Here is a 56,477-nt window from a genome sequence, read left to right on the forward strand (position 1 = left end):
GAGCCGAACAGGTCGAGGATCGCGGCGGCGCGGCCGGGCTCGGACGAAGTCGCCGACACGCCGCCGGTGAACGTCGAGCTGATCGCGGCGCTTCCGGGCAGCGGCCCGATGACGGTGACGCCCGGCAGGCCCATCAGTTCGCTGTGCTGTTGGAACGCCAGGTCGGCGTCGCCGGATGCCAGCATGCTGCCCACCGGTACCCCGGGGGGTGCCTGGACGAGCCTGCCCCGCACCTCGTCGGAGAGGCCGAGCCGGTCGACCAGGTCGACGACGGCCGTCCCGCTCGGGCCGGTGGAGTAGGCGACCCGCTCCGCGGTCAGCAGGGCGGTCCGCAGGTCGGCCTCCGAACCGAGTGCCGGGACGGGTGCTCCCTCGGGTACGGCGGCGACGACCTGGGAGATCCACAGCGGCCGCAGCGTGCCGTCGACGACGTGGCCCTCGGCGGCCAGTGCGGCCATCGCGTCATCGGCGAGTACGAGCAGGTCGGCTTCGGCGCCCGCGCGGACCCGCCGTGCGATGTCGACCCCGCCGGCCGACTGGAAGCTCACCGGTATCCCGTGGACCTGTCGGATGTGTTCGGAAAGTTCGGCCAGGATCACCCGGGTCGCCATCGAGGACAGTCCGGAAATCTCTCGGTGCACGTTGTCTCCTTGAGTCCGGCCGATGGTACGACGCTCGAGTGGGCAGCTCAACGCGGGGCCGTCCGGTCGGTCTGCGAGACTGGGCGGGTGAGCGCAACCCCGGGCACCGCGGCTGGAAAGGTTCTGCAGGTCCTCTCGACCTTCGATCGTGAGCGCCGGTCGCAGACCTTGTCGGAGATCGCTCAGCGCACCGGCCTCGCCCTGAGCACCACGCACCGCGTGGTGCGGGAGCTGGCCGACTGGGGGGCGCTCGAACGCGCGGAGGACGGCTCGTGGCACGTCGGGCTGTGGCTGTGGGAGATCGCGTCGGGGTGCCCCCGCACCCAGATCCTGCGCGACGTGGCGCTGCCCTTCATGCAGGATCTCTACGAGGCGACGCACGAGAACATCCAGCTCGCCGTGCGCGAGGGCACCGAGCTCGTCTTCGTCGAGCGGATCGCCGGGCACCGCTCGGTCGAGCTGGTGACGATGGTCGGCGCGCGGTTCCCCATCGGCTCCACCGGGATGGGCCGGGTGCTGCTCGCGCACGCGCCGCGGGACATCCAGGAGGCCGTTCTCGCATCGCCGTTGCAGGCCTGGACCGCGCACACGCTCACCGATCCGAAGGCGCTGCGGGCGCAGCTCGACCGCATCCGCCGCGAGCAGGTCATCGTCAGCGACCGTCAGCTCTCCGAGACCACGGTCGCGGTGGCCGCACCGGTGCGGATCGGCCGGACCGGGCCGGTCAGTGCCGCCTTGGGGATCGTCATCGCGGCGCGCGACGCGAGCCGCGCCCGCGGGCTGCGCGAGCCGCTGCTGAGGGCCGCGTCCGGCATCTCCGACGAGCTCGGACGCCGGACCCGCGCAACGGCCTGACGCCGAGAGCGCTTCCGCCTGACGGAAACGCTACTGACGGCTCGCGCTCCCGGATGCCAGCGTTCGGGGCGTTCGAGATCGCAGTCGCTCAGGAGGCGCCATGGCCGAAACCGCCATCGACACCGTCACTTCGGTTCCCGTCGCCGTCGTCGGAGCCGGTCCCGCCGGCCTGATGCTCGCGCACCTGCTGGGGCGTGCAGGGGTCGAGACGGTCGTGGTCGACACCCGTACCAGGCGGGAGATCGAGACGACGCAGCGCGCCGGCATCCTCGAGGCCGACGTGGCCCGGGACCTGGTCGACACGGGGGTCTCCGACCGGATCCTGCGCGACGGTCACGAGCACGAGGGTGTCGAGCTGCGGTTCGGTGGCCGCGCGCACCGGATCGACTTCAAGGCGCTGGTGGGTGCGTCGGTGTGGCTCTATCCGCAGACCGACGTGTTCATCGACCTGGCCGACGCGCGCGACCGGGACGGCGGGACGGTCCACTTCGGCGTCACGGGCACCGAAGTGCTCGACGTCACCACCGAGGCTCCCCGGGTCCGCTACACCGCGGCCGACGGGACCCGGCACGAGATCCGGGCGCGGTACGTCGTCGGCGCCGACGGGTCACGCAGCATGTGCCGCGACCTGGTGCCCGAGGACCGGCGCGTGCGCTACGGCAAGGAGTACCCCTTCGCCTGGTTCGGCATCCTGACCGAGGCCCCGATGAGCGCGCCCGAGCTGATCTACGCCCACTCCGGCCACGGGTTCGCGCTGATCAGCCAGCGCAGCGAAGCCGTCCAGCGGATGTACTTCCAGTGCAGCCCCGACGAGTCCGTCGACGCCTGGCCCGACGACCGGGTCTGGGACACGCTCCAGGCCAGGGTGGCCGGTGAGGACGGCTTCCGCCTCAAGGAAGGCCGCATCTTCGAGAAGACCGTGCTGCGGTTCCGCTCCTTCGTGCAGGAGCCGATGCGCTGGGGCTCGTTGGCACTCGCGGGCGACGCCGCGCACACCGTGCCGCCGACCGGCGCCCGCGGGCTCAACCTCGCGCTCCACGACGTGAAGGTGCTTGCCGAGGTCCTGCTGCGGGCGCTCGGCGAAGGCGGGGACACCGCGCTGGACGACTACCAGCCGCGTGCCCTGCAACGGGTCTGGCGGGCGCAGAACTTCTCCTTCTGGATGACCCAGCTGTTGCACACCGCGCCCGGCGGCACGCCGTACGACCTGCGGCGCCAACTCGGCGAGCTCGACAACGTGGTGGGTACTCGCGCGGGCCGCACGTATCTCGCCGAGCAGTACACCGGCTGGCCCGCCCGCGCCCAGCACTGACCCCAGACGGCCACCAGGAGAGAACGCATGATCATCGACTGCCACGGTCACTTCACCACCGCACCTCCGCAGCTGGCGCGGTGGCGGGACCGGCAGATCGCGGCTGTCGGCGACCCCGGCAACGCGCCCGACCCCGACCGCCTGGTCATCACCGACGAGGACCTGCGCCAGGCGATCGAGGGCAACCAGCTGCGCCTCATGGACGAGCGCGGCAGCGACCTGACGGTCTTCTCGCCGCGCGCCAGCTTCATGGCCCACCACATCGGTGACTTCGAGGTCTCCTCCGTGTGGGCGCGGCTCTGCAACGACCTGGTCCACCGGGTCGGCACGCTCTACCCCGGCCGCTTCGCGATGGGCGCGATGCTGCCGCAGTCGCCGGGCGTCGATCCCGCGACCTGCCTGCCCGAGCTGCGCCGTGCCGTGGAGGAGCTCGGCGCGGTGACGGTCAACCTCAACCCCGATCCGTCGGGGGGCAGGTGGACCGCGCCGCCGCTGACCGACCGTAGCTGGTACCCGATCTACGAGGCGATGGTCGAGTACGACATCCCCGCCATGATCCATGTCAGCACGTCCTGCAACCCGGCGTTCCACACCACCGGCGCCCACTACCTCAACGCCGACACGACGGCGTTCATGCAGCTGGTCCAGGGCGACCTCTTCGCCGACTTCCCGACACTGAGGTTCGTGATCCCGCACGGCGGCGGGGCGGTGCCCTACCACTGGGGCCGGTTCCGCGGCCTGGCGATGGCGCTGGGCAGGCCCGATCCCGAGGAGTTGCTGGACAACGTCTTCTTCGACACCTGCGTGTACCACCAGGCCGGCATCGACCTGCTCACCCGGGTGATCCCCAGCGGGTCCCTCCTGTTCGCCAGCGAGATGATCGGCGCGGTGCGCGACATCGACCCCCGGACCGGCCACCACTTCGACGACACGAAGCGGTACGTGGAGGCGACCCCGCACCTCTCCGGCCGGGAACGGGCAGCCGTGTACGCCGACAACGCCCTCCGCGTCTACCCCCGACTCGCCGCGCGCCTCGCCGCCGCCGGCCGCTGACCCGAGGAGAAGAGAGCATGGAGCACACCGAGATCGGTGTCGTCCACACGGCGATCACCCGCGCCGACCCCGAGGCCGTCGCCGCGCTGTCCGCCTTCGGCGTGGCGACGATCCACGAGGCCATGGGCCGCACCGGGCTGATGCGCCCCTACCTGCGTCCGGTGTACCCGAAGGCGCGTCTGTGCGGCACGGCCGTGACCGTGTTGCTGCAGCCCGGCGACAACTGGATGCTCCACGTCGCCGCGGAGCAGATCCGCGCGGGCGACGTGGTCGTCGCGGCCTGCACGACCGAGAGCGAGGACGGCTTCTTCGGCGAGCTGCTCGCGACGTCGTTCCGTGCCCGCGGCTGCGACGGCCTGGTCATCGACGGCGGCGTGCGCGACGTGGCCGACCTGGAGGGGATGGACTTCCCGGTCTTCTCCCGGGCGGTCAACGCCAAGGGCACGGTCAAGGCCACGCTCGGCTCGGTCAACGTGCCGGTGGTCTGCGGCAACGCCCTGGTGCGCCCCGGCGACGTGGTCGTGGCCGACGCCGACGGCGTCGTGGTGGTGCCGCGGGAGCGAGCCGCCGAGGTCGCCGAGGCGTCGGCCAGGCGCGAGGCGGCCGAGGAGGGCAAGCGCGCGCGGTTCCGCGCGGGCGAGCTCGGTCTGGACATCTACGGCATGCGCGGCCCGCTGGCCGGGCTCGGACTGCGTTACGAGGACTGAGACATGACCACGAACCCGACCGCGGAGTTCGAGAAGACCCCCGGCTGGCTGGACTGGTACGCGGGCCCGAGCCGCCCGCAGTTCCGACTGCCCGAGGGCGCCGTCGACGCGCACTGCCACGTCTTCGGGCCGGGGGCCGAGTTCCCCTACGCGCCCGAGCGCAAGTACACCCCCTGTGACGCCTCCAAGGGCCGGCTCCTCGCCCTGCGCGACCACCTGGGCTTCGCCCGGAACGTGGTGGTCCAGGCGACCTGCCACGGCGCCGACAACAGCGCCATGGTCGACGCCCTGCGGGCCTCGGGGGGCCTCGCCCGCGGCGTGGCGACCGTACGCCCCGGCATCTCCGAGGCGGAGCTGCGGGACCTGCACGAGGCGGGTGTCCGCGGTGTGCGCTTCAACTTCGTCAAGCGGCTCGTCGACGCGGCGCCGCGGCAGGACCTGTGGGACGTCGTCGAGCGGATCAGGCCGTTCGGCTGGCACGTCGTCGTCTACTTCGAGGCCGACGACCTCGCCGACCTGCGCGAGTTCCTCCTGTCGATCCCGGTGCCGCTGGTCGTCGACCACATGGGCAGGCCCGACGTCGGCAAGGACCCGGACGGCCCGGAGTTCGAGGCGTTCCTCGACTTCCTGCGGGCCAGGGAGGACATCTGGTGCAAGGTGAGCTGCCCGGAGAGGCTGTCGGCGAGCGGTCCGGCGGCCCTCGACGGGGAGCGGCGGGCCTACCGGGACGTCGTCCCGTTCGCCCGCCGAGTGGTCGAGGAGTTCCCCGACCGGGTGCTGTGGGGCACCGACTGGCCGCACCCGAACCTCACCGACCACATGCCCGACGACGGCCTGCTCGTCGACTTCATCCCGCACATCGCGCCGACGCCCGCGCTCCAGCAGGCGCTCCTGGTCGACAACCCCATGCGCCTGTACTGGCCGGCCGCCGACTGAACCGCCCCTGACCGCCCCATGATTGGAGGCACCACCGTGACGCTCGACAAGAGCTACAAGCTGGTCCCCGGGACGACGATCTTCGACGCCGAGCAGTCCGCCAAGGGCTACCACCTCAACCAGTTCTGCATGTCGCTGATGACGGCGGAGAACCGGGAGAGCTACCTCGCCGACGAGCGCGCCTACCTGGACGCGTGGCCGCTGCGGGAGGAGCAGAAGCGGGCGCTGCTCGACCGGGACCTCAACGCCGCGATCCGCGAGGGCGGCAACATCTACTTCCTGGCCAAGTGGGGTGCGACGCTCGGGCTGTCGTTCCAGCAGATGGCCGGGTCGATGACCGGAATGACCGAGCAGGAGTACCGCGACATGATGGTCGGCGGCGGTCGCTCCATCGCCGGCAACCGGATCGACCGCGCCGTCCTCGAAGCGGCGCACACCGACCGGCGTTCGCCGAAGGGGCGGGCCACCGTCACCGGGGCGGTGTTCACCTCGCACGTACCGGCGATCGGCGCGGCGATGGACCACCACAAGACCGACGAGCCCTACTGGCGGCCGGTGTTCGAGGGCTACGAGTTCTCCAAGCGGTGGGAGCGGGAGAACGTCCCCGACGTGATCCTCCTGGTCTACAACGACCACGCCTCCACCTTCGACCTGTCGCTGGTCCCGACCTTCGTGCTCGGCACCGGTGCGGCCTACCCCACCGCGGACGAGGGCTACGGACCCCGGCCGGTTCCCGGCATCGAGGGCGATCCGGAGCTGGCCGCGCACATCGCGCACGCGCTGATCCAGGACGACTTCGACCTCACCCTCGCCAACGAGATGACCGTCGACCACGGGCTGACCGTCCCGCTGTCGTTGATGTTCGGCGACGTCGAGCGGTGGCCGTGCAAGGTGATCCCGTTCCACGTCAACGTGGTGCAGTACCCGGTGCCTTCGGGCGCGCGGTGCTTCCGGCTCGGCCAGGCGCTGCGCAGGGCGATCGAGTCCTACGACAGGCCGCTGAAGGTCCAGGTGTGGGGCACCGGGGGGATGAGCCACCAGTTGCAGGGCCCGCGCGCCGGTCTGATCAACCGGGAGTGGGACAACGCCTTCCTGGACCGGCTGGTCGCGGATCCGGAGGGCCTGTCCCGGGTGCCGCACCTGGAGTACGTCGAGGAGGCCGGCTCGGAGGGCATCGAGCTGGTCATGTGGCTGATCGCCCGCGGGGCGATGAGCGACGTCGACGGATCCGGCAGGACAGAGGTCAAGCACCGCTTCTACCACGTGCCGGCGTCCAACACCGCCGTCGGCCACCTGATTCTCGAGAACCACCCGCAGGGCGAGACGCCCGGCGCTAAGGAGTGACATGACTGACGAGCAGACCGTCCGGATCGCCCTGGTCGGCGGCGGTGCGTTCGGCGCCAAGCACGCGGCCGCGCTGCGGCGGATCGAGGGCGTCGAGGTGACCGCCGTCGTGAGCAGCACGCTCGAACGGGCCCGGCGGTTCGCCGAGGAGCAGGGTGCGGGCCGTGCCGTCGCGAGCCTCGAGGAGGCGCTGGCGGCGGACGACGTCGACGCCGTCGTCCTCGCCACGCCCACCCCGATGCACGCCGCCCAGACGCTCGCCTGCCTGGAGGCCGGCAAGCACGTCCAGGTCGAGATCCCCTTGGCGGCCTCGCCGGCCGACGCCGAGGCGTGCCACGCGGCGCAGCAGCGCACCGGCCTGGTCGCCATGGTGGGGCACACGCGGCGCTTCAACCCCAGCCACCAGTGGGTGCGGCAGCGGATCCAGGCCGGGGACTACCGGATCCAGCAGATGGACGTGCAGACCTACTTCTTCCGCCGGGAGAACCTCAACGCACTCGGTCAGGCGCGCTCCTGGACCGACCACCTGCTGTGGCACCACGCCGCGCACACCGTCGACCTGTTCGCCTACCAGACCGGGTCGCCGATCGTGCAGGCCAACGCGATCCAGGGGCCGATCCACCCCGAGCTCGGGATCGCGATGGACATGTCCGTCCAACTGCGCGCGGAGAACGGTGCCATCTGCACACTGTCGCTGTCGTTCAACAACGACGGGCCGCTCGGCACCTTCTTCCGCTACATCGGCGACACCGGCACCTACATCGCGCGCTACGACGACCTGGTGACCGGGAAGGACGAGCCGATCGACGTGAGCGCGGTCGACGTCTCGATGGACGGCATCGAGCTGCAGGACCGCGAGTTCGTCGCCGCCATCCGCGAGGGTCGCGAGCCGAACGCGTCCATCGCCCAGGTGCTGAACTGCTACCGGACGCTGGCTTCCCTCGAAGAGCAGCTGGCCGCCGCCGGGGCGTGACCACGGTAGGACGGCGAAAGGGGCCGCGTCTCCTCCTCGGAGACGCGGCCCCTTCCTCGTGTTCCCGCGAGGGTGCGGGGACTCAGGCGTAGAAGCGGGAGACGCTCTGCAGGACCGCCGCCGGCTTCGGGCCGCCCTCGATCTCGATGGCGCCGTCGACGGTGATCTGCAGGCCGCCCGGGACCTCCTCGACCTCCGCCAGGCGCGCGGCCAGGCGGATCCGGGCGCCGACCTTGACCGGGGCGGGGAAGCGGACCTTGTTCAGCCCGTAGTTGACCTTGGTGGCGACGCCCTCCACCTCCAGCAACTCGGTGAAGAACGGGATGAACAGGGAGAGCGTCAGGTAGCCGTGGGCGATCGGCGCGCCGAAGGGGCCGGCGGCCGCGCGCTCGGGGTCGGTGTGGATCCACTGGTGGTCGTCGGTGGCGTCGGCGAAGACGTTCACCCGGTCCTGGGTGACCTCGAGCCAGGCGCTGGTGCCGAGGTCGGCGCCGGCCAGCGACTTGAGCTCGTCGAGGCCGTTGACGGTGAGGGCCATGCGGTGGTGCTGCCTTTCGGTCGGTCAGCTGCCGTGCTGGGCGCGGAGCTGGTGCTTGAGGATCTTTCCGGAGGCGGTGCGCGGCAACGCCGCCGTCACCACCACGGACTTGGGGAGCTTGTACCTGGCCAGCGAGCCGGCCAGGTCGGCGAGCAGTTGCTCGGGGTCGAGGTCGGCGCCGGGTTCGGGGACGACGAGGGCGCGGCCGACCTCGCCCCACTTCGCGTCGGGAACGCCGATGACGGCGCACTCGGCGACACCGGGGAGGGCCAGCAACGCGTCCTCGACCTCGGCCGGGTAGACGTTCTCCCCGCCGGAGATGTACATGTCCTTGATCCGGTCGGCGATGGTGACGAAGCCGTCCGCGTCCGTACGGGCGGCGTCGCCGCTGCGGAACCAACCGTCGGTGAAGGCGGCGGTGCTGGCGTCGGGCAGTCCCCAGTACCCGGGGCTGACGTTCGGGCCGCGGACGACGATCTCGCCCAGTTCCCCGGCCCGGGCCTCCCGCCCCTCCGGGCCGAGCACGCGCACGTCGGTGAAGAAGTGCGGGACACCGGCGGAGCCGGCCTTGGCCACGGCGTGCTCGGCGTCGAGGAAGAGCACTCCGGGGGCGGCCTCGGTCATGCCGTAGCCCTGGCAGAAGGTGAGGCCGCGGCGCTGGTAGACCTCGATCAGCGACGTCGGCACGGGTGCGCCGCCACAGTTCAGCAGGCGCAGGCTGCTCAGGTCGGCCTGTGCCCAGCCCGGCTGTCGGGCCACCAGGTCGAACATGGTCGGGACGCCGAACATGACCGAGATGCGCTCGTGTTCGATCAGGTCCAGCGTTCCGGCGGCGTCGAAGGACTCGACCAGGAGCAGGGCGCCGCCCTTGAGCAGGACCGGCAGCGCCAGCATCCCGAGGGCTCCGGAGTGGAACAGCGGGGCGGAGACCAGGGCGCGGTCGTCGGAGACCAGGTCGTAGTCGAGGAGGACGTTGACGGAGTTCCAGGTGAGGTTGCCGTGGGTGAGCATCGCACCCTTGGGACGACCGGTGGTGCCCGAGGTGTACATGATGACGCAGGTGTCGTCGGGCGTCACCGGTTCGTCGATCGGGAGGGGATCGACGGCGGCGAGCCGCGCCTCGTAGTCGGGGCCGATCTCGACCGTGAGCGGGACGCCCGGACCGACCTGTCCGGCGCAGGAGGTGGCGTGGATCAGCGCCTTGGCGCCGCAGTCGTCGAGCTGGTACGCGATCTCGGGTGCGGTGAGGCGGGTGTTGAGCGGGACGAACAGGGCGCCGAGCAGGCCGGCCGCGAAGAGCGTCTCCAGGTAGCTGGGGTGGTTCGGGCCGAGGTAGGCGACACGGTCGCCGCGCCGCACGCCCGCGCCCCGCAGCGCATGGGCGAGCCGGGTGGCGCGCTCGTACAGGTCGGCGTAGCTGATGCGGCGTCCGTCGTGGACGAGCGCGGTGCGGTGGGGGGTCTTCCGGGCGCGGCGGGCGGGCCAGGAGCCGAGTCCCTGGTTGCGCATGGGTGGGTGCCCTCTCAGCTGAGCCCGAGCAGGCGGGCGGCGTTGTCCTTGAGGATCTTGGGCCTGACGGCGTCCTTGATCGGCAGCTTGTCGAAGTCGGCGAGCCAGCGGTCCGGGGTGAGCACCGGGTAGTCGGAGCCGAAGAGCACCTTGTCCTGGAGCAGCGAGTTGGCGTACTGCACCAGCTGCGGCGGGAAGTACTTCGGCGACCAGCCGGACAGGTCGATGTGGACGCCGGGCTTGTGCGTGGCCACGGCGAGCGCCTCGTCCTGCCAGGGGAAGGAGGGGTGCGCCAGAATGATCTTCAGGTGCGGGAAGTCGGCGGCGACGTCGTCGACGTGCATCGGGTTGGAGTACTTGAGCCGGATTCCACCGCCCCCGGGGACGCCCGCGCCGATGCCGGTCTGGCCGGTGTGGAAGAGCGCGACGGTGCCGGTCTCCTCGATCAGCTCGTAGAGCGGGTAGGCGAGGCGGTCGTTCGGGAAGAAGCCCTGGATGCTGGGGTGGAACTTGAAACCCCTGACTCCGTACTCCTCGACCAGCCGCCGGGCCTGGCGGACACCGGCCTTGCCGCGGAACGGGTCGACGGAGGCGAAGGGGATCAGCACGTCCGCGTTGGCGGCGGCCGCCTCGGCGACCTCCTCGTTCGGGACCGGCGGTGTGCCGGTGGCGTGCTCGGCGTCGACGGTGAAGACGACGGCGGCCATGCGGCGCTCGCGGTAGTAGGCGGCCATCTCGGGCAGGGTCGGCTTGCGGGAGCCTTCGACCTTGAAGTAGCCGCTGGAGGCGTCGTGCAGGTGCTCGGCGAGGGAGGCCTGGCCGTTCGCGGAGACCTCGGCGTGCGTGTGCACGTCGATGGCGGTCAGCTCACTGACGTTCACTGACCGCTCCCGGCGGGGACGGCGGGCGCGGGGATGCCGACGGTCTGCGGCTCACGGCCGACCGAGGTGGCCCAGGTCGCGGCGATGGCCTCGGGGGTCCAGCCGCCGTCCGCGTAGGCGACCGCGGTCTCCTGCGGGTGGGACCACAGGGCCAGCTTGTCGCCACCGATGCCGATGCACTGGCCGGTGATGCCGCGGGCCGCGTCCGAGGCGAGGAAGGGGACGAGGGCCGCGCAGTCCTCGGCGGTGCCGAAACCCTCGCCCTTGCGCAGGAAGTCGGGCAGCGGCCGGCCCTGCTTCATCGCCTCGATGAAGGGGGCGAACACGGGGATGGTCTCGGTCATGGCGGTGGCGGCCACCGGCACGACCGCGTTGACCGTGATGCCGTTGCGCGCGAGCTCCATGGACCAGGTGCGGACCATGGCGGCGATGCCGGCCTTGGCGGCGGCGTAGTTGGTCTGGCCGAAGTTGCCGCGCTGCCCGGCCGGGGAGCCGATCATGATCAGGCTGCCGCCCTCGCCCTGCTCGCGCATCCGGATCGCGGCGGCGCGGGCACAGGTGAACGTGCCGCGCAGATGGGTGGCGACGACCGCGTCGAAGTCCTCGTCGGTCATCTTCCACAGCACCTTGTCACGCAGGATGCCGGCGTTGGTCACCAGCACGTCCAGCCGGCCGAACTCGGCCACCGCGCGGTCGACCAGCGCCTGCGCCGCCTCGCTCGTGCCCACGGCGACGGCCTCGGCGACGGCGCGGCCGCCGGCTTCGGTGATGGACTTCGCGGCCTGCTCGGCGACGTCGCCGTCGAGGTCGTTGACGACGACGGCGGCTCCGGCCCGGGCGAGAGCGGTGGCGTAGGCGAGGCCGAGCCCGCGGCCGCTGCCGGTGACGACGGCGACCTTGCCGGTGAGGTCGATCGATTCGGGGAAGGTTTCGTGGCTCATGGCAATTGAAGGTAAGAGCAATCATTGTTGTCGTCAATGGTTGTTGTCGGCCGTGATTCTGCGGCATGATCTTCCGCATGAGTGACGAGCCATGGATGCACGGCCTCCACACGGACACCGGCTACCTGCTGTACCGGCTGGGCCTGCAGGCCGGCAGCCTCTTCAACGGCAGCCTGGAGCAGTACGGCCTGCGCCTGCGCCACTATGCCGTGCTGCGCTACCTCGCCACCGTCGAGGGGGCGCGCCAGCGCGAACTCGCCGACCGCCTCGGCTACGACCCCAGCGCGATCGTCTCCCTCCTCGACGACCTTCAGCGGCTCGGACTCGCCGAACGCCGGCCCGACCCGGGCGACCGCCGCACCCGCATCGTCGTCCTGACGGAGGCGGGGCGGGACCTGCTCCGCGACAGCGAGCAGGACAGCGTGCGGGTGACGGACACCCTCCTCGCCCCACTCGAAGCCGCGCAGCGGGACGAACTGCACGCCCTGCTCCTGCGCATCGCCGAACCCGACAGGCGCTGACCCGCCCCGGGCGGACCGCGAAGCCGGACGGCGCGCGCAGCGAGGGCGCCCCCGGGCCCCTCGCGCGAAGGGCTCGCGGGTGAGGGGCCAGGGGGCGGTGTGGTGGACGAACTCGTGTGTGCCGCTTCGGGGTTCGGGCGGGGTGGCGCCCTGCGTCCCGTGAGGGTCAGGCCGGGCGGGGGAGGTAGGCCAGGCCGTGGGCGCCCGGGTCGGCGAGCTTGGGGATGGTCAGGCGGGAGACGGGGGTGAGGGTGGCCAGGTCGATGACGTCGACGGTGGAGGAGACGACGCTGGCGACGTAGGCGAGGGCGCCGTCCGGGGAGGAGGTGATGGTGAGGGGGAAGAGGCCCACCTCGACGGAGCCGAGGCGGCGATGGTCGTCGGCGGCGAACACGGTGAGCCGACCGGTGAGTTGGCGGCCCAGGGCGTTCTCCGGGTCGGGAGCCAGCCGGACCTCGCCGGCCAGCAGTCGGCCGGTCGAGGTGAGGTGGACCGGCAGGGCGGGGGAGTCCGTCGGGAGGACGGCCGTGACGGTCGCGGTCGGGACGTCGATGACGCGGATGCCGGGGGCCGCGCCGGGCGCGGTGGTGGTGGAGAGGTACGGGCCGGCGGCGTAGACCCGGGTGCCGTCGGGGGAGACGGCCAGCCCCTCGCTGCCGGGGACCTCCACCTTGGCGGTCAGAACGCCCTTGTCGAGGTCCACGACCGAGACGAAGGGCGCCTCCTTGTTGGTGGCGAAGCCGGTCCGGCCGTCCGGCGAGATGGCGAACCAGTGCGGACCGGGGGCGTCGGTGTCGATCCGGCCGAGCGGGCGACGGGTCTCGGTGTCGATCACCACGACGCCGCCGGGGCGGTCCTCGCCGCCCTCGACGCTGACGTAGAGGCGGCCCCGGGCGGCGTCCAACGCGAGCCCGTGCGGGCCGTGTTCGGGGGCGAGGTCGATCACGTCGACGATCCGGCGGGTGTCGGCGTCGATGACGGTCAGTTCGGTGCGGCGGCCGCTGTTGGCGTGGTAGTAGCCCGAGTGGTACGCGCTGCTGCACCAGAGCAGCCGCCGGGTCGGGTCGAAGCACAACTCGTGCGGCTCGGCGAGGATTTCGACGGTGTCGAGGTGCCGGTCGTCGGCGGCGTCGAAGAACGAGACGGTCGGGCCGCTCTGACTGACGACGGCGAGGACGTCACCGGCGCGGTCGGCGCGGTCGGCGCGGTCGGTGCGGTCGATGTGGGAGGGCTGGGGCATGTGAGGACTCCTCAGGGAGGGCTTCGCGGTCATCCCGATCGTTCCTCGGCGGCCCCCGCGGGAACAATGCAAGGATCGGCATCGGATAGTTGCCCAGAACGCAAAGACACAGTTCAGGAGGGTGTGATCGATGGATCTCAATCTGCTGCGGGCCCTGGACGCCCTGCTCCAGGAGAACAGCGTCACCCGCGCGGCCGAGCGGCTCGGCACCTCGCCGGCGGCGGTCAGCCGGATGCTGGCCCGCCTGCGCCGCGCCGTCGAGGACCCGCTGCTGGTGCGCGCCGGGCAGGGGCTCGTCCCGACCCCGCGGGCGCTCGAACTGCGGGAGGAGGTGGGCGCGTTGCTGCGCGGCTGTGACAGCGTGCTGCGTCCCGGCGCCGGGTTCGACCCCGTGCACCTGGACCGCACCTTCACGGTGCAGGCCGGCGAGCTGATGCTGGTGCGGGTGGCCGGCGCGCTCGCCGAGCGGGTACGGGCCGAGGCGCCCCGGGTGGACGTGGTGTTCCTGTCGGAGACCCTGGAAGGCGGCCCGGCGCTTCGGCAGGGCCTGGTGGACGTCGAACTGGGCGTGCTCGGACACCTGGACCCGGAGGTCCGCACCCGCCGGCTGCTGACCGCCCCGCTGGTCGGTCTCGCCCGCAGCGGCCACCCGCTGTTCGACGGCCGTCGGATCACCGCCCGGCGCTTCGCCGCCGCCGACCACATCGGCGTCTCCCGGCGCGGCAAGCGGCTCGGCCCGATCGACACCGCGTTGGCCGGGCTCGGGCTGCGGCGCCGGGTGGCGGTCATCGTGCCGAGCCACACCGGCGCCATGCTGCTGACCCGGGACAGCGACCTGATCACCCTCGTCCCGGCCGACTGGCTGCCGGACACCATCGCCGCGCTGGGCCTGCGCACCTTCCCGATCCCGCTCGAACTCGCCCCGCTGGAGCTGGGGATGGCCTGGCACCCGCGCAACTCGGCCGACCCGGGCCACCGCTGGTTCCGCGAGCACGTGGCGGCCGCGGTGCTGGGCGCGGGGGCGGACGCCGGGTCGGAGGTGGACGCCGGGTCGGGTGTGGGGCCGGGCGACACGGAGTGAACCGGGAGGGTGGACGCGGCGCCCCGGCTCGGTCCCCGGCGTGAGGTCGGGATACCCTGCCGGGGTACGAACGGGCGGCGAGGACGGGAGGCGGGGATGCTGCGGTTGCGGCCGTCCGGCCCGCCGGTGCCGTGGGCGCCGCGCCTGCTGCTGCTCGCCGCACTCCTGCTCGGCATCGTGACCATGCACACCCTCGGCCATCCGGGCGGTGCGCACGGCGGATCGGGCGGCTCCGGCGGGCACGAGGGCCCGGGGACGCACGCCTCCGCGATGCACCAGGCGGGCGCCGTCCACCGGGCACCGGCCGCCGAGCCCGTGCACGACTCCGCCGCCTCAGCCCTCGACTCCGCCGCCCTCACGGCCGACCCGGCCGCCTCAGCGCTCGGCCCCGTCGTCTCCGCGGTCGACCCCGCAGCCCCCGGCGGCATGGACCCGATGGCGGTCTGCCTCGCCGTCCTGGCCGGCTGGACGCTGGTGCTGTTCCTCACCGGCGCACTGCTGCGCCGCAGCGGCGCCGCCGCCGCCGAGGTCCGGGCCCGGCTGCTGCGGGCCGTCCGCGCGCTGCCCCCGCCCGGGGGCGGGCGGATACTCCTCACCCGACTTTCGGTGCTGCGTCAGTAGGCGCGCGCCCGCCGTCCCGTGCCCGCGCCCGCTCAGGGGTGCCCGCGCGCACATCCACGCGCCCGCGCGCACATCCACGCGCCCGCTCGCTCCCCACGGCGCCCGCGCACGGAACGGCCGACGCGACGTCCTGCACACCCACTCACCGCACGAGGTGTACTCCGCCATGCGCACACCCACCCGTCGCACCGTTCTCGGCGCCGCGCTCGCCGCCGCCGGGACCGGACTGCTCACCGCCTGCTCCTCCGGCTCCATGAAGGGCATGGACCACGCCGGAATGAACCACGGCTCCACGACCGGGACGAGCGCCCCCGCCGGTGCCCCGGCCGGCGCGTCCGCCGCCCCGGCCGGCTACCTCTCCCCGAACGGCCCCGAGGTCGCCGCCGCCGAAGCCCGGCGCAACCCCGGCCCGGAGCGGAAGGTCGCGCTCACCGCCACCGAGACCACCCTCGACCTCGGCGGCCGCACCGTCCGCAGCTGGGCGTACGGCGACCGCCTGCCCGGCCAGGAGGTGCGCGCCACCCTGGGTGACACCCTCGCCGTCACCCTGGCCAACCACCTCCCGCAGTCCACCTCGCTGCACTGGCACGGCCTCGCGCTGCGCAACGACATGGACGGCGTGCCGGGCGTGACCCAGGCCGACATCCGGCCCGGCGCCTCGTTCGAGTACCGCTTCGCGCTCTCCCACCCGGGCACGTACTGGTTCCACCCGCACTCCGGCGTCCAGCAGGACCGCGGCCTGTACGCCCCGCTGATCGTCGAGGACCCCAAGGAGCCGCTGGCCTACGACAGGGAGTGGGTGGTCGTCCTGGACGACTGGGTGGACGGCGTCGACGGCAGCACTCCGGACGCCGTCCTCGCCGAACTCGCCCAGGGCATGGGCGGGATGGACCACTCGGGCGGCTCCGGCCACGACATGTCCGGGATGTCCGGCCACGACATGTCGGGAATGCCGGGAATGTCCGGCGCGGGGAGCGCCCCGAGCGGCGCCGCCGCCCCCGGCCGGATGCTGGTGGGCGCCCGGAGCCCGCTGCTGGGCGGCGACGCCGGCGACGTCGCGTACCCGTTCCACCTGGTCAACGGCAGGCTCGCCACCGCGCCCGAGACCTTCACCGCCAAGCCCGGAGACCGGATCCGGATCCGGCTGGTCAACGCGGGTGGCGACACCGCCTACCGGGTCGCCCTCGGCGGCCACGAGCTGACCGTCACCCACACCGACGGCTTCCCGGTCGAACCGGCCGCCACCCAGGCGCTGCTGCTCGGCATGGGCGAGCGCTACGACGTGCTGGTCACCGCCGGGGACGGTGTCTTCCCGCTGACCGCCCTGGCCGAGGGCAAGAACGCCACGGCCCTGGCCGTGCTGCGCACCGGCGGTGGCTCCGCGCCCGATGCCGCCGTCCGCCCGGCCGAGCTGGACGGCCGGCTGCTCACCGCCGGGCAGCTCAAGGCGGCCCCGGGCGTCCGGCTGCCCGCCAAGGCGCCGGACCGCACCGTGACGCTGGAACTCACCGGCGGGATGGCGAAGGCCGACTGGGCGTTCAACGGCCGCAGGTACGACCCGGCGCAGCGCTACCCGGTGGCGGCGGGCGAGCGGGTGCGGCTGGAGTTCCGCAACAGCACCACCATGTGGCACCCCGTCCACCTGCACGGCCACAGCTTCGCGCTGCCCGGCGACGGCCCGCGCAAGGACACCGCGATCGTGCTGCCGGGTACGACCCTGGCCGTCGACTTCGACGCGGACAACCCGGGTCTGTGGATGGTGCACTGCCACAACGTCTACCACGCGGAGACGGGCATGATGACCGTCCTCGGCTACCGGGCCTGACCCCGGGCTCCCCCCCCCCGCGCGGGAATTGGCCCGGAGTTTCACGCCGGAGGGGCCCCGAACCGCCAGTCGGTTCGGGGTCCCCGCGTTCGAGACACCCGGCTCGCCGCGCCGTGCCACCTGGCCTGCCGGCCCGTGCCCGCCGGCCTGCCGAACCGCGCTGCCGGGCCCCCGCGTCGCGCTGCCGGGCCCCCCGCGTCGCGCCCCCCGCGCCGGCCTGCGCGGCCATGACGTTTTCTTAACGCGGGCCGATAGCGGATTCTTAACGCCCGTCGCATAGCCTGTCGCATCGCCGTCGTTCGACGGCGTTTTACGGGGTCTTTAAACAAGAGGTGCAAGGTGGTTTCGTCGGGTTCGACGGAGACGGCGGAGTCGGATGCGCCGTCGGCGCGAATACGCCTCCGCAGCTGGTTGCTGGAGGACGTGAACGCGGAGAAGCCCGCGCAGCGGTCCGCCGTGGAGGGCGCCCCGGAGGAGTCACCCGAGGGCGCCGGCGCGGCGGCGGGGGATTCCGCCGCGCACGCCGGCCAGCGCTGGTGGCGCGTGATGTGCCTGACCGGCCTGGACTACTTCTCCACGCTCGGCTACCAGCCGGGCATCGCCGCCCTGGCCGCGGGCGTGCTGTCGCCGATCGCCACCATCGTGCTGGTGGTCGTCACCCTGCTGGGCGCGCTGCCGGTCTACCGGCGGGTGGCCAAGGAGAGCCCGCACGGCGAGGGTTCGATCGCGATGCTGGAGCGGCTGCTGTCGTTCTGGAAGGGCAAGCTGTTCGTCCTCGCGCTGCTCGGCTTCGCGGCCACGGACTTCCTGATCACCATCACGCTGTCCGCCGCAGACGCGAGTGCGCACCTGGTGGAGAACCCGCACCTCACCAGCCTCCTCGGCAACAAGCAGGTGCTGATCACGATGATCATGATCGCGCTGCTCGGCGCGGTCTTCCTCAAGGGGTTCAGCGAGGCGATCGGCCTGGCGGTGCTCCTGGTCGGGACCTACCTGGTGCTGAACGTGGTCGTGGTGGCCGTCGGCCTCTGGAAGATCATCGAGGCGCCGCACGTGGTCACCGACTGGACGGACGCGCTGACCGCCCAGCACGGCAATCCGATCATCATGGTCGGCGTGGCCCTGGTGACCTTCCCGAAGCTGGCGCTCGGCCTGTCCGGCTTCGAGACCGGCGTCGCCGTGATGCCGCACATCAAGGGCGGCCCGGACGACACCGAGGCGAACCCGGCCGGCCGGATCCGCGGCACCCGCAAGCTGCTGACCACCTCCGCCGTGATCATGAGCTGCTTCCTGATCGCCACCAGCTTCATCACCACGCTGCTCATCCCGGCCGACCAGTTCAAGGCGGGCGGCGAGGCCAACGGCCGCGCCCTGGCGTACCTGGCGCACGAGTACCTGGGCGGCACCTTCGGCAGCGTCTACGACCTCTCCACCATCGCGATCCTCTGGTTCGCCGGAGCCTCCGCGATGGCGGGCATGCTCAACCTGCTGCCCCGCTACCTGCCCCGCTACGGCATGGCCCCGCACTGGGCGCGCGCGGTGCGCCCGATGGTGATCGTGCTGACCCTGATCGGCTTCCTGGTCACCTGGATCTTCGACGCGGACGTGGACGCCCAGGGCGGCGCGTACGCCACCGGTGTGCTGGTGCTGATCAGCTCCGCCGCCATCGCGGTGACCATCGCCGCGTACCGGAAGCGCGAGCGCGGCTGGACCATCGCCTTCGCGGTCATCTCGGCGATCTTCCTCTACACCACCGTGCTGAACTGCCTGGAGCGGCCGGACGGCCTGAAGATCGGTGCCTGCTTCATCGCCGGCATCATCCTGGTCTCGCTGCTCTCCCGGCTGCGCCGCGCCTTCGAGCTGCGCGTCACCAACGTGGCCATGGACGACGTGGCGGAACGTTTCATCAGGGACTACGCGCACCGCCCGCTGCGGCTGATCGCCAACGAGCCGAGCAACCGTGACATCGCCGAGTACCGCGACAAGATCCGCCAGATCCGCGCCGACAACGACATCCCCGGCGAGGACGACCTGGTCTTCGTCGAGGTGACCGTCCGCGACGCCTCCGACTTCGAGGCCGAGCTCACGGTGCGCGGCGAGGTGCTGCACGGCCGCTACCGGGTGCTCACCCTGGAGAGCTCCAGCATCCCCAACGCGCTCGCCGCGCTGGCGCTGAACATCCGGGACCGCACCGGGCAGCAGCCGCACCTCTACTTCGAGTGGACCGAGGGCAGCCCCTTCGCCCAGTTCCTGCGGTTCTTCCTGTTCGGGCAGGGCGAGGTCGCGCCGGTCACCCGGGAGGTGCTGCGCGAGGCCGAACCGGACCGCTCGCGCCGCCCGCGCGTCCACGTCGGCTGACCGGCGGTCCGTCCGCCGGCCGTGGCCCGTCCGACCGGGCCCGGCTGCCACGGTCCGTCCGACCTGACCCGACCTGACCCGACCCGAACCGAACCGAACCGAACCGGTCCATCCGGCCCGGCCCGCCCGCTCCGAGTGTGGGGGCGGGCCGTCGGTGTCCCCCGGGGGGAACGACGGACCGCCGCCCGCGCCGGGGGGGGCGCGGGGGGCGGATCGGTGGGACGGGAAAGGGTGGGTGGGGACAGGACGGGTGGGCTCAGGACGGGAGGTCGAGGACCAGGCCGGGCTCGATGAGATCCGGGTCCTCGCCGACCGCGTCGCGGTTGAGTTCGTAGAGCGCGGGCCAGCCGCCGGGGAGGCGCAGCCGTTCGGCGATGTCGCCGAGGGTGTCGTACTCCCGGACGGTGTAGGTGCCGTCCTCCGAGACGGCCCTGGCCGGGACGGCGGACCGCGGCGGTACGGCGCCCTCGCGGCCGTGGCCGCGGACGGCGCGGGCGCCGCAGACGGGCCAGGGGGAGAGCCCGCGGTGGTCGGCGAGGTGCTCGGCGACGGCGATCTGCTGCTCGCGGGTGGCGAGGTCGGCACGCGGTGCGTAGGCGAGGCCGCCGTTCTCCCGCCACGTGGGCTGGTCGAACTGGAGGCCGCCGTAGTAGCCGTTGCCGGTGTTGATGCGCCAGTTGCCGGTGCTCTCGCAGGCCGCCACGCGGTCCCAGTCGTACGGGCCGCGGTCGGCCCTTCCGGAGCCGGGTCCGCCGGCGCGGCCCGGTGGCGCGGCGTGGGCCGCGGGGGCGACGGCGAAGGCCACGGTGAGGGCGCAGAGCGCGGTCGGGACGATACGGCGCAGACAGACGGTGGGAGGCATGGGCGGCTCTCGGGCTGGGGGACAGAACCTGCGTCGTCCGCGGACGGCGCCCTTCCACCCATGCACGCCGGACGGGGTGTTCCGGCGCCGACACGTCGGGCAGGTCACCCGCACGGCGGCCCGGTACCACCTCGCCGGCCCGCGGCCGAACGGCCGTCACCCCCGTCACCGGCCCCCGATCCACAGTGGCCCCGGACGTTCCTCGAAGAAGGGTGCGAACGATGACGATCGGTCAGTGCGCCGCGCGGGCCGAGCTGGGCGTGATCGGCGGCTCAGGGCTGTACGCGCTGCTGGACGACGTGACCGAGCTGCGGGTCGACACGCCGTACGGGCCGCCGAGCGACGCGCTGTCCCTGGGCGGGGTGGCCGGCCGCAGGGTCGCCTTCCTGCCCAGTGCGGCGCCCGCCGCCTGAGCTCCGGCGGCACCGCCAAACAGCTCGCCGGATTCGCCACCGCCCCGCTGCGCCGCCCCGCCCCGCACGTCCACCTCGGCGCCCCGCTCCACCTGCCCGGCGACGTCGCCGAGGCCACCGCCGCCGCCCACCGCGCCGTCACCACCGCCTGGCGCACCGCGCGGCGGCGGTGCCCAGGGCCGGGGTGGGGTCGTGGGGCCGCGTGCGACACGTCACGGATGGCGTGATCCGTGGCAACTTCCCTCCGGGCGCCGCAGCGAGGCCGGCCGGCGGCAGGTGCTCGGGCTGTCCGGGCGGCCGGTGATCGGCCCGCAGGCCGGGCGCCCGCCGGTCGCGGACCGGCACCGGGAGTGGCACGTGCGGCAGGTGTTCCACGGCTCTCCGCGCCGACCGGTGGGCCGGGAGGCGGCGTTGGTCTAGCCGGGAAGGAGGCGGCCGAGGTGGTAGCGCAGGATGCCGGTCGCCTCGTCCGCCGTCCGCTGGCCGAGCAGGACGCTCAGGCCGAGGCCGGCCGAGACGGCGAGCAGGACGACGGCCTCCTGGCACGGGTCCAGTCGCGGATCGGCGTCCCCGGCCTGCTGGGCCGCCGCCAGCCGGGCGGCGAGGAAGGCCTCCATCTCGTTGGGTGCGGCGAGGAACGGCTGCCCGCCGAGCGCCGGGTCGGTGACGGAGAGCACCGCGTACTCGGTGTGGATGAGGTGGAAGGCCCGGCTCTCCTCGTCGGTGGGGACGGCTTCGAGCAGGACGGCCTCGATGATGCCGCGCGGGTCGGTGGCGGCGCCGCTCGCGCGGACGCGCTGCTGGACCCGCTCGCCCATGCGGGTCGTCAGTCGGGCCATGGCGGCGAGGAGCAGCTGCTCCTTGGTGTCGAAGTAGTACTGCACGAGGCGCACCGAGACGCCCGCCTCGACCGCCACGGACCGCATGGTGACGGAGTGCAGGCCGCTGCTCGCCGCTGAGCGGAGCAGCGCGTCGATGATGTGGGCGCGCCGTTCCTCGTGGTCCACCAGCTTCGGCATCGGGTTCCTTCCGGATGTTTTTGTGGTACAACCATACCATCAAAAGAGGGAGGGCATCATGACCAGAACCAGCGTCGGACACTTCGTCAGCGAGGCGGCCCGGGCGAAGTTCCTCGACGCGTACGACCGGGCGATGGAACTGTGGCCGAGCCCGCGCCAGGAGCTCGACGTCGAGACCGCGTACGGAACCGTTCACGTGCACCGCTACGGCGCGACGACCGGCGAACCGATCGTGCTGCTGCACGGCCATTGCGGACACCCGTCCAACTGGCACCCGCAGATGGCGGAGTTGGGGGAGCGGCACCCCGTCTACGCGGTCTCCACCCTGGACGACCCCGGGCGCAGCGTGCAGCGCGCCGTCGCGGCCGGGCCGGAGGAGAACGCGGCCTGGCTGGGGGAGGTGCTGGCCGGCCTCGGGCTGGAACGGGTGCACCTGGTCGGGGTCTCGTACGGCGGCTGGCTGGCGCTCAACCAGGCGATCCGCGCGCCCGAACGGCTGGCCTCCGTCGTGCCGCTCGACCCGGGCGGGATCGAGAAGGTGCCCGCGCGGTTCTACGTCCACATGGTCGGCGGGCTGTTCGGGATGCTCGCCCCGCGCCGACTGCGGCCGGCGGTCGGGCGGCTGCTGGCGAACCCGGCGCTGAGCGCGCCGCGCGAGATGATCGCACCGATGATGCTCGCGATGCGCGGCTACAAGCCGAGCAGCCGTCCGGCCGCCCGGCCGTTCACGGACGAGGAGTTGGCGTCCATCCGGGTGCCCGTGCTGGTGCTGGTGGGCCGGCGCAGCGCACTGCTGCGCCCGCGCCGGGTCGTCGAGCGGGTGACGCGGCTGATCCCGGGCGTGCGGTCGGAGATCGTCGAGAAGGCCGGGCACGGGCTCAACCTGGAGCGGCCCGAGCTGGTCAACGAGCGGCTGCTGGGCTTCGTCGGCGTCGCCGGGCGGTAGGACACGAAGGCCCGAAGGGCCCCCACACGCGGCGGAGGGCCCTTCGGGGTGCCTCGTGGTGCGTCAGGAGAACAGGCGGGCGTCGTTGTTCGCGGCACTGTTGAGCGAGCCCGCGTACCCCGATCCGTAGGCCACCCAGAGGCCGTCGCTGATCCTGCTGACCCACACCGTGTGGTCGGTGTTGTTCACGATCGAGGCGGCGTTCTGGTACATCGTCACCCCGTAGCCGGAGCCGTTCGCGTAGCGGGCGAACGTGTAGTTGTGCAGGTCGAGGTTCTGGTTCGGCGAGAAGTTGTCGAACGATCCCCAGCCTGCTCCCGGCGAGTTGTAGTACAGGCAGACGCTGCCGCTCGGGCATGTCTCCACCCCGCCCGGACCCGCTGCGTAGGCGCTTCCGGTGGCCATCGCCACCGCACCGGCCGTCAACGCCGCCACCGCTGCGATGCTGGCCGTACGCCGTCCGATCTTGATGCGCATTCCGTACTCCCGTCCCAGTCGACAGTGCAGGAAGGCCGGGCGGGCCGGGTCGTTGCCGACCGTTCCCCCGAGGCCTCGAACAGGCTGGCACGGGTGCCCCGTCGGCGCTACGGTTTCGCGCGGTTCCGCTTGTGGACGGATGTGGAGGGGCGAGGGCGGCTCAGGCGGCTTCGCTCCGGCGTGTGGCGGCGCCACCCGGCCTGCGCGGGGTGTCCTTCGCGGCCGGTGCCCCAGGGAGCCTGGGGCACCGGCCGTCGGCCCTTGCTCGCATGGGTCGCGGGTTCGTGTGCGTGAGAAGTCGGCCTGGCCGACTTCTCACGCACACCATGGGGGCCGGAGCGGCGAGGAGCGACCGGGCCAGAGGTGCTGGTGCAGGCGGGCCGCTGGCTTCCGTCACCAGAGGAGGCCGAAGGCGCCCCACGCGCCGAGTGCGAAGAAGAGGACTGCGGTGATCAGCAGGAGGGCGGCCTTGGTGATCACCGTGACCACCCAGGTCGGGTGCATGGCCCGGTTGGGGTCCTTCGGGTCGTAGGTCACGGAGAGGATGGCGGTGTCGCGCGAGCAGACGTACAGGTGCGGGACGCCGGCGGTGTCGTTGAAGTAGTACATGAGGCCCGTCTTGGTCCGTCCCCCGAGCTCGGCGTCCACGGTGGTGCCGTACCGGGTGAGGTACCGGTACTTGCGCACGTCGTCCGTGGCGACGAAGCAGAGGCTCAGCCCGATGAGGAGGGCGACGCCCCCGGCGATCACGCCGACGACGCGCGGGCCGTGGGCGATGCCGGCCCAGATCGCGTAGCCGACGTAGGCGGAGACGACCGCTCCGATCGCCGCGAGGGCACGCCACTGCGCGGGGCCGAAGGGGGCGGACACCGGTGCGGTGACCAGGGCGCTGCCGGCCGGGTCGCGTTGCTCGGGCAGGGCGTCGGTGAGCGTGACGGCGAAGGCCGAGGTCATTTCGGGGTGGAGGCCGTCGATGCGGTGGACCTCGCCGTCGGTGAGCATGATGTCGAGGTCGGGGAGGTCGGGGGTTCGGACCTCCTCGATGACCGAGAGGGGGATGGTGGTCGGCCCCTTCTCGCTCGATATCACGAGCGCGCCGGTGCCGAGCATGAGGTGGCGCCGGCGGCCTCGGAACGTGTGGACGAATCTCATGCGGTTGATCATGACGTGTCGGGTCCGGTCGCGCCCCGGTACCACGGGAACGGATCGGCTCAGGCGGCAAGCGCCCCGGTGGCCGCCCGCGCCCGGTCGTAGCGGTGGAGGACCAGGCGGGCGACGGCCGGGTGGGGGCCGATGGGGGCGCTGGTCCAGGTGGCGGGGGTGGTGGCGGCGCGGCGGGCGAAGAAGCCGGGGGAGAGGAGGTGGGTGGCGAGGGCCACGCGGGGGTGACCGGCGGCTCGGAGGCCCGCGACGGCCTGGTGCGGCGTGGGGGTGGCGGCCGACAGGTGTGACGGGGTGACCGGGCGGCCGAGGCGGGTGGCCAGGAGCGCCGCCATCCGGGCGGTGTCGGCGAGGGCGGTGGGGTCGGAGGAGCCGGCGCCGGCCAGGACCACGGGGGCGTGCGGCGGGGCGCCGGCCTCGGCGAGGCGGTCGGCGAGGGCTTCGGCGAGCAGCGGGTGCGGGCCGAGGGCGGGGGCGAGGTGGGTGACCGGGAGGCCGGCGGCGGCGAGCGCGGCGGGGAGGTCGACCCGCAGGTGGTAGCCGGTGGAGAGGAGGAGGGGGACCAGGACCGGCTGCGAGCCGGCGAGTCGGGAGAGGGCGTCGGTGAGGGACGGCCGGTCGAAGTCCAGGAAGCAGCAGCGTACGGGTAGTTCGGGGCGCAGCGAGCGAACAACCCGCAGCAGAGCGCGAGTCGAGGCGACGGCTGCCGGATCGCGGCTGCCGTGCGCGACGGCGAGCAGGACGGGCGGCATCAGCCCGCCGCCAGCCGGTACCCGCGCTTGGGGACGGTGCGGATCAGCCCCGCGTGCGGTCCGAGCGCGGCCCGCAGCCGGCCCACCGCCGCCTCCACCGCGTGTTCGTCGGCGCTCGCGTCCGGCCAGGCGGCGCGCAGGAGTTCGGCGCGGCTGAGTACCCGGCCGGGCTGTTCGGCCAGCGCCCGCAGGACGGCGGCGCCGCGCGGACTGAGCCGGTGGCTCTCGCCGTCGACCAGGGCGGCGTTCCCTTGGAGCGTCAACAGGGCTCCGGGCAGCGGGACTTCGCGCCGGGAGCGGCCCGGAAGGGTGTCCGCGAGCAGTCGGACCAGGGCGCCGAGCCGGCCGCGTTCGGGGTGGACGGCGGGCAGGCCGAGGTCGGTGAGCGGGCGGGCGCAGAGCGCGCCGACGCAGACCGGCAGCACGTCCGAGCGCAGGGCGTCGAGCAGCGCCTCGCGCAGGCCCTCGCCCTCCGCCGCGGCGAGCAGGGCGGTGATCGCGGGGGCACTGGTGAAGGTGAGCGCGTGCACCTGGCGCCGTACGGTCTGGTCGAGCAGGCGGTGCACCGCGACCGGGTCCTCCGGTGGCGCCCAGCGGTACACCGGGACGGAGATCACCTCGGCGCCGCGCTCCCGCAGCGCCTGCGCGAAGGTGTCCAGCCGGACGCCGTGCTCCTGGACGGCGATCCGCCGTCCGGTCAGCGGGCGGGCGAGCAGCCAGGTGAGCAGCTCGTCGGTGGCCTCGGTGTCCGGTGACCAGCCCTCGTGCAGTCCGCTGGCCCGGACCGCACCGGTCGCCTTGGGTCCGCGGCTGAGCACCGCCGCGCCGCGGCAGGCCTCGGTGAGCGCGGCGCCCCGGCCCCAGCCCTCGGCGGCGCTCATCCAGCCGCGCCAGCCGACCCCGGTGGTGGCCACCACGTAGTCGAGCGGGGCGCTCAGGCAGCGGTCGGTGGCCGCGCGCAGGGCGAGGTCGTCGGCGAGCGGCAGGATGCGCAGCACCGGGGCCTCGACCACCTGGGCGCCGCGCCGGGTGAGCAGGGCGGTCAGCTCCTCGCGGCGGCGCGCGGCGGTGACGCCGACGGTGTAGCCGGTGAGGGGGCCCGGCTGGGTGAGGGTTGCCATGCCGGTCAGCCTCCGCCGCACGTGTTACGGGAGCATTGCCCGGCCGTCACCTGCCGGTAAGCGAAGGCGTCGCCGCTGTTACGGCGGATGTCCGGTCGTGCACCCTGCGGCCCGGGCGGCGTGAGCGAGGTGTACCGCGCACGCAACACCGGCGACGCGTTCGCGAAACAGTGGGCGGCGAGCCTTCTCGGCATGACACCAACCGCCGCCGTGGCCGCCACCGACACCCACTGCCCGTACTGCTCGCTGCAGTGCGGGATGCGGCTGGCGCCGGGTGTGGACGGGTCGGTCGAGGTGCTGGAGCGCCCCGACTTCCCGGTGAACCGCGGTGCCCTGTGCGGCAAGGGCCGCTCGGCGCCCGCGCTGCTCGCCCGGGACGTCCGGCTGACCGGCCCGCTGCTGCGCGACCGACCCGGCGGGCCGCTGCGTTCGGCCGGCTGGCCGGAGGCGCTGGACCGGGTGGCCGCCGGGCTGGCCCGGACGCGGGCGGAGCACGGGCCGGACGCCGTCGGCGTGTTCGGCGGCGGCGGGCTGACCAACGAGAAGGCCTACCTGCTGGGCAAGTTCGCCCGGGTGGTGCTGGGCACCGCGAACATCGACTACAACGGCCGGTTCTGCATGTCCTCGGCCGCCGCCGCGCACCGCCGGGCCTTCGGACTGGACCGCGGACTGCCCTTCCCGCTCGCCGACATCCCGCACACCGGCTGCCTGATCCTGGTCGGCGGCAACCCGGCCGAGACGATGCCGCCCGCCGTCCGCTACCTGCGCGAACTGCGGGAGAACGGCGGCAGGTTGATCGTGGTGGACCCACGCCGCACCCGCACCGCCGAACTGGCCGACCTGCACCTCCAGCCCCGCCCCGGCGGGGACCTGGCGCTCGCCCTCGGCCTGCTGCACCTGGTGATCGCCGAGGGCCTGGTCGACCGGGAGTTCATCGCGCGACGAACCTCGGGCTACGAGGCGGCGCGCGAGGCCGCGATGGCCCACTGGCCGGACCGGGTGGAGCGGATCACCGGCGTCCCGGCCCATCGACTTCGGGAAGCGGTGGGGATGTTCGGCGGGGCCGCCACCGGCATGGTGCTCACCGCGCGCGGCCCGGAACAGCAGAGCAAGGGCACCGACACCGTCGGCGCCTGGATCGACCTCTGCCTGGCCACCGGCAAGGCCGGCCGCCCGTACAGCGGCTACGGCTGCCTGACCGGCCAGGGCAACGGCCAGGGCGGGCGCGAGCACGGCCAGAAGGCCGACCAGCTGCCCGGCTACCGCTCGATCGAGGACCCGGCGGCGCGCGAACACGTCGCCGCCGTCTGGGGCGTGCCGGCCGAGAGCATCCCCGGCCCCGGCATGTCCGCGTACGAGCTGCTGGACGGCCTCGGCCGCCCCGGCGGCGTCCGGGCGCTGCTGCTGGCCGGCTCCAACCCGGCGGTGTCCGCGCCGAACGCCGGGCACGTCACCGAACGGCTGCGCGCCCTGGACCTGCTGGTGGTCGCCGACCTGGTGCTCTCCGAGACGGCGCGGCTCGCGGACGTCGTGCTGCCCGTCACCCAGTGGGCCGAGGAGGACGGCACCACCACCAACCTGGAGGGCCGGGTGATCCTGCGCCGCCGCGCCCTCGACCCGCCCGAGGGCGTCCGCAGCGAACTGTGGGTGATGCGCGAACTGGCCTCCCGGCTGGGGGTGTCCACCGGGTTCCCGGTCGAGGCCGAGCAGGCCTTCGAGGAGCTGCGCCGGGCCTCGGCCGGTGGCGACGCCGACTACGCGGGCATCGGCTACGACCGGATCGCCGCCGAGGACGGGGTGTTCTGGCCCTGCCCGACGCCGGACCACCCGGGCACGCCCCGGCTGTTCCTGGACCGCTTCGCCACTCCGGACGGCCGGGCCCGGTTCGCCGCCGTCACCCACCGCCCGGCGGGCGAGGAACCGGACGAGGCCTACCCGCTGTACCTGACCACCGGCCGGGTGCTCGCCCAGTACCAGAGCGGCGCGCAGACCCGCCGGGTCGCCGAGCTGAACGCGGCCGCGCCCGGACCGTACGTCGAACTGCACCCGCGGCTCGCCGAGCGGCTCGGCATCGCCGACGGCGAGCCGGTGGCCGTCACCAGCCGGCGCGGCCGGGCCGTCGCCCCGGCGCGGGTCACCGGGGCGATCCGGCCGGACACCGTCTTCATGCCCTTCCACTGGGCGGGCGCCGGCCGGGCCAACAGCCTCACCAACCCGGCGCTCGATCCGGTCTCCCGGATGCCGGAGTTCAAGCTCTGCGCCGTCCGGGTGGAGCGCGCCCACCAGGAGGTCGCGCCATGACGCCGAGGATCGCCGTGGTCGGCGGCGGCATGGCGGCCGCCCGCTTCGCCGAACGGTACGGCGCGCTCGGCGGACCGGGCGAGGTCACGCTGTACGGCGCCGAGCCGAGCGCCCCGTACAACCGGGTGCTGCTCGCCGAGGTGCTCGCCGGCCGCTACGACGCGGAGTCGATCGCGCTGCCGCTCGGCGGGGCCGGGTTCAGACCGGGCAGCGAGGTGGTGGCGCTGGACACCGCGGCGAGGACGCTGCGGCTGGCCGACGGCACGGTCGAGCCCTGGGACGAGCTGGTGCTCGCCACCGGAGCCGACCCGGTGCTGCCGCCGGTGCGCGGACTGCACCGCGCCGACGGGTACGGGCTCGCCGAGGGCGTGCACACCCTGCGCACGCTGGAGGACTGCGTCCGGCTGGCCGAGGAGGCCGTCGGCGCGCGGCACGCGGTGGTGATCGGCGGCGGGGTCCTCGGCGTCAGTACCGCCCGGGCGCTGGCCTCGCTCGGAATCCGGACGGAAATCGTCCACCAGGCGCCATATCTGATCGAGCGTCAGCTCGATCGCGAAGCGGCCGCCGTGCTGCTGGAGCAGCTGCGCGCGCTCGGCGTCGAGTGCTACACCGGCAACCGCGCCCGGGCCGTGCACGGCGGGGCGAGGGTCGAGGCCGTCGAGCTGGCCGACGGGTACCGGCTCGACTGCGACCTGGTGGTGCTGGCCTGCGGCACCCGCCCGCGCACCGCGATCGCGCACACCGCCGGACTGCCCGTCGCCACCGGCGTCCTGGTCGACGACGGGCTGGCCGCGGCCCCCCACGTGCACGCGATCGGCGACTGCGCCGAGCACCGCGGCACCGTCCACGGCCTGGCCGGCCCCGCCTGGGAACAGGCCGACGTGCTCGCCCGCCGGCTCTCCGGCGCCGAACCGGACGCCCGCTACCCCGGCACCGGCCCGCGCGCCCGGCTCAGCGCCGGCGGCCTGGAATACGCGGCCTTCGGCGACGTGGACGAGACCGGTGACCAGGGCCTCGACGTGCTGCGGCTCACCGACGCCACCCGCGGCAGCTACAAGAAGCTCGTCCTGCGCGGCGACCGCCTGGTGGGCGCCATCCTGCTCGGCGACCTGGCCACCGTGGACGCGCTGGCCGGCGCCTTCGCCGACGGCGGCGCGCTCGCCGGCCACCCCCTGCACCTGCTCACCGGAGGAACTGCCATGACTGGAGACATGCGTTGACCACTGACCACCGCAGCACCCGAGACCCCGGCGCCGTCCGGGACCTCGTCCTGGTCGGCCACGGCATGGTCGGCCAGCGCTTCCTGGAGGCCTGGACCGAGCAGCCGGCCGCGCGCGGTTGGCGGGTCACCGTGCTCGCCGAGGAGCCCCGCCCCGCCTACGACCGGGTCCACCTCAGCTCGCTGTTCGGCGGGAGCACCGCCGAGGAGCTCGCGCTCTGCCCGGGCGGCTTCCTCACCGAGCACGGCATCGACCTGCGGCTGGCGGACCCGGCCGCGGCGATCGACCGGTCGGCGAGACTGGTGCGCACCGCCTCCGGCACCGAAGTCCGCTACGACGTCCTGGTGCTGGCGACCGGATCGGTGCCCTTCGTGCCGCCGGTGCCGGGTACCGACGCCCCCGGCTGCCACGTCTACCGGACCATCGAGGACGCGGACGCCATCCGCGCCGCGGCCGCGTCCGCCCGGACCGGTGTGGTGGTCGGCGGCGGGCTGCTCGGCCTGGAGGCGGCCGGCGCACTGCGGGCCGGTGGACTGGACACCCACGTGGTGGAGTTCGCGCCCAGGCTGATGGCCGTCCAGGTGGACGACGGCGGCGGCACGGCACTGCGCCGCAGGATCGAGGAGCTGGGAGTCACCGTCCACACCGGCGTCGGGGCGAACGGCGTGCTCACCGGCCCGGACGGCGGGGTCCGCGGCCTCGCCCTCTCCGACGGACGCGAACTGCCCGCCGAACTGGTGGTGTTCTCGGCCGGGGTGCGCGCCCGCGACCAGCTCGCCCGGGACTGCGGACTGCCGGTCGGCCCGCGCGGCGGCGTCGTGGTGGACGCCCACTGCCGCACCGAGGACCCGGCGATCCTCGCCGTCGGCGAGTGCGCCCAGGCCGTCGACGGCCGGGTCTACGGGCTGGTCGCGCCGGGCTACCAGATGGCCGAGACGGCGGCGCGGACCGTGGCGGGCCTCGTCGGTTCAAGCTCCGCCCGGGTCGGGTCGGAGGGTGCCGGGTCGGAGGGTGCCGGGCCGGACGCCTCCGGCCCCGCCGGCGAGGGCTTCACCGGCGCCGACACCTCCACCAAGCTCAAGCTGCTCGGCGTCGACGTCGCCAGCTTCGGCGACCCGCACGGCACCGCCGACGGCGCCCTCGACGTGCTCTACAGCGACAGCCGCAGCGGCGTCTACCGCAAGCTCGTCATCGGCACCGACGGCGCCCTGCTCGGCGGCGTCCTGGTCGGCGACACCGAGGGCTACGACACCCTTCGGCCGCTCGCCGTCGGCGGCCGTCCGCTCACGGTGGCGCCCGAACAGCTGGTGCTGCCGGCGGGGTTCTCCTCGGCGGGGCCGGTCGCCCTGCCCGACGACTCGGTGCTCTGCTCCTGCCACAACGTCACCCAGGGCGCCGTCCGCGCCGCCGTCCGCGACCAGGGTTGCGACAGCGTCGCCGCCGTCAGGAAGTGCACCCGGGCCGGCACCGGCTGCGGCAGCTGCCTCAAGCGGCTCGGGACCGTGGTGGGCGAGGAGCTGGAAGTCGCCGGGGGCTCCGCGTTCAAGGGCCTGTGCGAACACTTCGCCCACACCCGGGCCGAGTTGTACGAGATCGCCCGGGTGACCGGGGTGACGAGCTTCACCGAACTGCGCGACCGGCACGGCAGCGGAGACGGCTGCGAGATCTGCAAGCCGACCGTCGCCTCCATCCTCGCCAGCCTCGGCAACGGCCACATCCTGGACGGCGAGCAGGGCGCGCTCCAGGACTCCAACGACCACTTCCTCGCCAACCTCCAGCGCAACGGCTCCTACTCGGTCGTCCCCCGGGTGCCCGGTGGCGAGATCACCCCCGAGGGTCTGATCGCGATCGGTGAGATCGCCCGCGACCACGGCCTGTACACCAAGATCACCGGCGGCCAGCGGATCGACATGTTCGGCGCCACCGTCGACCAACTGCCGGCCATCTGGAGCAGGTTGGTCGACGCCGGATTCGAGTCCGGACACGCCTACGGCAAGGCGCTGCGCACCGTGAAGTCCTGCGTCGGCGAGACCTGGTGCCGCTACGGCGTCCAGGACTCCACCGCCCTGGCCATCGAACTGGAGCTGCGCTACCGGGGACTGCGCTCCCCGCACAAGCTCAAGGCGGCCGTCTCCGGCTGCGCCCGCGAGTGCGCGGAGGCACAGAGCAAGGACTTCGGCATCATCGCCACCTCGGCCGGCTGGAACCTCTACGTCGGCGGCAACGGCGGCATGACGCCCCGGCACGCCGATCTGCTGGTGGCGGATGTGGACCGCGAGACGCTGATCCGCACCATCGACCGCTACCTGATGTTCTACATCCGTACCGCCGACCGGCTGGAGCGCACCTCGGTCTGGCTGGAGCGGCTGGAGGGCGGCCTGGACCACCTGCGGGCCGTCGTCATCGACGACTCGCTCGGCATCGCCGCCGAACTCGACGAACTGATGAACCGTCATATCGGCGCCTACCAGGACGAATGGGCCGCGACCCTGGCCGATCCGGAGCGGCTGCGGCGCTTCGCCTCCTTCGTCAACGCCCCCGGTACCCCCGACCCCGCCGTGACCTTCGTCCCCGAGCGCGGCCAGATCCGCCCCGCCCGCCCCGGCGAGACCGGCCACACCCTCAACGCCCCGGTGCTGGTCGCCGGGGCCCGACCGGAGGTGCTCACCCCGTGACCGTACAGATCCACGACGGCACCCGCTGGCGGACCGTCTGCGACCTCACCGACCTCCAACCCGGCCGCGGCGTCGCCGTGCTGCTGCCCGACACCGGGCAGGTCGCGCTCTTCCGCGGCCGCGCCGGCGAGCTGTACGCCGTCGACAACCTCGACCCGTTCAGCGGCGCCCCCGTCCTCGCCCGCGGCCTGCTCGGCAGCCGCGGCGACCGGCCGACGCTCATCTCGCCCATGTACAAGCAGGTCTACGACCTCACCGACGGACGCTGCCTGGACGAGGACACCGCCCCCGACGGCACGCCCGCTGTGCTGCGGCGCTGGCCGGTGCGGGCCGTCGCGGGGGAGGCGGCGGCATGACGGCCGTCCTCGACACCCGCTCGCCCGCCCCGCTCGCCGGCTGGGACCCGGAGGACGAGGAGTTCTGGGAGCGCGCCGGCGCCCGGATCGCCCGGCGGAACCTGGTGTTCTCCGTGCTCTCCGAACACATCGGCTTCTCGGTGTGGAGCCTCTGGTCGGTGCTGGTGCTCTTCCTCGGCCCCGAGTACCACATCGACACGGCCGGGAAGTTCACCCTCACCGCCCTGCCGACCGCCCTCGGCGCGCTGCTGCGGCTGCCGTACACCTTCGCCGTCGCCCGCTTCGGCGGACGCACCTGGACGGTGATCAGCGCGTTCCTGCTGCTCGTGCCGACCACGCTCGCGGCCCTGGTGCTGGAACCGGGCGTCGCGTACGGGACGCTGCTGGCGGTCGCCTGCCTGGGCGGGGTCGGCGGAGGCAACTTCGCCTCCTCGATGGCCAACATCAACGCCTTCTACCCGCACCGGCTCAAGGGCTGGGCGCTCGGCGTCAACGCGGGCGGCGGCAACCTGGGCGTGCCCGCGGTCCAGCTGCTCGGGCTGCTGGTCCTCGCCACCGCCGGCGCCGCCCACCCCCGGCTGCTGCCGCTGCTCTACCTGCCGCTGATCCTCCTGGCCGCGGCCGGGGCGTGGCGGCGGATGGACAACCTGCCCGCCACCCGGGCCGGTTCGGGGGCGGGCCGGGCGCTGCGCGAGGTCGCCCGCGACCCGTACGGCTGGGCCGTCTCCACCCTCTACATCGGCACCTTCGGCTCCTTCATCGGCTTCGGCTTCGCCTTCGGGCAGGTGCTCCAGGTGCAGTTCCACGAGCGCTTCGACACCCCGGCCAAGGCCGCCGCGCTCACCTTCCTCGGGCCGCTGCTCGGCTCGCTGCTGCGGCCGGTCGGCGGACGGCTCGCCGACCGGTACGGCGGCGCGAGGGTGACCCTGGGCACCTTCGCCGCCATGGGCGCCGGAACGGCCGTGGTGCTCGCCGCCTCCCGGGCGCACTCGCTGCCGCTCTTCCTGGCCGGGTTCGTCGCCCTGTTCGTGCTCAGCGGCATCGGCAACGGCTCGACGTACAAGATGATCCCGGCGCACTACCAGGCGGTGGCCCGGTCGGCGGTCGCGGCCGGGGCCGACCCGGCGGCCGCCGAGGCCGACGCCCGGCGCCGGTCGGCGGCGCTGATCGGGCTCGCCGGCGCGATCGGGGCGTTCGGCGGGGTACTGGTGAACCTGGCCTTCCGGCAGTCCTTCCTGGCCGGCGGCAACGGGGACGCGGCGTACACGGGGTTCCTGCTGGCGTACGCGGGGTGCTCGGCGCTGACCTGGGTGGTCTGGCTCCGGCGGCGCTGACCTGGGCGGTCCGGCTCCGGCGGCGGTGACGGGGGTCGTCGGGGCGCGCCTGGGCCGTTGGCGTGACGCTCGGAACGGTTGGGCGCGCGGGTGCCCGGCCAGGCGGTTAGCGTCGGCCGCAACACGTTCTCGGACCGGGAGGTTGCAGTGCAGCGGTGGATCGTCCTGACGGTACTGACCTCGGCCCTCACCGGCCTCACCGCCCTCACCGGCGCCGCCGTGCCCGCCGTGGCCGACGACCCGGTCCCCGCGACCACCACGGTCACGCTCGGCGACGCCAAGATCGACCCCAGGCTCCCCGGCCGGATCCGGGTGCAGGTCGAGTACCTCTGCACGGTCGCGGCCGAAGCCCGCTCGCTCACCGTCTCGGCGGAGCAGAAGGACCCGGAGGACACCTCGTCGGTCGCCTTCGGCTCCAGCCGGACCGAGGAGACGGACGTGATCTGCGACGGGACGCCGCAGACCCGGCAGATCGTCGTCCAGTCCAAGACCACCAACTGGCTCCCGGACGTCGACGCCGTCCTGACCGCCACCGTCTCCAACCTCGGCGCCACCCCGCCCGCCGCCGCCGACGCCAAGCGGATCAAGTTGGCCGCCGCCACCACTGACTGATGCGCGCGCCCCGCCGGGCCGCCGCCCTCCTGCTGCTGGTCGCAGCCGGTCCCGTGCTGACCGGCTGCATCAGCTCGTTCGTGGTGCCGGGCCCGGAGGAGACCAGCAGCCCCGTCGTGGCGCCGTCCGAACCGTCCTCCCCGGCCCCGTCGCCCAGCCCCTTCGCGGGGACGGTGACGATCCGCGACTTCTCCTTCGAGCCCGCCGACTTCACCGTCGGCCCGGGCGCGGCGGTGACCGTGACCAACACCGGCACCACCACCCACTCCCTCACCGCCCAGGACGGCACCTTCGACACCGGGCCGATCGTGCCGGGAGCCACGGCCACCCTGACCGGGCCGACGCAGCCGGGGGCGTACTCGTACCTGTGCTCCTTCCACCACTTCATGCGCGGCATTCTGACCGTGTCCTGAGGGGCGCTTGCCCTACGCTCGTGCCCTGCGCACGGGGAGGGCACGAGGGATGGTCGACAACACGTCGAACGCGGTGAACGGCACGGTGACCGGGCCGGTCGTACAGGCCGGGAGCATCGGCGTCGTGAACGTGGGCGGGAGCCGAACCCCGGTGGTGCCGGACGGGGCCGACGCGTGGGTGCGGGCCGCTGCCGGGTCACGCGTCTGGCGGCACGTCCGCGAGGACCCGAACACCGAGCAGTACCAGCGCGTCGTGCTGGAGGCGGTCGGCGAGCTGGCCCGGCTTCGGGACTCGGCCGACTTGGCGGACGACCCCTGGCAGGACCCGGGCATCGCGGAGCGCTTCGCCACGCGGGTCGGCTGGCTGCTCGGCGAAGAGCCGCTGAAGCTCTACCCGGCCGAGGCCGCGCTGCTGGCCGTGCTGCCGTTCCTCTACCGGGTCCGCTCGCTGCGCCTGGCGGCGGCCCGGGCTTCCGTCCGTCCGACCGACCTCGCGCCCTCACCCGAGCCCGACGCCGACCGATCGGCCTACGAGCAGTTCATCGAGTCCTACGACCTGCTCGTGGGCCGCACCCGAACCCGCCCCGCCTCCGCCGTCCCGCTCGGATGGTGGCTCTTCCACCGCTGGCTCGACCAGTACGAGGATCTCGCCGACCCCGACGGCATCCGGGAGATCCTCGACCAGCTCCCCGCGCTCCCGGAACTCGGCGAGACCTTCGCGCCCAAGCGCGTCTGCGCCCTGCTGCACGGCCTGCGCCGGGGCCCCGACGTCGGCCACCACGAGTACCTGTCCGGCCTCAGGGCGGAGGACCATCTGCGGGCCCCCGGTGACCAGTACGTCCGGGAACCACGGTTGGCGCTCCTGCTGGCGCTGGCGTACGGGACCGCCGTTGAGATGACCGCCCTGCCCGACATCGTCGCCGAGCACATCGGCATCCCGGAGCAGTACGAGGTCGACCTCGCCGAGCTGCGCCGCACGCTGGACGGATCGGCCTGGGGCGGCTCGTACGACCTGCCCGTGCTGCGCGCCGAGTGCCGGCACGAGGCGGTGGTCGAGGGACTGCGCGAGTACACCGCCCGGGCCGACCAGCTGCTCCACACCGTCCGCCGCGCCCTCACCGACCACCCGCTCCCCACCCGGCTCAGCGCCGACGACGCCGCCCCGGCCGGCGAGGCCTTCTCCAGCTGGGCGAGGTTCCGCCTGGACGAACGCCGGGTGCGCAGCCTGCTGATGGGCGTCGAGCTCTACCGCGACCGGGACCTGGCCGTCCGTGAGCTCTACCAGAACGCCCTCGACGCCTGCCGTTACCGGCGCGCCCGCACCCAGTACCTGGACCACACCAGTCCGCTGGCCGACTACCGCTACGACGGTCTCATCCAGTTCCGGCAGGGCGCGGACGAGGACGGCCGCGCCTACCTGGAGTGCGAGGACGACGGCGTCGGCATGGGGGAGGAGGAACTGCGAGGAGTCTTCTCCAACGCCGGCGCCCGCTTCGCCGAGCAGCTGGACTTCAAGCTCGAACGCGCCAAGTGGCGGAAGGCCGAGCCGCCGGTCGAGCTCCACCCCAACAGCCGGTTCGGCATCGGCGTCCTGAGCTACTTCATGCTCGCCGACGAGATCCGGGTGACGACCTGCCGCATGGACGACAAGGGCCACCTGGGCGAGACCCTGGGCGTCTCCATCTACGGCCCCGGACACCTCTTCCGGATCCTCCCCCGGGCCGAGCAGGCCCGGAAGCCCGGCACCACGGTGCGGCTGTACCTGCGGGAGGACATCGACCTCGGCGCGTCCTGGTCGGCCCTCGATGTCCTCGAACGCCTGCTGGGCATCGCGGAGTTCCGCACCACGGCGGTGCACGGCGAGCGGGATGCCGAGTGGCAGCCCGGCACGCTGCGGACCAGATGGGTGCGGTCGGACGAGGAGTTCGGGTTCCAGGCGACGGGCACCGTCGTCCCGTGGGAGCACGCTCCCGACGGCGCGCAGGTGACGTGGTGCGAGCACGGCGGGGCCCTGTTGGTGGACGGCTTGTTCGTCCGGCCTTCGGCGCCGGGGGAGTTCGTGGGCCCCGGCAACGGCCTGGCGGGGGCCGTCGTGAACCTCTCGGGGGCGTGGTCGCCGAACAAGTTGTCGGTCGACCGGCGCCTGGTCATCGATGACGTGTCCCCTCACGTTCGTCGACTCCTGGAGACGGCGGCGGTGGATCTGGTCCGGACCGATGCGACGCTGCTGACCATGGAATGGCTCGCGCGCGCGACGCTCGGCAATGTCCGCGTCGCCGATGTCGTGGCTGCCGAGTGCGTCCGGCAGGGGCGGCAGTTCGAGTACCGCGGCTTCGGGTTCGACACTCGACGGACGGGGTGTTGTCCGGTGGACGTCGACCTGCTCGACGCGCTGGGGATTCCAGGACCCGAGGGAAGCGGCGGGATGGGGCGGGTGTCCGGCGCGCCGGACGACTCCGTGGTCCTCTGGAGGCTCCTGGCACACGACCGGCATCAGGAGTTGTCGGAACTCGCGGAGATCTGGCCGCCGCTCCTGACGGCCGGCCGTGGACGCGCGGCCATGCCCTCCGATCAGCTCGCCATGACGGTGACCAGTGGCCGCAGGACGACGCGTTGGAGGCGCTTCCACGGGGAGGACCGGGTGGACGGTGTCCCCGAGACGGATGGTCGGCCGGTCACGGTCACCGGGTTGGTGACGGCGGCGGACGAGCGGGCCGACCCGGTTGCCGTGGTGGCCGCGGACTGGTCGCGGGCGGGGGTGGACGTTCCCCGGGCCGTGCTCGACCTGGCGCTCGCCGTCGAGTCGGACCGGGTGTTCCTGAGGGAGACCGAGGAGGGACGGAGGTTCCGCGGGTGGCCGGAGCCGGGGGAGGCCGTCGCCCCCGGGTACCTGGCCAAGGCCAGCGCGATGCTGGGCGTCCCCGTCGCCGAGATCGCCGAAGCCATGGCGGCGTACGGGCTCGAAGCCGACGTCACGGGACTTCCTCGCCTGCCGTCGAAAGACCTGGCCGTGGTGCTCAGCCGCCACCTCGACGGGGCGTGGCCGTGGCTGAGCCGGGCGCACCCCGTTCCGGTCGCCCACGTGCTACGTGTGGCGGACAGGACGGGGACCGGAATCGCCGAGGTGCTCGAGTCCTTCGCGGGCTTCGGGTTCCCGATCCCTCGGATGCCGCGCGACGCCACGACGGAGGATCTCTTCCTCTTCGACGAAACAACGGGGTGGGGAGATCCCGAGGACGTCCAATTCCGGGCCGCTTTCTCCCTGTTGAGGTATGACGACATCTCCCTGGAGGAACTGGTCGAGCGGTACCGCGCCTACGGATCGCCGATGTTCCTTCCGGGTCCGGCCACGCGCCTCGACCGGGAGCTCTTCCAGTCCGGCGGCATCATGGACTGGGACGACCTGGCGATGGGGGACACGGTTCCCCTGGCCAAGTTGATCACTGCGGGGCACAACCTCCACCGGAGTCCGGGAGAGTTGGCCCGCCATCTGAAGTCCCGCGGAATCGCCGTTTCCTGCGACGACCTGCCCCGGGATCTGACGCACCGGCAGGCCGTGGAGATCGTCGGAGAGCTCGACAACAGCCCGCACATGGTCCGCAAGGGCATCTCGCTGGTGACCCTGTTGGAGGTCTCCCGGAGAACCGGCAGGTCGATCACGCGGATCGCCGAGTGGTACCGCGAGTGGGGCATCCCCGTCCCCGATGTCGCCGAGTCGATCCGCGACGCCCTCGCCCGGGTTCCCATGGCCGACTCCTCCTGAGCACCGAATCCACCCGTGAACAGGGCTGCTGCTTCCCGTCCGCTTGTTCTACAGTTCTGTAGAACCAAACGGGTGAGGAACGGGGACGAGCATGGACAGGCCGCTTCGGCTGCCGCAGCAGGATCGGGCGGACTTCGAGACGGAGCTCGGGCGGGCGCTCTCCTCTCCGCGGGTGCGGGCTGCCCTGGGGGCGAGCGGGGACGAGGTGCGGGGCGCGGAGCGGTTGCGGCGGGCGGCGCGGGAGAACGCGGAGTTCGTGCTGGCCGCGGCGGCGCCGGAGTACGAGCGGTACGCGGCGCTGCGGGCGGACGCCGATGCGGTGGCGCGGCTGCCGGTGGACGTGCCTTCCCGGGAGCGGGCGTCGGGGTGGTGGGGGGTGCTGGGGGTGGTCGTGCCGATCATCGCGGTGACGGCGGCGGTGATCTTCCTGCTGCTGGGCTTCGTGCTGGGGCTGGTCGAGGACCTGGGGGTGCTGGCGCACGCACTGGTGGAGGCCGGGTGGGTGTCGGCCGGGGCTGCCGCGGTGAGTCTGCTGGTGGGCGGCCTGGGGCTGCTGGGGGCGGCCCGGTCGAAGGGGTCGGTGGCTGGGGAAGTGGACGGCGGGGCGTGGGAGTTGCTGGTGGCGCGGGATGCCTGGCGGTCGGCGCTGGCGGAGCGCGGGTTGGTGCCGTACCTGGTGGCGCAGGCGAATGCCGCGCCCGGTCAGAGGCTCTGATCGAGTCTCGTCGTGCGGGCGGCGTCGACCAGGAGTTGGGCGGCGTCCGGGGGGATGGCCAGGCGGCGGGCGATCCAGGGGGCCGGGCGGCCGGCCCGGGCGAGCATCCAGGCGGAGTACAGGTGGCCGAGCTGGGGGGCGTTCTCGGCGAGCAGCAGGGGGCGGACGGCCTCCATCGGGAAGCCTTCGAGGGCGCGGGCGCTGTACTCGCGGCCGTTGGGGCCGGGTGGGGGCAGGGGGAGCGGGCGGCGGTGGTCGATCCAGCGGCTGAGCAGCACGGCGCCGACGACCAGCAGGCCGGTGCCGGAGGCGCCGATCAGGATGCCGCCGATGACGGGGCGGTCCTCCTCCTCGGCCATGCCGAGGGCGATCTCCTCCAGGACGAGCAGGCCGAGCACGGTGAGCAGTACCGCGGCCTCGGCGGGGCGCGGGTGGGTCCGGGACGTCCTCATGCGGAACCTCTTCCTCGGCAGGGCGGCCGGGGGTTTCGGGTGGGCGCGGCGATTCACCTTCCGTACAACGGCGGTGGGCGGCCCGGGGCACGCGTCACGGCTCAGGCGGTGAAATCGCGGATCGTAGTTGACGGACCGTCAAGTGAGTGATGCGGGCGGCTGTTTGGCCGTCCCGAGGAGGCTGGGACCTCCTTCCGGTCGGGCGCGCCAGGCGGTGCGTCCGTCGACGGGGTGAGGAGCCCGACCGCGGGTGGGCTTCGATTCAGCATAGCCCGGGCATGTCAACTTCGACAGGCTTGTCGAAGTTGCGGAGCCCAGGCCTGTGCCGGCATGGCAGAGCGCCCGCCCGCGCACCCCCGCACGGTGGCCGGGGTGCGCGAGCGGGCGCTGGGCGTGGAGCTGCGGAGAAGAGGAGCGGCGGGGCGACGGGCCGCCGTCAGCGGGCCAGCAGGGGCAGCGGAGCGCCGGTGCGGGCCGGGAGTTCCAGGCGGGTGAGCAGCGCCGAGGGCGAGACCTCCACCACCCGGCAGCCTGCCCGGTGGCGGCAGTGGCGGGCGACGGAGCCGTGCCGCAGGCGGTCCAGGCGGCGGCGGGTGGCGACGCCGAGGACGAGCAGGTCCTCGGGGCCGCCGACGGCGCCGACCAGGGCCGGGCCGGGCTCGGCGTTGACCACCAGCGGGCGGATGACCAGGCCGGACGGGTAGCCGCCGTAGGCCTGTTCGAAGGCGACGTCGAGGCGCCGGTGGGCGGCGTGCTCCAGTTCGGAGAGCGGGCGCAGGCCGTCCCGCTCGTTCGCGGTCCAGGCGGCGACGGGTACCAGGACCGCGGCAGCCCGGGCCGCCTCGCCGACGGCGTGGTAGAGGGCGGCCAGACTGCTCAGTGACCCGCTCAGGCCGACGATCACTCGGGTGGTCCCGGTCATGGCCGTTCGCCTCCGTCTCTCCGGCGGCTCTCTCCATCGGGCTCCGCCGGTTCGGCACTCCTTGCTTCGGATGACTCCAGTGAACCGCGGAACGGAGGCGTCCGTACCGCCGCTGACACGACCATGACGCAGGTCGCACACATCTTGACGTCCTTCTGACAGGGGTGGCCGGGAGGCCCGTCGGCAGGCCCGACGGGATCCCTCAGCCCAGCCCCGGGACGAACCGGATCAGCAGGTCGATCGCCTTGATGCCGAGGAACGGCAGCACCAGCCCGCCCAGCCCGTACACCCGCAGGTTGCGCCGGAGCAGGTCGGTCGCGGAGGCCGGCTGGTAGCGCACGCCGCGCAGGGCGAGCGGGATCAGGGCGACGATGATCAGCGCGTTGAAGATGATCGCGGAGGCGATCGCCGAGGTGGGGCTGTGCAGTTCCATGATGTTGAGGTGGTGCAGCGCGGGGTAGGCGTCGGAGAACATCGCGGGGATGATCGCGAAGAACTTGGCCACGTCGTTGGTGATCGAGAAAGTGGTCAACGCGCCCCGGGTGATGAGGAGTTGCTTGCCCACCCGGATGATCTCGATCAGCTTCGCCGGATTGGAGTCCAAGTCGACCATGTTGCCGGCCTCCTTGGCGGCCGGGGTGCCGGAGTTCATCGCGACACCGACGTCGGCCTGGGCGAGCGCCGGGGCGTCGTTGGTGCCGTCGCCGGTCATCGCGACCATGTTCCCGGCGGCCTGCTCACGCCGCAGGTGGGCGAGCTTGTCCTCCGGGGTGGCCTCGGCGAGGAAGTCGTCCACCCCGGCCTCGGCGGCGATGGCGCGTGCGGTCAGCGGGTTGTCCCCGGTGACCATGACGGTGCGGATGCCCATCCGCCGCAGTTCGGCGAAGCGTTCGGCGATGCCCTCCTTCACCACGTCCTTGAGCTCGACGACGCCCAACGCCCTTGCACCGTGCCGGTCGTGGACGGCGACCAGCAGCGGGGTGCCGCCGGCCTCGGCGATCCGGTCCGCCAGCGGCTCGGCCTCCGTCGGCAGCCGCCCGCCGGAGTCCACCACCCAGCGGGCGACGGCGCTCGCGGCTCCCTTGCGGATCAGGCAGGTGGTGCCGTCCGGCCAGGCGAGGTCCACGCCGCTCATCCGGCTGTGGGCGGTGAAGGGGACCGGCCGCTGCTCGCCGAGTTCGCCGGGGGAGCGCGGCGGCACCCAGTACTGGCGGTTCGTCAGTTCGACCAGTGACCGCCCCTCCGGCGTCCCGTCCGCGACGGAGGCCAACTGGGCTGCTTCGGCGAGCTGTTCGGTGGTCGCGCCGGGCAGCGGATGCAGGGCGACGGCCCGGCGGTTGCCGTGGGTGATGGTGCCGGTCTTGTCCAGCAGCAGAACGTCCACGTCCCCGGCGGCCTCCACCGCCCGGCCGGAGAGCGCGACCACGTTGCGCTGCACCAGTCGGTCCATTCCGGCGATGCCGATGGCGGAGAGCAGGGCGCCGATGGTGGTCGGGATGAGGGCGACCATCAACGCGACCAGCACGATGGTGGTCTGGGGCGCGTGGGCGAAGATGGCCATCGGCTGGAGCGACACGACGGACAGCAGGAAGACGATGGTCAGCGACGCCAGCAGGATGTTGAGCGCGATCTCGTTCGGCGTCTTCTGCCGGTTGGCGCCCTCGACCAGGGCGATCATCCGGTCGACGAAACTCTGCCCGGGCCGCGAGGTGATCCGGACGACCAGGTGGTCGGAGAGGACCTTCGTACCGCCGGTGACTCCGGTGCGGTCGCCTCCGGACTCCCGGACGACGGGCGCCGACTCCCCGGTGATGGCCGACTCGTCGACACTCGCGACGCCCTCGACCACCTCGCCGTCCTGCGGGATCACCTCGCCGGCCGGCACGAGGACGATGTCGTGCAGCAGCAACTGCTCGGCGGGGATGACCTCGTGGCGCAGGTCGCGGGTGCCGACCCGCCAGTGCAGCAGGCGCCGGGCGGTGGTGGCGGACTGAGCTCGGCGCAGAGAGTCGGCCTGCGCCTTGCCGCGGCTCTCGGCGACGGCCTCGGCCAGATTGGCGAACAGGACGGTCAGCCAGAGCCAGAAGGAGATCACCCAGGCGAAGACGCCCGGGTGGAGGACGGCGCTGAGGGTGGTGAGCGCGGAGCCGGTCTCGACCACCAGCATCACCGGATTGCGCATCATGGTGCGCGGGTGGAGCTTGCGGACGGCGGCGGGCAGGGCCTCGGCCAGCTGGCGGCGGGTGATCAGCCGGCGGCGGCCGGTGGGCCCGGACGGGCGGTGGCTGGGGTGCTGCGGCTCGGGCGCAGGCGGCTGCGGGCGGCGGAACCAGTTCTGCCGGCCGGCGGTGTCTGGGGCAGTGCCCGGGATGGTGTTCCCGGTGGTGTCCGGGGTGGTGAGGGCCGAACGGCGCATCGTCTCGGGGAACCTTCCGGGCCGCCCCGCTCAGCGGGGACGGCGGTTTCGGTGGGGCTGCGGGGACGGCGGACAGCCCACCACCGGCGAACCGGGGGACATGCCGCTCTTGACACGGGTTTGTCGGCGGAGCGGGCGTCCTTGACGCCTCCCTGACACCCTTGCCGGGCCACTGTCAGGAAGGCGTCAAGGACTGCGGCGCGGGCGTACGCCCTGCGTCAAGGACGGGTGCGGTCGGTGTGCGGAGGGTCTCCACTGGAGGGGTCGGGCCGCACGGCCCGCGCCTGCCGAAGGGACCCGCCATGACCACCGCCACCGCCGTCATCGATGTCGCCGAGCCGGTCGCCGAGCCGCTGCGGCGCGCCGTCCGGCTGCTGCCCGGGGGCGGTCGCCAGGACCGCCGCGAGCCGCCGGAACCGGTCCCGGCGCCGGCGGCCGACCACGCACGCACCCGCCCGGCGCACTGCCGCTTCGCGATGCACTACGAGGACTGACCCGCCGCCCTTCCGATCCACCGTCTTCCGCAGGAGCAGCCGCCATGACCCAGCTGATCGCCCAGCCCACCCCCGTCGCTCCCACCTCCACCGCTCCCGCCCTCGTCGCTGCCGCCTCCACCGCTGCCGCCTCCACCGCCCCCGCCGACCCGCTCGGCGGCCCCTGGCCGGCCTCGGCGCGGCCCGGCCGGGGAGCCGATGTGGTGATCGGAGGGGTGGGGCTGGCCGAGGCCGCCGAGCGGTTCGGAACGCCGCTGTACGTGCTGGACGAAGCCGAGGCCAGGGGGCGCGCCCGGGCGTACCGGCGGGCGCTGCCGCACGCCGAGGTGCTGTACGCGGCCAAGGCCTTCCTGTGCAGCGCGATGGCCGACTGGGCGGAGCAGGAAGGGCTGGGGCTGGACGTCTGCTCCTCGGGCGAGCTGTGGCTGGCGGTCTCGGCCGGCTTCCCGGCCCAGCGGATCCTGCTGCACGGCAACGCCAAGTCCCCGGAGGAGCTGCGGCTGGCCCGGCGGCTGCGGGTCGGCCGGATCGTCATCGACGGCCCGGCGGAGATCGCCCGGCTGGCCGCGCTGGTGGCCGCCGACACACCGCAGAAGGTCCTGGTCCGGGTGGTTCCCGGGATCGCCGCCGGGCACCACGAGGCCGTGCGGACCGGGGTCGGCGGGCAGAAGTTCGGCTTCCCGATCGAGGGCGGCGACGCGGCGGACGCCATCGCCCGGGTGCTCGACCAGCCGGGCCTCGAACTGGCGGGGCTGCACTGCCACCTGGGCTCGCAGATCACCTCGGTGGAGCCGTACCTGGAGGCGGTGGACGCGTTGGTGCGACTGCTCGCCGAGGTGCGGGAGCGGCACGGCGTGGAGCTGCCGGAGCTGGACCTGGGCGGCGGGCACGGCATCCGCTACCTGCCCGGAGACGAGGAGTTGGACCTCGTCGAGTTCGCCGTGCGGGTGACCGACCGGCTGGCGGTGCGCTGCGCCGAGGCCGGGCTGGAGGTGCCCCGGCTGATCGTCGAACCCGGTCGTGCGATCGCCGGCCCGGCCGCGGTGGCGGTCTACCGGGTGCTGTCCGTCAAGCACACCGCGGACGGCCACTGCTTCGTCGCGGTGGACGGCGGCATGAGCGACAACCCGCGCCCGGCGCTGTACGGATCGCCGTACGCGGTGCGGCTGATCGGCCGCCGCTCGGAGGCGGGGGAGACGAGGGCGGACGTGGTCGGCCGCCACTGCGAGGCCGGCGACGTGCTGGTGCGGGACGCCGCCCTGCCCGCCGATCTGCGCCCGGGCGACCTGCTGGCGATGCCGGCGGCCGGTGCCTACCAGCTGTCGATGGCGTCCGGCTACAACCTGGTCGGCCGCCCGGCCGTGGTCGCCGTGAAGGACGGTAGGGCCCGCCTGCTGATCCGCCGGGAGACGGTGGAGGACTTCCGTCTGCGGGAGGTCGGCCGCTGAGGGCGGCGGAGGTGGCTGCGTGAGAAGTCGGCCCGGCCGGCTTCTCACGCGGGTTGCCGGCAAAAAATCAGGGGAGAGGGCCTGGGGGCCTTCGGTAGGGTCGCGCGGGTGACGAACTGGCGTGAGATCCACGAGAACGACTGCGCACTCCCCGCGGGGCCCCGACTGGACGACCTGGTCGCCGAGCTGGCGGAAGCCCTGGGGGACCCGGACCCGGAGATCCGGGACGGCTACCCGTACGCGGTGCTGGCGACGTGGATCGAGCGCGGGGTGATCGACCGCGAGCGGTGCCTGGCGCTCGGCGATCTGATGGCGGAACGTTTCGACGATCCGCGGATCGAGGCCCGGACCTTCGCCCCGCTCGTCCTGGTGATGATCGTGCGTCAGGGCCACCTCAGGCCCGCATGGATCGACGCGTTCGCCGCCTGGTACCGCTCGGAGGCCGACCTGCGGGGTCGTGACGAGACGCTCGGCTGGCTGCACGCGGTGGCGCACGGCGCGGACCTGCTGGGGGCCTGCGGTCTGCGGCCCGAGGTCGAACCCGAACCGCTGCTGGTGCTCGCCGCGGAGCGCCTGCTCGCACCGACCGACCACCTGTTCGCCGAACGGGAGGACAACCGGCTCGCCAGGGCCCTCGCCCTCGTCCTCACCCGCCCCGACCTGACACCGGAGCGGTCGACCGCCTGGTTGTCGACGGTGGGTGAGGTCTTCGTCGGGATGGAGCGCGGGCCGATGCCGGTCTGGGCGTCCAACACGGTCCGCACCCTGCTCGCCCTGTACGCGCTGGCGGACCTCGGGGTGCCCACGGAGCGCGGCGGGCGGCCCGTCCCGCTGGCTCACGGATCCGCGGTCAAGGCCCGGCTGGCCGAGGTGTTGCAGCCGGTGTTCCCGTACGCCTGAGCCGTGGACCGGTGCCGCGAGAAGTCGGACCGGCCGACTCCTCGCGCGGGCGTGCTTCTCGCGCGGGCGCGGTCAGGGCCCGGCGCCCTACGACGGACGGCGCCCCCAGCAGGAGACCATCATCCAGGCGGTGTCGGTGAAGGCCGGGTCGTCCAGGTGGGCGACCGCCGCCGCGATCCGCTCGGCGGTCATGAGCCCGGTGGCGACGAGCCCGGGAGCGGCCTGGGCGAAGCACCGGCGCCAGAACGCGTCCTCCGTCCCGTCCGTACCGCACACGGCGACGCGTACGGTCATGCCGATGTCGGTGAGGCCGGAGCGGGCCATGGCCGCGGGGATGCGGCGGGCCCAGGTGTGGTCCGTCCCGTGCGTCCGGGCCAGCAACTGCTGGCAGGCCTCCAGCAGTTCGGCGAACTGCGGATAGGGGGAGGCCTCGGCCGGGAGGTAGGTGGGGTCCTCGACGACGATCCAGCCCCCGGGCGCGAGCCAGCCGGCCATCCGGTCGAGGGCGAGCTCCGGGTCGGGGAGGTGGCCGAGCAGGGCCCGGGCGTGCACCAGGTCCTGGGAGCCTGCCGGGAAGTCGTCACGCGTCACGTCGTGCCGTGCGACCGTCAGATTGACGGGCACGGGCGACGCTTCGAGGAACGCGGTGTCGAGGTCGGTGGCCGTCACCCGGCCGTCGGGGCAGCGGGCCGCGAGCCAGCGGGCGACGGACCCGCGCCCGGCCCCCGCCTCGACGCAACGCCAGTGCGCGGCGACACCGAGCCGCTCGAGGACGCCGATGGTGGTCGGGTCGCAGAGTTCTTCCAGCAGACGCAGGCGTTCGCGTTCGCCCTGCGTGCCGTGGGCGAGGACGCCGTCCTGGTAGACCGGGTCGCTCACGGCCGGCTGCCCGGATCGGTCATCGGGCTGTTCCACACGCGCATCAGCGCGACCAGCCGGCCGCAGTAACCGCGCTCGGCCTTCAGGTAGTCGCCGCCGCCCGCGCCGAAGGACCAGGCGACGGCGTTCATCTCCTCCTCGTCGTACGAGGGGGCCGCACGGAAGAACGTGGCCAGCCGGTCGTTGACGCGCGGGAACCTCCCGGCGGGCAGCCGGAGGGCGTAGACGCCGACGCGCTCGATCTCCCCGGTGGCGATGCGGAGCGTCACCGAGAACGTGTGCCCGTCCGGGGCGGTGAAGCCGGTCATGTCCTGGAGCGTCGTCCCGTCCGGCACCCCGGCCCGGGAGAGGGAGAGCAGCCGCTCCGCGGTCCGGGCGTCGAGCCCTTCCCGGGTGCGGAAGTACAGGTTCGCCGTGTCGTGCTGGTAGTCGACGGCCACGTGCCGTACCGAGGTCAGGCCGAGCTCGCGGAAGCGGTCGTGATGCCGGCGGATCGTGTCCGGGACCCCGGGGACGTCCAGGACCTCGTCGAGGGGCCGGATCCCGCCCAGGTACACCCACGTCTTGACCAGGCCCCGGACCGTGTCGAAGTCGCACAGCTCCGTCGACCCGTCGTAGCGGGAGCTCCAGGCGGAGATCAGGCCGGCCGTCCGGCTGTCGGGGTCGAGGAGCCCGGCCCGTGCGCCGATGCCCACGGTGTCGACCGGAACGCGGTCGTAGAAGCGGTAGTTCAGCGCGCCGCCGGGCTTGTCGTTGGTGCGCCACAGGACGGCTCCCCGGTGGAAGCCCTCCTCGTACGCGGCCAGCACGCGGCGCGTCATCGGCACGGAGTGGTCGACGCCCAGCAGCTCCGCGGTGGCCTCGACGTCCTGGAGGAAGCGGGACGCGGAGAAGTCGGCAGCAGACACCATCAGGGGTGCCCCCGTTCGTTCGTGGAGGAGTTCGGCGGGGCGATCGGACCGGTCCGGTAGTGATCCAATCACCTCGAAGATCGTTTCGCCAGGGGGCGCCGATTGGTTCGGATGAGATGTGTGGTGCGAACTCGACCATTTGTGGCGTGCCGCTGTTAGGCTGCGCGCCTGAATACGAACTCTCCATGATGTAAAAGGACTTGGAAGAGAGGGTGAAGGATGAGGCCCGAAGACGTCCCCCTGCTGTTCCGGGAGCTGGCCCGCGAGTTCGCGGACGTGACCGACATGTCGGTGGCGGCCACCGGTTCGCTCGCCCGCGGCGACCACCGCACCGGACCCGGTGGTGACGTCGTCTCCAACCTCGACCTGGTCCACGTCGTGGCCGAGGACGCGGACGTGCCGGAAGTCCGTCACCTGGTGGGGCGGAGGATGCGGCGGATCTCGGACGGCTTCGGCATCGAGACGACCTCCGTCATCGCCAGGCTCCCGGTCTTCCGGCAGGCCGGCCACGCCCACTACCGGATCAGCATGCGGCGCGAGTGGTTCTGCGACGGCCTCGAACTCGGCTCGGAGGGCTTCGAGCTGCCCGGCCACGACGAGGACGACCCGCGCACGGCGTTGGCCTGGATGGTGCAGCCCGTCCCGTACTACCTGGCCAAGGCGACCGGCGTGGACCCGACGACCAACCTCGCCAAGGCCCGCCGGGCCGCGTTGCGGCTGGCCGACCGGTTCGACCTCGATCCGATACGCGACGGCCTCGACAACCTCCCGCGCGCCCTGCACGCCCTGATCGCCGAACGCGGCGTCACCCCACTGGAATCCACCGCCCGTTACCTCGCCGCCCCCACCCACCCCGACATCGCGCAGCTCGTCCGCGACGCCGTCTTCGTCGAGAGCATGGGCCTGTCGTCCGCCGACTCGATGGTCATCCTGCTGCCGTCCGCCCCCAACTGACCGCTGTCTCCCGTACCGACAGCGACCTCCCGCCTCGAGTACGACCTCCCGCACCGACAGCGACCTCCCGCATCGAGCACGACCTCCCGCACCGACCATGACCGGAGCCGCATCCCATGTCCACTCGGCAGCACGTGGAGATCCTTCCCCCGCACCCGCTGCGGGCCGGCTACGACAGGTCCCTGGAACGCGGGTCGATCGCCGACGACTTCCAACGGCGCCTGGAGCCCGACCACTTCAACCCCGGCTACCTCGGCGCCCTGGCCGAGCGGGTCGAGCGGGCCCTGGTCCAGGATCCCGCCGACGAGACCATGCGGTGGCGCCTGGCGTTCCTGCTGCTCCAGAACAACGCCACCGCGGCCGCCGTCGAGCGGGCCGAGGGGCTGCTCGCCGGCGCCACCCTCCCGCAGTCCCGGCGGCTGGCGCACCTGGTGGCGGGGATCCGGAGCCGGGCCGACCGGCCGCGCGCCGGCCGGCGCGTCCGGCGGGTCAACTGGTCGATCAACAACCGCTGTCCGATGTCCTGCCAGGGCTGCTACAACCCGTTCGCCGCGGAGCAGATCGACCTCGCCCAGGCGGAGCTGATCATCGGGAAGCTGGCCGCGCACGGGACCACCGACCTGGTACTGGCCGGCGGCGACCCGCTGCTGTGGCCGCCGATCTTCGACGTGGTCGACCGCGCGACAGCCGCCGGCCTCAAGGTCGGCCTCGACACCACCGGCTACACGCTCACCGCCGAGAAGCTCGACCGCCTGCGCGGGCTGTCCTCGCTGCGGCTGCCGCTGGACGCCGTCACCCCGGAGGTGCAGCGCGCCTTCCGCCGCAGCCCGGACGCCGGGCTGCTCGACGCGCTGCTGGAGTCCCTCGCCCTGTGCGACGCCGAGGGCTTCGACCGGGTGCGGGTGCACACCGTGGCGAGCGCCGAGAACCTCCACCAGCTGCCGGAGCTGGCCGCCGAGATCATGTCCCACCCGTCGGTCGCCCAGTGGGTGATCTTCCAGTGGTGGGGCCGGCGCGCGTCGCCTGCCACCGTGCGCCGGCTCGGGGTGGCGGTGGAGGACGTCCGCGAGGTGGTGGAGGGGATCCGCCGCGACCATCCGGGCCGGGAGGTCCACCTCGCGGAGAGCAGCGAGCGGGAGCTGCTGAACTGGATGATCCAGTCCAGCGGGCAGGTCGTCACCTTCGGTTCGGGCGCGGAGGAGGAGTTCATCCTGGGCAACCTCCTGACCGACGAGGTCGAGGAGATCCTGACCCATCCGATCCTGGACTTCGAGGCCATGTCCCGGGGGATCCCGGTCACCCCCGGGACCGTGTTCGCTCCCGCGGACGCCGTACGGGGCTGACGCCCTCCCCCGCTGATAACGGAACGGTTGCGGAGCCCGCCCTTCCCCTGCCCGGGGCTTGACGGCACGGGGAGGGCGGGCGTTTGCTGTGTCCGCCCGTTGAAGCCTGTTTGGTTCTGGTTTGTTTTGTGTGTTTGAACGTTCAAACCCGGGATAACCCAACGAGTAACCCCCACTGCGCCCCAATACCCCTTCGCCCTACAGTCTTCCGGCGCCACCCCACCGAGAGGAATGCAATGTCACACCTTTCTCGTCGCGACCTTCTCCGCGCCTCCGGAGCCGGCCTGCTGGCCCTCGCCGCCGGCGGCACCCTCGCGGCCTGCGGCGGCGGCTCCGGCTCGGGAGGCGCCGCCGGCGGGGACGCCGACACCGGCACGATCACCGTCTGGTCCTGGGCCACCGCCGCCGAAGCCCTGCGCGGGATCGTCCCGGCCTTCGAGAAGGACAACCCGGGGATCAAGGTCGACGTCCAGGACATCGGCGAGCCCGCCATCTGGGACAAGATCACCGTCGGGCTGGCGGCCGGCGGCCAGGGCCTCGGCGACGTCCTGCACATCGGCTGCGACTACCTGCCGGGCTACCAGGAGAAGTTCCCCGGCGGCCTGGCCGACCTCTCCGCCCTCGGCGCCGACGCGTACAAGGACAAGTTCGCCAAGGGCCTGTGGCCGGTCGTCACTGGCAAGGACGGCCACGCCTACGCGCTGCCCTGGGAGGTCAACCCGCTGGGCTTCTTCTACCGCAAGGACTACTTCGACAAGGCGGGCATCGACCCCGAGTCCCTCGCCACCTGGGACGACCTGATCGCCGCGGCCGACCGCTTCAAGGCCGCCAACCCCGGCGTCGCCCTGATCGGTCTCAACCGGGCCGCCAACCCCACCCCCGACCTGGACTTCCTCCAGTCCCTGATGCAGCTCCAGGGCGCCTTCTACTTCGACCTCCAGGGCAAGATCACCGTCGGCTCGGAGCAGGCCGTGCGCGCCCTGACCATCATCAAGCGGCTGGACGAGGCCGGGATGATCGGTGACACCCCCGGCGTGCAGAGCTGGCCGCCGGTGATGAAGACCGGCAAGCTCGCGGTCGCCGCGATGCCCGCCTGGGTCGCGCACTACCTGGAGAAGAAGTTCCCCGACCAGAGCGGCAACTGGCGCCTGACCAAGCCCCCGGCGGTCACCCCCGGCGGCAAGCGCACCGCACTCGTCAACTCCACCCACCTGGCCGTCGCCGCCTCCAGCCCGCGCCGCCGCGCCGCCTGGAAGTTCGTCGAGTACGCCGTCGCCCGGCCCGCCTCGGCGAACGCCATGTTCAATGCGGGCGGCGTCTTCCCGGCCCTCACCGACGCCTACACCGACCCGCTGTACGCCGCGCCGAGCGCCTTCTACGGCGGCCAGCCGGTGCTCCGGACCTTCGCCGACCTCGCCATCGAGGGCGGCGACCCCACCAACTACTCCGGCGACTACGCCCGCGCCCTCAAGCTGGTCAGCGACGCCCAGACCAAGGTCCTGCTCAGAGGCGCCGACCCGGCCGCCGTCCTCCAGGACGCCGCCAAGCAGCTCGCCCAGCAGACGGGACGCGGTATCGCATGAGTGCCGCCAGTCCGACCTCCACCGGCCCGGCCGCCCGTGCCCTCACCGCGAAGGCCAGGCCGAGCCGTTGGCGGCGCACCGCCCTGCCGTACCTGCTGCTCGCCCCGGCCCTGGTCACCTTCGGCGTGTTCAAGGCCTACCCGGTCATCGACTCGCTGCTGCTGTCCTTCACCACCGGCTCCGGCGCCGCCACCCGCAACGCCGGAGTCGCCAACTACCGGCGCCTGCTGGACGATCCGCTGTTCTGGACGGCCCTGCGCAACACCGGCGAGATCCTCGTCATCCAGGTCCCGCTGATGCTCGGGCTGGCCCTGCTGATGGCCGTCGGCATCAACTCCGCGCTGGTGCGCTGGCGCACGGTGTGGCGGCTCGGCGTCTTCATGCCGTCCGTCACCGGCCTGGTCGCCACCGGCGTGATGTTCGCCTACCTGCTCAAGGCGGACGACGGCGCGGTCAACTGGGTGCTGAACGCCGTCGGCCTGCCCTCCGTCGACTGGCTGGGCCAGCCGGTCTGGGCCCGGATGGCCGTCGTCGTGGTGCTCACCTGGCACTACACCGGCTACAACGCCGTCATCTACCTCGCCGGACTCCAGTCCATCCCGCGGGAGTTGTACGAGGCGGCGATGGTCGACGGGGCCGGCCCGATCCGCCGCTTCACCTCGATCACCGTCCCCGCGCTGCGTCCGGTGCTGCTGTTCACGGTCGTGCTCTCGACCATCGGCACGCTCCAACTCTTCGACGAACCCTACGTGCTGACCGGCGGCGGGCCGGACAACGCCACCCTGACCGTCTCCATGTACCTGTACCAGAACGGCTTCCGGTACTTCGACTTCGGCTACGCCTCCGCCATCGCCTACGCGCTCACCCTGCTCGTGTCGGTGCTCGGCGCCATCCAGATGCGCCTGATGGGAGAGCGCGACAAGTGACCTCGACGAGTACGACCCCCAAGAGCACCACCCCCCGGAAGACCACGCCCGACAACCCGACCGCCAAGAACGGGAGCCCCCTCAAGAAGCTGCGCGGCTGGCCGCTGACCTTCCTGCTGGCCGCTGTCACCGGGCTGTCCATCGCCCCCTTCTACTGGCTGGTGGTCTCCTCCACCCGCAAGGACACCGAGGTCTTCGACTGGCCGCCCAAGCTGCTGCCCGGCGGGAGCCTCGGCGACAACCTGAGCCGCCTGGAGCACAAGATCGGCCTGCTCCGGGTGGTCGGAAACTCCCTGCTGGTGGCAGGGGTCCAGACGCTGGGCGCCCTGGTCGTGGCGCTGCTCGCGGGCTACGCCTTCGCCAAGTTCCGCTTCCGCGGCCGCACCCTGCTGTTCGCCCTGCTGCTCTCCACCCTGGTGGTGCCCGAACAGGTAGTGCTGGTGCCGCTGTTCAAGATGATGATGGACTTCGGCCTGCTGGACACCTACCAGGCGCTGATCCTGCCCGGCCTGTGCGTGCCGTTCGCCATCTTCCTGATGCGGCAGTCGCTGAGCAGCCTGCCGGACGAACTCCTGGACGCCGCCCGGGTCGACGGCGCGGGCGAACTCCGGGTGCTGTTCAGCGTGGTGGTGCCGGTCATGCGGCCGGTGCTGGCGGCCCTGTCGATCTTCCTCTTCCTGGGCTCCTGGAACCAGTTCGTCTGGCCGCTGATCGCGCTGCGCAGCCCCGAGATGCACACCCTGCCGGTCGCCCTGGCGACGCTGCAGGGCAACAAGTCCAACACCGACTACGGCGCGATCCTCTCCGGTACCGCGCTGTCCACCCTGCCGATGATGGTCCTCTTCCTGGTCCTCCAGCGGCAGTTCATCTCCGGCCTGCTGGCCGGCGCCACGAAGGGCTGACGATGACCGGAACGAACGACACCGACACCAGCGGCAACACCGGCACCGGCACCGGCACCGGCACCGGCACCGGCACCGGCACGGGCACGGGCACGGGCACGGCCGAGGCCGAGGTCTGGGAGCCGCACGCCCCCACCGCCGGCACCCTGCGCCCGCTGTACGCCGACGGGCTCGACCTCCGGGTGAGCGGCACCGGCACGGCCCAGGGCATCGCCGACGGCGTGGTCGAGGTGACCGCCGAGGGCGCGGGCGAGGTGCGGATCGAATGGCGGGTGCCCTGCGTGGACGCCACCGCCCTGTGGACCCCCGAGCCGCGCGGCACCGGCTGGCTGCCCGCCGCCTGGAGCGCCCCGCGCCGCACCTCGCTGGCCAACGGCGCGCCGATCGCCGCGCTGGTCGGCACCGGGGACGTCGCGCTGTGCGCCTTCGCCGCCTGGCGCCCGGACGTGCTCGCCGGGGCCGGCGTGGTCGAGGAGACCGGCGAGTTCCGGTTCTGGGCCCAGGCCACCGACCGGCTCACCGTCCGGATCGACACCTCGCGCCGGCACTTCGGCCGCGCCCTGGCCGACCTCGCCGCCTGGTGGGGCGAGGGCCGCAGCGCCGACATCCCGGAGGCCGCGCGCCGCCCCGCGTACTCCACCTGGTACTCGATGCACCAGGACATCACCCCCAAGGGCGTCGAGACCCAGGCCGCGCTCGGCAAGGAGCTGGGCCTGGACGTGATCATCGTGGACGACGGCTGGATGACCGCCGACCGCACCCGCGGCTACGCCCACTGCGGTGACTGGGAGCCGGTCTCGCTGCCCGACACCGCCGCCCACGTCCAGCGGGTGCACGACCTCGGCGTGCGCTACATGCTCTGGTACGCGCTGCCGTTCATCGGCAAGGACAGCGCCGCGTACCGGGAGATAGGCCACCTCGCGCTGGCCGACGCCGCCCACATGGGCGCGATCGTCGCCGACCCGCGCCACCCCGAGGTCCGGGCCTTCCTCACCGACCGGCTCGCCCGGGCCGTCGAGGAGTGGGGCATGGACGGCCTCAAGGTGGACTTCGTCGACTGGTTCGCCCGCGCCGCCGAGAGCGCCGACGCCCCGCCGGCCCGCCCCGGAGCGGACTGCGCGAGCGTCGAGGAGGGCGTGGAGCGGCTGCTCGCCGCGATCCGCGGCCGGATCACCGCCGCGAACCCCGAGGCGATGATCGAGCACCGCCAGCCCTACGTCAGCCCCGGCCTGTGGCCGTACGCCACCATGATCCGCGCCACCGACTGCCCGCTGAGCCCGCAGGAGAACCGGCAGCGGACCATCGACGTGCGGCTCGCGGCCGGGCCCGTCCCCGTCCACGCCGACATGCTGATGTGGCACCGGGACGAGCCGGCCGAACAGATCGCCTGCCACCTGATCAACGTGCTGTTCTCGGTGCCGCAGGTCTCCGTCGACCTCGCCACCCAGACCGAGGCCCAGCGCGAGGCGATCGCCTTCTGGCTCGGCGTCTTCCGCGAGCACACCGCCACTCTCCAGCTCGGCGAACTGCTCCCGGCCCGCCCGGACCTCGGCTACCCGGCGGTCACCGCGCGCGGCACCGACACCGTGGCGGTGGCCCGCTACGCCGCCCTGCCGGTGGACGCCTCCGGCGACGACTGGCGCACCCTGCTGGTCGCCAACGCCGACGCCGACCCGGACGTCCGGCTCACCGGCGGCCGTGGGCAGGTGGCGGTGACGGTGCAGGACGCCCGGGGGCGTATCGTCCGGCAGGGCGATGCCGAGCTGGACCTGGTGGACGCGATCCTGGTGCCGCGCGGCGGGCTGCTGACCCTGCGCCGCTGACCGCCCCCGGGGCGGGCCGGACCGTCTTCGGGCCCCGGCCCGCCCCGCGCACCCGACCACGTCTGGAGAACCGCATGCCCGAGGGACCGCGCCGGCCGCGCCGCGGCGCCACCACGATCGAGGAGGTCGCCCGGGCGGCCGGGGTCTCCCGGCAGACCGTCTCCAACACGCTGAACGCGCCGCAGCGGGTCCGCCCGGAGACCCTGGAGCGGGTGAACGCCGCGATCCGCGAACTCGGCTACCAGCCCGACCAGTCGGCCCGCTCGCTGCGCAGCGGCGCCCGGCGCACCATCGGCTACCTCGTGCCGGTGGACGACCCGCTCGACCCGAACCCGTTGATGGCCGGCTTCCTGGAGGCCCTGGTCGACGCGGCCGGGGCGGCCGGGCAACGGGTGCTGCTGTTCCGGCCGCGGCAGGGCACCGCCGACCCGGTGGCCGCGATCGACGAACTGGTGGCGGCCCGTCAGGTGGACGGGCTGGTGCTGGCCGACGTGCTGCACGAGGACGTCCGGATCGCCCATGTGGCCCGGCTCGGCGTCCCGTTCGTCAGCTTCGGACGGACCGGGCCCGGGGAGCCGCAGTCCTGGGTGGACATCGGCAACGAGGCGGCGATGGCCGAGGTGGTGCGGCACCTCGCGGCGCTCGGCCACCGCCGGATCGGCTACCTCGGGGCCGCCGAGGAGCTGCCCTGGATGGCGGCGCGGCGGGCCGGGTTCCTGGCCGAGGCGCACCGGCTCGGCCTGTCGGCGGTGGCGACGGGTGCGACGGGCGCGACGGGTGCGACGGGTGTGGCGGGTGCTTCCGGGCCGACGGGGGCTCCGGGCGCGGCGGCCGAGGGCTCCGTGGTGGCCTCCGTACGGGCGCTGCTGCGCGGGCCCGGCCGGCCGACCGCCGTCGCGGCCGGCAGCGACCTGCTGGCCCTGGACGTGTACGAGGCGGTCCGGGCGGAGGGGCTGGTGGTCGGCCCCGGAGGTGTGGCCGTCACCGGGTTCCACGACACGCCGCTCTGCCGGCACCTCCATCCCGCGCTGACCTCGGTCCGGCTGCC

The 56,477-nt window shown here is 73.2% G+C and carries 49 protein-coding genes and 3 pseudogenes (2 of these 52 cut by a window edge); 35 read left to right on the plus strand and 17 right to left on the minus strand.

Translation table 11 applies throughout. The features are described 5' to 3' along the window. A protein-coding gene (locus tag ABZ449_RS02735; protein WP_360339006.1) for a substrate-binding domain-containing protein crosses the window boundary here: on the minus strand, positions 1-641 show its 5' portion. 61 nt of this gene lie to the left of the window's left edge; the window shows 641 of its 702 coding nt (coding positions 1-641); it begins with the start codon at positions 639-641; its stop codon lies off the left edge, out of view. Positions 642-728: 87 nt separating this feature from the next. Here ABZ449_RS02735 and ABZ449_RS02740 point away from each other — a divergent pair, with 87 nt between their 5' ends. The 7 genes from ABZ449_RS02740 to ABZ449_RS02770 all read left to right on the plus strand — a co-directional run bounded on the left by ABZ449_RS02740 (position 729) and on the right by ABZ449_RS02770 (position 7,821). Beyond that, on the plus strand, positions 729-1,496 hold the full coding sequence (locus ABZ449_RS02740) for an IclR family transcriptional regulator (RefSeq protein ID WP_360339009.1): 768 nt from the start codon (positions 729-731) through the stop codon (positions 1,494-1,496). A 100-nt stretch (positions 1,497-1,596) separates the two neighbouring features. After that, on the plus strand, positions 1,597-2,808 hold the full coding sequence (locus tag ABZ449_RS02745) for a 4-hydroxybenzoate 3-monooxygenase (RefSeq protein WP_360339012.1): 1,212 nt from the start codon (positions 1,597-1,599) through the stop codon (positions 2,806-2,808). 27 nt (positions 2,809-2,835) lie between these two features. Next, positions 2,836-3,861, plus strand: a complete 1,026-nt coding sequence (locus tag ABZ449_RS02750; protein ID WP_360339015.1) for an amidohydrolase family protein — start codon at positions 2,836-2,838, stop codon at positions 3,859-3,861. Between the two features lie 17 nt (positions 3,862-3,878). Beyond that, the gene (gene ligK / locus ABZ449_RS02755; RefSeq protein ID WP_360339018.1) at positions 3,879-4,568 is read left to right on the plus strand and encodes a 4-carboxy-4-hydroxy-2-oxoadipate aldolase/oxaloacetate decarboxylase; all 690 of its coding nucleotides are present in this window, start codon (positions 3,879-3,881) and stop codon (positions 4,566-4,568) included. Between the two features lie 3 nt (positions 4,569-4,571). Further along, entirely contained in the window at positions 4,572-5,504 is a 933-nt protein-coding gene (locus ABZ449_RS02760) for an amidohydrolase family protein (protein WP_360339021.1), read from the plus strand. A gap of 36 nt (positions 5,505-5,540) precedes the next feature. Beyond that, positions 5,541-6,848, plus strand: coding sequence for a protocatechuate 4,5-dioxygenase subunit alpha (gene ligA, locus ABZ449_RS02765; RefSeq protein ID WP_360339024.1), 1,308 nt, complete (start codon positions 5,541-5,543; stop codon positions 6,846-6,848). 1 nt (position 6,849) lies between these two features. After that, on the plus strand, positions 6,850-7,821 hold the full coding sequence (locus tag ABZ449_RS02770; RefSeq protein WP_360339027.1) for a Gfo/Idh/MocA family oxidoreductase: 972 nt from the start codon (positions 6,850-6,852) through the stop codon (positions 7,819-7,821). 82 nt (positions 7,822-7,903) lie between these two features. Here ABZ449_RS02770 and ABZ449_RS02775 read toward each other — a convergent pair whose 3' ends face one another. The 4 genes from ABZ449_RS02775 to ABZ449_RS02790 are packed head-to-tail and all read right to left on the minus strand — an operon-like array spanning position 7,904 to position 11,690. Continuing rightward, positions 7,904-8,359, minus strand: coding sequence for a MaoC family dehydratase (locus ABZ449_RS02775; RefSeq protein WP_360339030.1), 456 nt, complete (start codon positions 8,357-8,359; stop codon positions 7,904-7,906). A gap of 24 nt (positions 8,360-8,383) precedes the next feature. After that, the gene (locus ABZ449_RS02780) at positions 8,384-9,868 is read right to left on the minus strand and encodes a long-chain fatty acid--CoA ligase (protein WP_360339033.1); all 1,485 of its coding nucleotides are present in this window, start codon (positions 9,866-9,868) and stop codon (positions 8,384-8,386) included. A gap of 14 nt (positions 9,869-9,882) precedes the next feature. Next, positions 9,883-10,749 carry an amidohydrolase family protein gene (locus ABZ449_RS02785; protein ID WP_360339036.1) on the minus strand — a complete coding sequence of 289 codons (867 nt, stop codon included), beginning with the start codon at positions 10,747-10,749 and terminating at the stop codon, positions 9,883-9,885. Then, positions 10,746-11,690 (minus strand): SDR family oxidoreductase, encoded by a 945-nt coding sequence (locus tag ABZ449_RS02790; protein ID WP_360339039.1) that lies wholly within the window; start codon positions 11,688-11,690, stop codon positions 10,746-10,748. Before ABZ449_RS02790 ends, ABZ449_RS02785 begins: the two co-directional genes overlap by 4 nt. Before the next feature lie 77 nt (positions 11,691-11,767). Between ABZ449_RS02790 and ABZ449_RS02795 the strand changes: the two genes are divergently transcribed. Continuing rightward, on the plus strand, positions 11,768-12,211 hold the full coding sequence (locus ABZ449_RS02795) for a MarR family winged helix-turn-helix transcriptional regulator (protein ID WP_360339042.1): 444 nt from the start codon (positions 11,768-11,770) through the stop codon (positions 12,209-12,211). A gap of 166 nt (positions 12,212-12,377) precedes the next feature. On the opposite strand, the gene ABZ449_RS02800 is transcribed toward ABZ449_RS02795, so the two are convergent. Next, on the minus strand, positions 12,378-13,451 hold the full coding sequence (locus tag ABZ449_RS02800; RefSeq protein WP_360339045.1) for a YncE family protein: 1,074 nt from the start codon (positions 13,449-13,451) through the stop codon (positions 12,378-12,380). A 130-nt stretch (positions 13,452-13,581) separates the two neighbouring features. Between ABZ449_RS02800 and ABZ449_RS02805 the strand changes: the two genes are divergently transcribed. The 4 genes from ABZ449_RS02805 to ABZ449_RS02820 all read left to right on the plus strand — a co-directional run bounded on the left by ABZ449_RS02805 (position 13,582) and on the right by ABZ449_RS02820 (position 19,336). Beyond that, positions 13,582-14,532 (plus strand): LysR family transcriptional regulator, encoded by a 951-nt coding sequence (locus tag ABZ449_RS02805; RefSeq protein ID WP_360339048.1) that lies wholly within the window; start codon positions 13,582-13,584, stop codon positions 14,530-14,532. Between the two features lie 96 nt (positions 14,533-14,628). After that, the gene (locus ABZ449_RS02810) at positions 14,629-15,153 is read left to right on the plus strand and encodes a hypothetical protein (RefSeq protein ID WP_360339051.1); all 525 of its coding nucleotides are present in this window, start codon (positions 14,629-14,631) and stop codon (positions 15,151-15,153) included. A gap of 166 nt (positions 15,154-15,319) precedes the next feature. Beyond that, the gene (locus tag ABZ449_RS02815; protein WP_360339054.1) at positions 15,320-16,978 is read left to right on the plus strand and encodes a multicopper oxidase family protein; all 1,659 of its coding nucleotides are present in this window, start codon (positions 15,320-15,322) and stop codon (positions 16,976-16,978) included. A gap of 339 nt (positions 16,979-17,317) precedes the next feature. Then, positions 17,318-19,336 carry an amino acid transporter gene (locus ABZ449_RS02820; protein WP_360339057.1) on the plus strand — a complete coding sequence of 673 codons (2,019 nt, stop codon included), beginning with the start codon at positions 17,318-17,320 and terminating at the stop codon, positions 19,334-19,336. A 256-nt stretch (positions 19,337-19,592) separates the two neighbouring features. Here the strand turns inward: ABZ449_RS02820 and ABZ449_RS02825 are convergent, their stop codons facing one another. Continuing rightward, a complete protein-coding gene (locus ABZ449_RS02825; protein ID WP_360339060.1) occupies positions 19,593-20,198 on the minus strand; it encodes a transglycosylase family protein in 606 nt (201 codons plus the stop codon). 221 nt (positions 20,199-20,419) lie between these two features. On the opposite strand from ABZ449_RS02825, the pseudogene ABZ449_RS02830 reads away from it, so the two are divergent. From ABZ449_RS02830 to ABZ449_RS02840, 3 pseudogenes are all read left to right on the plus strand, one after another. Next, a pseudogene (locus ABZ449_RS02830) lies at positions 20,420-20,590 on the plus strand (5'-methylthioadenosine phosphorylase); the annotation flags it as partial. Continuing rightward, positions 20,590-20,838 (plus strand): annotated as a pseudogene (locus tag ABZ449_RS02835) (hypothetical protein); the annotation flags it as partial. The pseudogenes ABZ449_RS02830 and ABZ449_RS02835, both read left to right, overlap by 1 nt. A 25-nt stretch (positions 20,839-20,863) precedes the next feature. Beyond that, a pseudogene (locus tag ABZ449_RS02840) lies at positions 20,864-21,031 on the plus strand (restriction endonuclease); the annotation flags it as partial. On the opposite strand, the gene ABZ449_RS02845 reads toward ABZ449_RS02840, so the two are convergent. Then, a complete protein-coding gene (locus ABZ449_RS02845; protein WP_360339062.1) occupies positions 21,028-21,630 on the minus strand; it encodes a TetR family transcriptional regulator in 603 nt (200 codons plus the stop codon). The pseudogene ABZ449_RS02840 and the gene ABZ449_RS02845 sit on opposite strands and share 4 nt — an antisense overlap. Positions 21,631-21,688: 58 nt before the next feature. On the opposite strand from ABZ449_RS02845, the gene ABZ449_RS02850 reads away from it, so the two are divergent. Beyond that, positions 21,689-22,576, plus strand: coding sequence for an alpha/beta fold hydrolase (locus tag ABZ449_RS02850; RefSeq protein ID WP_360339065.1), 888 nt, complete (start codon positions 21,689-21,691; stop codon positions 22,574-22,576). Positions 22,577-22,639: 63 nt separating this feature from the next. Here the strand turns inward: ABZ449_RS02850 and ABZ449_RS02855 are convergent, their stop codons facing one another. The 4 genes from ABZ449_RS02855 to ABZ449_RS02870 form a co-directional block, all read right to left on the minus strand. Continuing rightward, positions 22,640-23,053: a peptidase inhibitor family I36 protein gene (locus ABZ449_RS02855; RefSeq protein ID WP_360339068.1), complete on the minus strand. Its 414-nt coding sequence runs from the start codon at positions 23,051-23,053 to the stop codon at positions 22,640-22,642. Positions 23,054-23,446: 393 nt separating this feature from the next. Continuing rightward, positions 23,447-24,205: a hypothetical protein gene (locus ABZ449_RS02860; RefSeq protein WP_360339071.1), complete on the minus strand. Its 759-nt coding sequence runs from the start codon at positions 24,203-24,205 to the stop codon at positions 23,447-23,449. Between the two features lie 59 nt (positions 24,206-24,264). Then, a complete protein-coding gene (locus ABZ449_RS02865; RefSeq protein WP_360339074.1) occupies positions 24,265-24,966 on the minus strand; it encodes a CbiX/SirB N-terminal domain-containing protein in 702 nt (233 codons plus the stop codon). Beyond that, positions 24,966-26,087 (minus strand): uroporphyrinogen-III synthase, encoded by a 1,122-nt coding sequence (locus ABZ449_RS02870; RefSeq protein ID WP_360339077.1) that lies wholly within the window; start codon positions 26,085-26,087, stop codon positions 24,966-24,968. The genes ABZ449_RS02865 and ABZ449_RS02870 overlap by 1 nt, the downstream gene beginning before the upstream one ends. 192 nt (positions 26,088-26,279) lie before the next feature. On the opposite strand from ABZ449_RS02870, the gene ABZ449_RS02875 reads away from it, so the two are divergent. From ABZ449_RS02875 to ABZ449_RS02915, 9 genes are all read left to right on the plus strand, one after another. After that, positions 26,280-28,388 (plus strand): molybdopterin oxidoreductase family protein, encoded by a 2,109-nt coding sequence (locus ABZ449_RS02875; protein WP_360339080.1) that lies wholly within the window; start codon positions 26,280-26,282, stop codon positions 28,386-28,388. After that, positions 28,385-29,608, plus strand: coding sequence for an FAD-dependent oxidoreductase (locus tag ABZ449_RS02880; RefSeq protein WP_360339083.1), 1,224 nt, complete (start codon positions 28,385-28,387; stop codon positions 29,606-29,608). The genes ABZ449_RS02875 and ABZ449_RS02880 overlap by 4 nt, the downstream gene beginning before the upstream one ends. Continuing rightward, on the plus strand, positions 29,605-32,283 hold the full coding sequence (gene nirB / locus ABZ449_RS02885; RefSeq protein ID WP_360339086.1) for a nitrite reductase large subunit NirB: 2,679 nt from the start codon (positions 29,605-29,607) through the stop codon (positions 32,281-32,283). Before ABZ449_RS02880 ends, nirB begins: the two co-directional genes overlap by 4 nt. Further along, positions 32,280-32,639 carry a nitrite reductase small subunit NirD gene (gene nirD, locus ABZ449_RS02890; protein ID WP_360339089.1) on the plus strand — a complete coding sequence of 120 codons (360 nt, stop codon included), beginning with the start codon at positions 32,280-32,282 and terminating at the stop codon, positions 32,637-32,639. Before nirB ends, nirD begins: the two co-directional genes overlap by 4 nt. Beyond that, positions 32,636-33,973, plus strand: coding sequence for a nitrate/nitrite transporter (locus ABZ449_RS02895; RefSeq protein ID WP_360339092.1), 1,338 nt, complete (start codon positions 32,636-32,638; stop codon positions 33,971-33,973). The genes nirD and ABZ449_RS02895 overlap by 4 nt, the downstream gene beginning before the upstream one ends. A 147-nt stretch (positions 33,974-34,120) precedes the next feature. Then, positions 34,121-34,585, plus strand: coding sequence for a hypothetical protein (locus tag ABZ449_RS02900; RefSeq protein ID WP_360339095.1), 465 nt, complete (start codon positions 34,121-34,123; stop codon positions 34,583-34,585). Beyond that, entirely contained in the window at positions 34,585-34,998 is a 414-nt protein-coding gene (locus tag ABZ449_RS02905) for a cupredoxin domain-containing protein (protein WP_360339098.1), read from the plus strand. The genes ABZ449_RS02900 and ABZ449_RS02905 overlap by 1 nt, the downstream gene beginning before the upstream one ends. Before the next feature lie 49 nt (positions 34,999-35,047). Beyond that, positions 35,048-38,761: an ATP-binding protein gene (locus tag ABZ449_RS02910; protein ID WP_360339101.1), complete on the plus strand. Its 3,714-nt coding sequence runs from the start codon at positions 35,048-35,050 to the stop codon at positions 38,759-38,761. 91 nt (positions 38,762-38,852) lie between these two features. Beyond that, positions 38,853-39,476 carry a hypothetical protein gene (locus ABZ449_RS02915; RefSeq protein ID WP_360339104.1) on the plus strand — a complete coding sequence of 208 codons (624 nt, stop codon included), beginning with the start codon at positions 38,853-38,855 and terminating at the stop codon, positions 39,474-39,476. Here the strand turns inward: ABZ449_RS02915 and ABZ449_RS02920 are convergent. The 3 genes from ABZ449_RS02920 to kdpB all read right to left on the minus strand — a co-directional run bounded on the left by ABZ449_RS02920 (position 39,464) and on the right by kdpB (position 43,266). After that, entirely contained in the window at positions 39,464-39,928 is a 465-nt protein-coding gene (locus tag ABZ449_RS02920; RefSeq protein WP_360339107.1) for a hypothetical protein, read from the minus strand. The two genes, ABZ449_RS02915 and ABZ449_RS02920, sit on opposite strands and share 13 nt — an antisense overlap. Positions 39,929-40,364: 436 nt before the next feature. After that, complete coding sequence (locus ABZ449_RS02925; RefSeq protein WP_360339110.1) at positions 40,365-40,850, minus strand: universal stress protein; 486 nt, start codon at positions 40,848-40,850, stop codon at positions 40,365-40,367. Positions 40,851-41,052: 202 nt separating this feature from the next. Next, the gene (kdpB, locus tag ABZ449_RS02930) at positions 41,053-43,266 is read right to left on the minus strand and encodes a potassium-transporting ATPase subunit KdpB (protein ID WP_360339113.1); all 2,214 of its coding nucleotides are present in this window, start codon (positions 43,264-43,266) and stop codon (positions 41,053-41,055) included. Positions 43,267-43,568: 302 nt separating this feature from the next. Here kdpB and ABZ449_RS02935 point away from each other — a divergent pair, with 302 nt between their 5' ends. From ABZ449_RS02935 to ABZ449_RS02945, 3 genes are all read left to right on the plus strand, one after another. Continuing rightward, entirely contained in the window at positions 43,569-43,760 is a 192-nt protein-coding gene (locus ABZ449_RS02935) for a hypothetical protein (RefSeq protein ID WP_360339116.1), read from the plus strand. 44 nt (positions 43,761-43,804) lie between these two features. Next, positions 43,805-45,208 carry a diaminopimelate decarboxylase gene (gene lysA, locus ABZ449_RS02940; protein ID WP_360339119.1) on the plus strand — a complete coding sequence of 468 codons (1,404 nt, stop codon included), beginning with the start codon at positions 43,805-43,807 and terminating at the stop codon, positions 45,206-45,208. Between the two features lie 108 nt (positions 45,209-45,316). Beyond that, the gene (locus tag ABZ449_RS02945; RefSeq protein ID WP_360339122.1) at positions 45,317-46,108 is read left to right on the plus strand and encodes a DUF2785 domain-containing protein; all 792 of its coding nucleotides are present in this window, start codon (positions 45,317-45,319) and stop codon (positions 46,106-46,108) included. A gap of 87 nt (positions 46,109-46,195) precedes the next feature. Here ABZ449_RS02945 and ABZ449_RS02950 read toward each other — a convergent pair whose 3' ends face one another. Beyond that, entirely contained in the window at positions 46,196-46,987 is a 792-nt protein-coding gene (locus ABZ449_RS02950; RefSeq protein WP_360339125.1) for a class I SAM-dependent methyltransferase, read from the minus strand. Beyond that, positions 46,984-47,898, minus strand: a complete 915-nt coding sequence (locus ABZ449_RS02955; protein ID WP_360339128.1) for an aromatic prenyltransferase — start codon at positions 47,896-47,898, stop codon at positions 46,984-46,986. Before ABZ449_RS02955 ends, ABZ449_RS02950 begins: the two co-directional genes overlap by 4 nt. Positions 47,899-48,117: 219 nt before the next feature. On the opposite strand from ABZ449_RS02955, the gene ABZ449_RS02960 reads away from it, so the two are divergent. From ABZ449_RS02960 to ABZ449_RS02990, 7 genes are all read left to right on the plus strand, one after another. After that, on the plus strand, positions 48,118-48,852 hold the full coding sequence (locus ABZ449_RS02960; RefSeq protein WP_360339131.1) for a hypothetical protein: 735 nt from the start codon (positions 48,118-48,120) through the stop codon (positions 48,850-48,852). A 116-nt stretch (positions 48,853-48,968) separates the two neighbouring features. Beyond that, positions 48,969-50,195 (plus strand): radical SAM protein, encoded by a 1,227-nt coding sequence (locus ABZ449_RS02965; protein WP_360339133.1) that lies wholly within the window; start codon positions 48,969-48,971, stop codon positions 50,193-50,195. Positions 50,196-50,431: 236 nt separating this feature from the next. Next, positions 50,432-51,778 (plus strand): extracellular solute-binding protein, encoded by a 1,347-nt coding sequence (locus ABZ449_RS02970; protein WP_360339136.1) that lies wholly within the window; start codon positions 50,432-50,434, stop codon positions 51,776-51,778. Then, on the plus strand, positions 51,775-52,704 hold the full coding sequence (locus ABZ449_RS02975) for a sugar ABC transporter permease (RefSeq protein ID WP_360339138.1): 930 nt from the start codon (positions 51,775-51,777) through the stop codon (positions 52,702-52,704). The genes ABZ449_RS02970 and ABZ449_RS02975 overlap by 4 nt, the downstream gene beginning before the upstream one ends. Continuing rightward, positions 52,701-53,606: a carbohydrate ABC transporter permease gene (locus ABZ449_RS02980; protein ID WP_360339141.1), complete on the plus strand. Its 906-nt coding sequence runs from the start codon at positions 52,701-52,703 to the stop codon at positions 53,604-53,606. Before ABZ449_RS02975 ends, ABZ449_RS02980 begins: the two co-directional genes overlap by 4 nt. A 2-nt stretch (positions 53,607-53,608) precedes the next feature. Beyond that, positions 53,609-55,429: a glycoside hydrolase family 36 protein gene (locus ABZ449_RS02985; protein ID WP_360339144.1), complete on the plus strand. Its 1,821-nt coding sequence runs from the start codon at positions 53,609-53,611 to the stop codon at positions 55,427-55,429. Between the two features lie 74 nt (positions 55,430-55,503). Further along, a protein-coding gene (locus ABZ449_RS02990) for a LacI family DNA-binding transcriptional regulator (protein WP_360339147.1) crosses the window boundary here: on the plus strand, positions 55,504-56,477 show its 5' portion. 130 nt of this gene lie beyond the right edge of the window; the window shows 974 of its 1,104 coding nt (coding positions 1-974); it begins with the start codon at positions 55,504-55,506; its stop codon lies off the right edge, out of view.

Source organism: Kitasatospora sp. NPDC005856 (assembly GCF_040629945.1).
Taxonomy (GTDB): domain Bacteria; phylum Actinomycetota; class Actinomycetes; order Streptomycetales; family Streptomycetaceae; genus Kitasatospora.

Excerpts from the sequence above, each read along its gene's own strand:
- ABZ449_RS02955 (WP_360339128.1), bottom strand. The coding sequence starts at position 47,898 with ATGGTGTCTGCTGCCGACTTCTCCGCGTCCCGCTTCCTCCAGGACGTC.
- ABZ449_RS02875 (WP_360339080.1), top strand. The coding sequence starts at position 26,280 with ATGACACCAACCGCCGCCGTGGCCGCCACCGACACCCACTGCCCGTAC.
- ABZ449_RS02860 (WP_360339071.1), bottom strand. The coding sequence starts at position 24,205 with ATGAGATTCGTCCACACGTTCCGAGGCCGCCGGCGCCACCTCATGCTC.
- kdpB (WP_360339113.1), bottom strand. The coding sequence starts at position 43,266 with ATGCGCCGTTCGGCCCTCACCACCCCGGACACCACCGGGAACACCATC.
- ABZ449_RS02855 (WP_360339068.1), bottom strand. The coding sequence starts at position 23,053 with ATGCGCATCAAGATCGGACGGCGTACGGCCAGCATCGCAGCGGTGGCG.
- ABZ449_RS02895 (WP_360339092.1), top strand. The coding sequence starts at position 32,636 with ATGACGGCCGTCCTCGACACCCGCTCGCCCGCCCCGCTCGCCGGCTGG.
- ABZ449_RS02790 (WP_360339039.1), bottom strand. The coding sequence starts at position 11,690 with ATGAGCCACGAAACCTTCCCCGAATCGATCGACCTCACCGGCAAGGTC.
- ABZ449_RS02905 (WP_360339098.1), top strand. The coding sequence starts at position 34,585 with ATGCGCGCGCCCCGCCGGGCCGCCGCCCTCCTGCTGCTGGTCGCAGCC.
- ABZ449_RS02965 (WP_360339133.1), top strand. The coding sequence starts at position 48,969 with ATGTCCACTCGGCAGCACGTGGAGATCCTTCCCCCGCACCCGCTGCGG.
- ABZ449_RS02865 (WP_360339074.1), bottom strand. The coding sequence starts at position 24,966 with ATGCCGCCCGTCCTGCTCGCCGTCGCGCACGGCAGCCGCGATCCGGCA.
- lysA (WP_360339119.1), top strand. The coding sequence starts at position 43,805 with ATGACCCAGCTGATCGCCCAGCCCACCCCCGTCGCTCCCACCTCCACC.
- ABZ449_RS02985 (WP_360339144.1), top strand. The coding sequence starts at position 53,609 with ATGACCGGAACGAACGACACCGACACCAGCGGCAACACCGGCACCGGC.
- ABZ449_RS02915 (WP_360339104.1), top strand. The coding sequence starts at position 38,853 with ATGGACAGGCCGCTTCGGCTGCCGCAGCAGGATCGGGCGGACTTCGAG.
- ABZ449_RS02810 (WP_360339051.1), top strand. The coding sequence starts at position 14,629 with ATGCTGCGGTTGCGGCCGTCCGGCCCGCCGGTGCCGTGGGCGCCGCGC.
- ABZ449_RS02970 (WP_360339136.1), top strand. The coding sequence starts at position 50,432 with ATGTCACACCTTTCTCGTCGCGACCTTCTCCGCGCCTCCGGAGCCGGC.
- ABZ449_RS02960 (WP_360339131.1), top strand. The coding sequence starts at position 48,118 with ATGAGGCCCGAAGACGTCCCCCTGCTGTTCCGGGAGCTGGCCCGCGAG.
- ABZ449_RS02920 (WP_360339107.1), bottom strand. The coding sequence starts at position 39,928 with ATGAGGACGTCCCGGACCCACCCGCGCCCCGCCGAGGCCGCGGTACTG.
- ABZ449_RS02745 (WP_360339012.1), top strand. The coding sequence starts at position 1,597 with ATGGCCGAAACCGCCATCGACACCGTCACTTCGGTTCCCGTCGCCGTC.
- ABZ449_RS02780 (WP_360339033.1), bottom strand. The coding sequence starts at position 9,868 with ATGCGCAACCAGGGACTCGGCTCCTGGCCCGCCCGCCGCGCCCGGAAG.
- ligK (WP_360339018.1), top strand. The coding sequence starts at position 3,879 with ATGGAGCACACCGAGATCGGTGTCGTCCACACGGCGATCACCCGCGCC.
- ABZ449_RS02775 (WP_360339030.1), bottom strand. The coding sequence starts at position 8,359 with ATGGCCCTCACCGTCAACGGCCTCGACGAGCTCAAGTCGCTGGCCGGC.
- ABZ449_RS02800 (WP_360339045.1), bottom strand. The coding sequence starts at position 13,451 with ATGCCCCAGCCCTCCCACATCGACCGCACCGACCGCGCCGACCGCGCC.
- ABZ449_RS02925 (WP_360339110.1), bottom strand. The coding sequence starts at position 40,850 with ATGACCGGGACCACCCGAGTGATCGTCGGCCTGAGCGGGTCACTGAGC.
- ABZ449_RS02770 (WP_360339027.1), top strand. The coding sequence starts at position 6,850 with ATGACTGACGAGCAGACCGTCCGGATCGCCCTGGTCGGCGGCGGTGCG.
- ABZ449_RS02880 (WP_360339083.1), top strand. The coding sequence starts at position 28,385 with ATGACGCCGAGGATCGCCGTGGTCGGCGGCGGCATGGCGGCCGCCCGC.
- ABZ449_RS02870 (WP_360339077.1), bottom strand. The coding sequence starts at position 26,087 with ATGGCAACCCTCACCCAGCCGGGCCCCCTCACCGGCTACACCGTCGGC.
- ABZ449_RS02825 (WP_360339060.1), bottom strand. The coding sequence starts at position 20,198 with ATGCCTCCCACCGTCTGTCTGCGCCGTATCGTCCCGACCGCGCTCTGC.
- ABZ449_RS02910 (WP_360339101.1), top strand. The coding sequence starts at position 35,048 with ATGGTCGACAACACGTCGAACGCGGTGAACGGCACGGTGACCGGGCCG.
- ABZ449_RS02975 (WP_360339138.1), top strand. The coding sequence starts at position 51,775 with ATGAGTGCCGCCAGTCCGACCTCCACCGGCCCGGCCGCCCGTGCCCTC.
- ABZ449_RS02845 (WP_360339062.1), bottom strand. The coding sequence starts at position 21,630 with ATGCCGAAGCTGGTGGACCACGAGGAACGGCGCGCCCACATCATCGAC.
- ABZ449_RS02795 (WP_360339042.1), top strand. The coding sequence starts at position 11,768 with ATGAGTGACGAGCCATGGATGCACGGCCTCCACACGGACACCGGCTAC.
- ABZ449_RS02760 (WP_360339021.1), top strand. The coding sequence starts at position 4,572 with ATGACCACGAACCCGACCGCGGAGTTCGAGAAGACCCCCGGCTGGCTG.
- ABZ449_RS02935 (WP_360339116.1), top strand. The coding sequence starts at position 43,569 with ATGACCACCGCCACCGCCGTCATCGATGTCGCCGAGCCGGTCGCCGAG.
- ABZ449_RS02750 (WP_360339015.1), top strand. The coding sequence starts at position 2,836 with ATGATCATCGACTGCCACGGTCACTTCACCACCGCACCTCCGCAGCTG.
- ABZ449_RS02815 (WP_360339054.1), top strand. The coding sequence starts at position 15,320 with ATGCGCACACCCACCCGTCGCACCGTTCTCGGCGCCGCGCTCGCCGCC.
- ABZ449_RS02805 (WP_360339048.1), top strand. The coding sequence starts at position 13,582 with ATGGATCTCAATCTGCTGCGGGCCCTGGACGCCCTGCTCCAGGAGAAC.
- ABZ449_RS02850 (WP_360339065.1), top strand. The coding sequence starts at position 21,689 with ATGACCAGAACCAGCGTCGGACACTTCGTCAGCGAGGCGGCCCGGGCG.